Source organism: Acanthopleuribacter pedis (genome assembly GCF_017377855.1).
Taxonomy (GTDB): Bacteria; Acidobacteriota; Holophagae; order Acanthopleuribacterales; family Acanthopleuribacteraceae; genus Acanthopleuribacter; species Acanthopleuribacter pedis.
Genome location: NZ_JAFREP010000029.1, coordinates 1 through 57,671, shown reverse-complemented (window position 1 = coordinate 57,671; position 57,671 = coordinate 1). Strand labels below are relative to the sequence as shown.

Below are 57,671 nucleotides of genomic sequence, written 5' to 3'. Positions count from 1 at the left end.
GAAGAGGTGGTTGACCTTGTCGTCACTCGCTTTTTGCATGGCGTAGTACCATTTCCAATTGAAGCGGCCCACCAAGGGGCTGGTTTCGGCCCATTGCGGGTAGGTCGCAAGAAAGGCGTCAAAATCGGCCTGTTTGTCGCGATCCCAACTGTCGTTCATGTCCTGCCGTTGCAACACCAACATTTCAACGCCCTGGTTGAAGTGTTCGGTTTCCAGCTTGCTCATGGTATGCAGCGCGGGCACCAACCACACGCTGAGCACCCAGACTGCCACATACACCAAAATGCTCTGGTGCGCGTTGCGACCCAATTGCAGCACCAGCGCGGCGACGCAAAACCAAAAGGCCTGATACAAAACCAACAACAGCCACACAACACCGAGCCGCGTTTCCCAAGGCAAGGCAGCCACAAACGCGGCCGCGACGAGCAGCGCGCTGTTAAGCAAAAGCACCGAGCCGAAACGAATCAAAAGGCGGCGCAAAACCAAACCGACCGGGTCGGTCAGCGCCTGCAACATCGACCAGCGACCCCGGCGCCGGTCATCGGCGACAAAGGTCACACTGATTAAGCCGATCAACAAAGGCAACAAGTACGCCCATACAAAACCCAGGTCCAAATCGCCGATGACGGCAAGTTCCGGGTTGCGGATGGGGCCGCCGTGAATTTGGCCGTGCACGGCCAACAGCCGCACCCGCTGTTGGGTCAGGTGCGACGCGCGTTCTCCGCCGAACAAGGCGGACCACGGCGAGGGCGCGAACACGGCGGGCAGGAACAGGTAGTAACCGGCGGAACCCGGCCCTTGTGCCACGACCTTGTGCCGCCACGCCGCCTGCTCGGCGGCCATCCGCGTTTTCAGGGCCTCGCCCGCGACGTCGTCACCTTGAAAACGCGCGTAGCCGACACCCACCGCCAACATCATCATCACCAAATAAGCCGCGCCCAACCAGCGCACCGCGCGGTTCTTCAGCAGCAAGCGTGTTTCCAGCCACCACAGTTTCATCGCAGCACCTCCTTGCGCCGGAACCCCGCCAACATCAACGCGGCCAACACCAGCCACACCAGGCCGCCGGCAAGGAAGCGCGCATCCGGGGTTTGCGGGGGCGGCGGTTGGTAATCGAACAACGCCATGTCACGCCAATGCCGCGCCGATACTTTTTGGCCGCGGTCGTTTTCCCGTTTGATTTCATGCCCGTGCAGGTGGTTGAGTTTCTGAATCAACGCGAAACGAAAAGCCTCGGCCGCCGCCTCAAAGTGAGCCGAACCGCCGCGGTCGGTGCCGGCGACGGTTTGGCAAATCTGACGCACGGCCAAAACCGGCGACACCCAGCTAAACCAACCCAAGCACCGGTCTTGCCCTTCGAACTGCGCCGTGATGCGGCCGAAATGTTCCTGGAACAATTCGCTGGTAATCCGTTCGCCTTCGACCATCACCAAGCCGTTCCAGTTCACCGGCAAGGCGTCGATGCTGTCCACGCCGTAACGGGCCAGGGTTTGTGCGCGGAAGTCGGAAAAATAGGGGTCGTTCGGGTTGTGGGCGTCGCCAACGGCGTGGACGGCCTCGGCAAGCGCTGTCTCGAAGGTGGCCCGGTCCGGGGTTGGGTATTGGAAGCGGGCCACCTCACCGGCGAGCCGCGGCACCAGCACCACCAACAGCAACCACAGGGCCAACAGCCGATACAGGCTTTGGTTGCTGTCGCGCGAATGGAAGGAAACAAACAGAATCAAAACAATCCAGCCGCCATTGTAGCCTCCGAGCACGGTCAACTGTGCCGCGAGCCCCGTTAGGGCGGCCCCGTCCAATTGGCCGTGAAAACCCAACCAAAACGCGCCGGTCAGGCCCACCGCGGCGAGCACCGCCAGGGTGTAGCCCGCGAAAACCGCCGCCTTGCCAAGCGCCAAACGCCAGGCCGACACGCCCATGCTCGCCAACCAGAACAAGCGCCCGCTCTCCCATTCGTGACTAAACGCGCTGTAACCCAGAACGATCAGGAGCAGTGGCCAAAAGGTTAACAACAGGCCGACCGGCGAGGGGAACCCAAGCTTGAGGGTGGCCGGTGCAACCGCCGCCGCGCGAATCGAACTGCTGTTTTGGCGGTGCGCTTCCAGAAACAGGTAGTTGCCCACATGGGCGGTGACGCCCGGCGCCATGAAACTCAGCGCGGGCTGGGGCCGCACCACCACGTGGCCGTAGTGGGCCACGCGGTGGGGATGGCGGTCCGGCTGGGACGCCCAAAGTTCATCGCTGGTTTGTTGCCAATGGGCCTGGGCCTCGGCGAGGGCACGGTGTTGGATACCGTGGACCACCACCGTGGCGATGAGCATCATCCCGACCAAGGCCACCAGCGCGAGCGGGAGCTTGTTCCGACGGTGCCGTGTCCATTCACGGCGCATGATTTCAAGCACCATTGCTAAAAATCAAACGCCAGCGAGAGGCCGCCGCTGAAGCCGTCACCCGGGGAGTGAATGGTGGCGCCGCCGTCCATGCTGAAGTCGTAGACGTATTCGTAGTATTCGTCGGTGATGTTGTGGAGGTGCAGCTTGATGGTGCCCCACCCCGCCGCATAATCCGCTGAAGCGTTCAGCAGGGTGAAGCCACCGTAGGAACCGCCCAGGTTGGCTTCGTTCACCTGGTAATCGCCTTGGGCGTCCAAGTGCAAGCGCATGTTGAGACTTTCTCCCGCGCGCACCTGAAAACCCAGGGACGCGGTGTAGTCGGGGATACTGCGCAGTTCGTTGCCTTCAAAGGCGGCGTCGGCGTCGGAGGTTTTCACAATCTCGGAATCGATGGTGGTGTAACTGCCCCAGAAGGAAACCGCGCGACTCAGGCGACCGTTGAGGGCCAGGTCAAAGCCGTTCCGCTCGGTTTCGCCGACGTTGCGCGCGGTGCCGTCAACCACCACGAATTCGTCGGTGGCGGTTTGGTTCCAATGGGACAGGCGCAGGGTGAATTGTTGCCCTTGACGCCACTGTCCGCCCAGCTCGTAACCGTCGTTGAGGGACACATCACGGGCGCCGCGGTCCCCCGCGGTGTAAGCCGACGATCCGAAGGGATGTTGAAAACCACGCCCCATGTTCACGAACAGGTTGACCTGCTCGGTGGCCGCGTACACCAGGTTCAGCTTGGGTTGGACGATGGTGCCAAAGTCGTACATGTCGCGCCCTTCCCCGCTGTTTTGGTTGCTAAAATCGCCGTCGAGTTGATCGGCGCGCAGGGCAAGGTTCCAGCGCAGGCGGGCATTGGGTTCATGGGACAGTTTGAGGTACATCCCGGTCGCGTTAAAGTCGTACTGAAAATCGCGAATCACCCGGTTCGCGTCGCGCACCCGCTCCTGGCCGACGGTACCGAAACGCTGCTCCACATTGTCCTGGCGCTCATGGTCGAAACCCCAGTCGAGCGTGACCCGTTCGTTGAGCGCCCAGTTCAGGGTAGCGCGCATGCCGAAATGGGTTTGATCGTCGTAGCGGTTTTGCAAGGAACCGGCCTCGCTGAAACGCACCCACCGCTCGCGCTCAAAGGTCTGGCCGTAGGCCTTCAACGACCAAAGTACTTCCTTGCGCGGCGCTTTTGACCAGTGCACGCTCAGGTGGTTGGTCGCTTTATCACCACCGTCTTGGTTGGCGAACACGGCGCTGGAACGCGGGTTGGCGCGGGCCGTCTCGCGATCCAAATAACCGGGGGCGTCGCCGTCGTAGCGACCATGGCGCGCCAAAATACGCAACGAGGCAGTGTCGTCCAATGCCCAGGTCCAACTGCCCGACACCGCCGTTTTTTCCAGATCCGTGTGATCGCGGTAGCCGTCGCTGGTGCGGTAACCAAAGGCGTAGTTTTGTTTCAGCGCGCCATGGGTCAGGCCCAGGTAACCCTGAACCTCGCCGGTGTTAAAGCTACCGGCGCTTACTTCTAATTCGCGCGCATCGTCCTGACGGGTCAGCGCCTCGTAGTTGCCCGCCGTGTTGAACAAACCGTAGCGCGGATCGCTGGTCCCTTTGAACACCGCAATCGATTCAATGTTGAGGGGAAACAATTGATCCAGTTCGTTGTAACCGTTGTGCAGGTTGACCGGGATCCCGTCAATCAGCAGCTTGGCGTGGGGTGAACTGCCGTCACCGGCAAAACCGCGAATGGCCACATCGGTGTTGATCAAACCTTGGTTGTAGCGGGACAGGTACACGCCCGGAACCTTGTTAAAGAGTTCCAAGGTATCGTCGACGCGCTCAGAGGTAATTTCTTCTTGGCCGACAACATCCACCGAACCAACGCGACCCGCGTCGGTGGTGGTTTCTTTGTTGCCGATGACCACGATGGTCTCCAGCTCGGTTTCTTGTCCGAGGCAAGCGGCGGCAAACAGGCCCGCCAAACAGAAACGAATAAGCGTGTGAGAAAAAGAAGGCTTCATGCTGACTCCTGTTGATCGAGAACCGATTGAAAATAAAGGTGTTCGAGGTCATCGAGCGATAGTTGACGATTTTCCCGTTCAGCCACCAGCACGCCTGCTTGCAAAATACCGATGTGGTCGGCAAGCAAGTGCGCGCACTGCAAATCGTGGGTCACCATCACCACGTGGGCACCGCCTTGTTTGAGATCGGCGATCAGGGCGACAAATTCTTTGATGGCGGCGGGATCAAGGCCACTGGTCGGTTCATCCAGCAGCAGCAACTTCGCATCCTTGAGCCGGGCCAAGGCTATGGCCACCTTTTGGCGCATCCCCTTGGAGTAGGCGCCCACGGGTTGGCCGTGGGCGACGCGGGGCAGACCAACCGCGTCGAGCGCTTCACGAATGGCCATCGCCGTCGACGGTTTATTCGCCAGACGGGTCAGGTAATCGAGGTTCTCCAACGCGGAAAATTCGGGGTACAGACTCACCTGATCGGGCAGGTAAAAAAGGTGATCGCGTGCCACGGCGCGGTCGCGCCACAGGTCCCAATCCAAAAAAGAAAGCGTGCCTTGATCCGGCCGCAAGAACCCGAGCAGCAAGTTGACGGTGGTGCTTTTACCGGCGCCATTGCCGCCGAGCAAACAATAAGCTTGGCCGGCACGCACGCTAAAAGTGAGTCGGTCGACCGCGGTTTGGTTGCCAAAACGCTTGCTGACTTGATGAACACGGAGCAGGGACATGGATGGACCTCCAGGCGGATCGGGAGCGGCACAAGGCGATCACGAAAATGAAACAAGGCGATCCGGTGATTACAAGGCACTAGTTCTTTTCGCGTTACCTGCATCCAAACAAAGACCGGTCATCCTTGAATGAAACCATCGATAACCCTATATCATTATCATCAGCACCACAAGTCAATATTGATAACAAAATCTCACAATCAAAGCATTCAGACCGCACCCGAACACGGTCCCAAAATGCAAAAAGCCCACACGAATCGTGTGGGCGAGAGTGCCTTGTTGCTTCACCCATACTCAAAAGGGTGAAACGCGTGGCGGCGAAAAGGATTGTCTGGAAAAACGGTTTAAGGACGGGCGTCTGCTGGGAGACGGCCCACCACCCGCTTGGAACCGGGACGAGCGCCGTTTTACTTAGGGTTGTAAGGCAGCGATGAGTGGTGCAGGTTGATGCGGAGTTTGCCGTCTTTGCCGCGCACGTAACCGAAGCTGTACTCAACCTTGGTTTCTTTGCCGTCGGGACCGGTGAAGTAGTAGTTACCCATGGCGGTCGCGGTGTTGCCGTGGGTGAAGATGCCGTTGTTTTCCCAGCGAACCTTGGTCCAGCCTTTGATGGCGAAACCGCCGTCCTCCGTGCCTTTGGTCCCGATGAAGTAGGACAGTGCTTCTTCGAAGGTCTCGCGGAATTGATCTTCGGCGGCGAGGGTGGGTTTGAACATGACGTCGGTGTGGCCGTAGGCGTAGAGGGTATCAATGTGCTTTTTGGCGCGGGCTTTGTAGTCGCCGCCTTTTTTGTGCTCGGCCGAGATGGCGACGATGCCGTTGCCCCATTCAACCTGAGCCGCCTTAACATCGGCCTCGGTTACTTTTTCACCGGCAAAAGCCAGGCCGGCGACGACCAGCAAGGCGGCGATAACGAATTTGGGGGCGGCTTTCATCTGCTTCAACATGAAGGAAACTCCTTAGAAGATGTCTCTATTCAGACCTCTGGTGGACCTTGCCGCGACGGGCAGGGTTTCGATGAGCGAATGCTATTCTTGACGGAAGCGCACGTCAAGCCGGCCCGCGAAACACCGGTTCTATCGGCCGCAAAAACCACGGGGCACGCGTTGCGCCCGTCCATGAAAACGCCGTTCATTACATAATTAATATGGGCGGAGGGACATCCTTTGGCCCGTAAAGCCGGCAAAGCGGGAATCAAGCGGGAAACAACCCCGCATCCGCGCCAAATTGGGAACAGGATATCAAGTTGTCCAGGATAATGGAGCGGCTTTTAAGGTTCCATCAGACAGCATTTTTTCGCGCTAAGATACGGTGCTTGTTTTTCCCGGCGCATCGAATTCGCTCAAGGCGCCGCGACCATCTGTAACCCAACAAGGAAATTTTAATGAAGCTATTAAGCACTGTCTGTTTGATGACCCTCTCGCTTTCCGCCTTGGCCGGAAGCGGCCAAGCCTATCTCAACCATTTTTACTCAGCCACCCATAGCGCCCGAACCGCCAATCAGGTCGACGGCGTCATCTACATCACCAACATTTCCAGCGACCCCGTCATTGTCACGGTCACCCTTTACAACGATCAAGGCGTCATCATCAGCGATGGCGACGACCTGGCCGCCGCGGGCAAGCTCAAAGCCACCAACGCCGCAAATTACAGCGACAGTTCCGCCTATTTCTCTATGAAATTCACCTTGGCCCCCAACGCGACATCGCAGGTTTGGGTCGACAACCCGTCGACAGCCATTGACTACGGGCATGGTCTCATTTCGTGGTGGAACGAAGGGCCCGAGCCCGAAACCGCGTTAATCGCCCACGGGGTCATGTACCGTTCTTACAGCGGCAATGTCGGCTACTACAGTGTCCAGGTCAACGAAGGCAAACCGTTCTAAGTTCTGCTTTTCTTTGAGGAATCTCAAACAAAACACCGTCGCAGCGCGGCGTCGCCAAAAAACCAGGATCGGCGGCCCGCGCTTCGTACCGGCAAACAAAGCCGGCAATGCACCACGCCCGGCGCTATAATCAGCCTGAATTGGTCAGGAAACGGAAGACGGTGAAAATCCGTCGCGGACGCGCCGCTGTAACCGGCAAAGCCTTTTGTGGACCACCTTGCAAGCGAGCTTGGGAAGGGCCACATCCTCAATCCTGAAGGAAACGATCCATCGCGATCCAATCTCATCAACCTCCGGCTGCAACGCACCCTGTGAACCCGCATCAGCAATCACGGTTGTTCGCACCACTTGAGATGGGTTGCACCCGAATCGCTCCCTTCAGGTTAAAGGGCCGGAAGCCAGAAGACGTCCTGCACCAACGCCGAGCTGTCTCGCGATTTGGACACGACCTCGTTTAAACGATTCGCCCTCCCGCACCTCAGCGTGCGCTGTCCATCCGTGGGCGGCTCCGAATTTGTCCTTCGCGACACAAGGAGTCAGCCTTATGTTTTCCCACATCCTCGGGTTCCCCCGTATCGGCCGCAACCGCGAACTCAAGCAAGCCGTCGAACGTTTTCAACGCGGCAAAAGCGATCCGGCCGCCCTGCGCCAGGTCGCCGACGACCTCAAACAGCAACACTGGCAGGATCAAATTCACGCCGGTCTCAGCCTGATCACCACCGGTGATTTTGCGCTCTACGACCATGTGCTGGACACACTGTGCCTGCTCGGGCTGGTACCGAAACGCTTTGACCATCACAAGGGTCCCGTTCCCCCGGCGACCTATTTCCGCATGGCACGCGGTGACCGGGCCCGCAACATTCCGGCCATGGAAATGACCAAGTGGTTTGACACCAACTACCACTACATCGTGCCGGAACTCGGCGAACCGCCGCGACTCGATCTCCACCTAGAACCCATGCTCGCCGACATCAACGCCGTCAAGGCACTCGGCCACACCCCCAAACCGGTGTTGCTGGGGCCGGTCAGCTTGGTCCACCTGGCCAAGAAACTGAGCCCGCAACAGCGACAGAACCGGCTCGACGCCCTGACCGAGGCCTACCTCGCCATCCTCAAGGCCCTCGGCGACCTAGTCCCCTGGCTACAACTCGACGAACCGGTCCTGGCCCTCGATTTGGACGAGGCAACCCGTGAAACGGCCCGCGCGGTTTGGCGTAGGTTGAACCAAGCCGGAACAGGCCCGAACCTGTTGCTCGCCGGCTATTTCGCACCCTACGCGGACAACCGTAAAACCCTGCTTCAGGCCGATTTCGCGGGCATCCACCTCGACCTGGTGCGGGGCCGCGACGATCTGGATCCGATGCTTGCCGCCCTTCCCAGGGAGACCACCCTCTCGCTCGGCTTGGTCAACGGCCGCAACATCTGGAAAACCGACTTAAACGACGCGTTCCAAGTGGTCGACAACGTCGTCGCCCGCGTGGGTGAACAGCGCGTGATGGTCGCCTCCAGTTGTTCCCTACTCCACGCGCCCATTGATTTGACCGCCGAGACCGAACTCGACAAGGACCTGGTCGCGGGCATGGCCTTTGCCGTGCAAAAGTGCGCCGAGGTCGCTTTGCTTGCACACCCGGCTTCACCCGAACGCGACCGCATGGTTGCGAAAAACCAAGAGGACCTCACCCGTCGCCGCAAAGCCGGGCAGGTGGTCAATCCCGAAATACGCCGTCGCCTCGAGCAGGTCACGGAAACCGACCTGACCCGACACAGCCCCTTCCCCAAACGAAAACGGGCCCAAGCGGCAGGCCTCAATCTGCCGCTGCTGCCAACCACCACCATCGGTTCCTTCCCCCAAACCAAAAAAATCCGCGCCAAACGCCGCGCGTTCAAAGCGGGCAAATGCAGTGCCGGCGAATACCGCGCCTTCCTGGAGGAGGAAATCCGCGCAACCATCCAACGCCAGGAGGAACTTGGTCTGGATGTGTTGGTGCATGGGGAAAGCGAGCGCAACGACATGGTCGAATATTTCGGCGAACAACTGGACGGTTTCTGTTTCACCCAAAACGGTTGGGTCCAGAGTTACGGCAACCGCTGCGTCAAACCCCCGATCATTTTCGGCGACGTGGCACGCCCCAACCCGATGACCGTTGGCTGGATGAACTTCGCGCGAAGCTGCACCAACAAACCCATCAAGGCCATGCTAACGGGACCGGTGACCCTGCTGTGCTGGAGTTTTGTGCGGGAGGACCTTCCCCGCGAAACCGTCTGTCGCCAACTGGCGCTGGCGGTGCGCGACGAGGTGGCCGACTTGGAGCGCGCGGGATTCCCCATGATCCAAATCGACGAGGCGGCGCTCCGCGAGGGCATGCCGCTACGCCGCGTCGACCAAAACATCTACCTGGCCTGGGCGGTAGATGCCTTCCGTTTGGCCTCGGCGGGCGTCGCCGACCAAACCCAAATCCATACCCACATGTGCTACAGCGCATTTAACGAGATCATCGAATGGATCGCCAAGCTGGACGCGGACGTGATCAGCATCGAATGTTCACGCGGCGGCATGAAGCTGCTCAACGCCTTCGCCGACTTCGCCTACCCCAACGACGTGGGTCCGGGCGTCTACGACATCCACAGCCCACGCGTCCCGGACTTGGCCGAAATCGTGCGGCTCTTGCAGGCGGCGCTGCAGCACATCCCGGCGGAACAACTGTGGGTCAACCCGGACTGCGGCCTAAAAACGCGAAACTGGGACGAGTGCACCCCGGCGCTGGAACAAATGGTCCAAGCCGCCCGCCAGGTGCGCTTGCACCTAAGCGCCCACCCGGTGGCGTAAAGCCAAGCAGGCTTAGCCCTCGCAAAGCATCGCCCCCAAACGAACCAAACCAAGACCCCCAACCGTCGAGCGTTGCCCAAAAAGCAACGCTCGATGTTTCAACCTCAATCGGGGCTTGGACCGAAGAAGCGCGATCACGCGATGTGATTCACCGAACCCCGCTCAAAAAAGGCTGGCAAGAATCTTCACCACGCCTGGCCGAAACGGTCGTGCGCCTCTCCCCCTTTTCAAACCCTTACACGCTAGATTTCTGGCCAAACTGTCTCGTGCTTTTCCCGTTTCTCAAGCAAAACAACGAACCGCGCCCGGCGCCGCGGCATCACAGGAATGATCCAAACGAAAAAGTGGGGAGGAAGGCGCGGAGCCCATGGGTCCCAATCACCAACCGTCCCCCACAATCGTTACCGTAAACAAGGGTAACGCTAGTTACGCAACAGGTCTTTTTTCGCGGTTGAGGGCGCTAACAAAGGTACGAGGTTATTCCAGGCAGGGCCAATCCTTGTAAAGTGGTTCTCACCGTCGATATGCACGATGAATTCGCCGGTGGAGGGTCGGTAAATGGCGCGTTCCGCGTTGCCGTCCCCGTTGTAGTCGCCGGGAACCTCGATGTCGGTTGCGCGCTGACCAAAGGTCACCAAATCGTTGCTGTCCGTTGAGGAAAGACGCGCGTACCAATGGCCCGGCAGCCAACCCTCAAGACGCCGCAAGGCCGGGTCAACCGCATCATCCCCGTCATAATCCGCCGGACAGACCCGATCACTGTTTTGGACACCGAAATAAATGGGTCCCGTGTGGGTCTTCTCGCCAAACCCTTTGAAGTACCACTCACCGCGTGTGTTCAACCGTTTGATTGCCATTTCGGCGCGGAGGTCCCCGTCAAAATCGCCAATCATCGGGATGTCGGTTTCGTAACCACCGAAACGCTCCATCTTGTAACCGGCCTGACCAATCTCTTTTACGTACCAGCGACCATCGTTGACATTGACCCAGCGGCGAATAATCAGTTCGTCAATTTGGTCACCGTTTACATCACCCACAAACGGCATATCCGTGGGCTGCAGTCCGAAAGACAAGGTTTGGGTGTGTTCCCAATCTTCGGTGGATAAATGTAGGTGCCATTCGCCGTTGTCGGGGTTCCAAATTGCGAGGTCGGCGCGCGTGTCCCAATCAAAATGGCCGACCATCGGCCAAGCATGCTCGGGCATGTTGGTCGCAGCAAAACGCACGACAGGTTTACCGATGGGTTGGAAGTAAAAGTCGTCACCCAAACGGTAGACAAAATCGGTGGCCCGATCATTATCAAAATCAGCCACGGCCTTCTTTTGGGTCACCCGAATGGTGAATTCAACCTTGGCGGTCGCACCGTGTTCATCGGCCACTTCCAAAAGGACTTGGTGTTTGCCGACATCCGCCATAGTGGGATGGCCGGTAAAGGCACAAAACTCACGCGTGCAGCTACGACTCATCCACGAAGGCCGAGACCAATTCAATACATACCAAGAATCACCGTCAGGATCATGAACGTATGCATCCCAAATAAAGGCCTCACCGGGACGCCGCACGGTATCCCCCGGATCCGGTGTAATCACGGGAGGCTGGTTATCCTGACCCCATAACAAACACGCCGTACCAAACACGAATAATGAAAGAACCGTCTTTCTCATAATAAGTCTCCTCGATGGCTTTTCAACCGAAAAAGCGCGATAAACCGCACTATTTCTAATTGGAACTTTGCTGGGATGTGCCTATCTATTTCAAGGTCATCCACGTTTTAAAAAGGACAAAGAACAAAGGACATAGAAGGAAGGACGAGGCAATTAGGACCCGTTGGTCAATGCGCTCTTCAATGAGCAAAAAGGACTTTATTATTTTTCTTTTGTTGTTTTTACCTAAGAAGCGCGATAAGAGTGAGGGATTTTGGCTAAAGATCTGGAGCGAAATGGTTTGGGAAAAGCCGGCCGGGGTCGCGCACGACGCGCACCCACTGGGTGCGGTGAGCATTTTCACAGACCGTTGCAGCCCAGAGGTTTAGCTAAAATCACCGCGAGTTATCGCGCTTCTTAGGTTTTAGCCGGCAAAAACCGCGGGCTCACCATGAAGGACGCGGCGCCCCCATACGAATGATTCTGTTAGGTTACCTATTTCAAGGCGCGCTGAATCAGTCCCCACCACCGCAACCAGCCGACACAGGGTCAGCGCTCCCTCGGCCAAACGAACGGATTGGGCAAAGCAGACTTAGGAAGCCACGACGATTTGAGCCGGCGGCATCAAGCAAGCGTCAAAGGCCATTTAAGAAAAGCAAACCAAGAATGGGGATCCAGTCATTTTTTCTTAAACGAGAATAGTTTTAAAGATCACGGAGAATCAAAAACCGCAAACTAACTCGTCAAAGCAACAGGACTTAGTGGATCATATTTTCGCCAAACCGACGATTTACGCGACTTTACCAGCCGCCATTCACTGAGTCAACCCTGATTATCAATAACTGGACATAGCCACTATCTCTAGTAGCTTGGTTATCTCTACACAACGAACGCAACAAAGGCTCTAATCAGCTCTTTATAATACACTTATAAGATAGAATACCAAAAATGCTAACGTAAAATTTCACGATAAATTTACAAAATTTTCCAACATCACCAACAATCGGTATTGGCTAGCCCGCATTTCTCAGCAGCGTTTGTCGCGAGCGTGTCAAAAAGCCTGGTAGCACAAGGCTTGCGACCGAAACTGGGCGCAGGGGTCCGACCTTTCGGCGTAGCAGCGCACCGTCGATGACCGGTTCCCTACGTTGCCATGCAACGGTGGGAGCAAACGCGGTGATCGCAGGTTTTTTGGCTTGCGAAGCAGAAGGCTGGTGAGAACCGCGGGCTAATTCTCGGCTTGGACCACGGTTTGGCGCAGCACCGAGATGCCGCGGCCGCCCACCAGGCTGCCGCGCAGCATGCCGGTTTCCAGGGTGGCGATGTCCCATTGGTTCTGGTCGTAGGCGACGACCCATACCTGGTCGTCGGGCTGCAAGAAGGTGGTTTCGCCGAAGGGGGTGTACTTGGTGGCGCCGATGCTGATGACGGCTTGGGCCGGATGGTTCGCCAGCGCGAGCAGGTCGGCCAGGTTTTCGAGGGGGCCGGCGTCCTGCTGGGTGTTGAGTTTGTCGATCATCCAGGCGATCAGTTGCTCGTAAAAGTAGCTGTAACCCAACAGCGGGCTGTCGAGGCCGTAGGTGTCGAGGCGGCCGTCGCGATGCAGGTAACAACACAAACGGTAACGGTCCATCACCCCACCCGCGCTGAAGCGGTCGATCTCGATCAGGTTCCCGGCCAGCCCCTTGCTCTCGGGGCCCCAGTTCTTTTTTTCGCTGATCTTGCGGGCGTTGGGTTTGCGAATCGAACAATCGTTGTAAGCACCGAAACGGCGCGGGTTTAAGCCGACGACGCGGCCACCGTCGTAGGTGACGTCCACGAGCAGGGCGACCTCGGGTTCGATTTGCAGGTTGCCGCCTTGCGCCGGCACCAAAATGCGTTCGGATGATAGCGGGTAAACACCTAAAAATGAATCGGATACTCCTGGCACGTAAAAGGGAAAAAGCCCTTTTGGCGCGCGCGCGTCTGATACCGCGACCTTAACAAAATCGGATGCCTCGCCCGCCTGCTCCAAATGACCGGCAAAATTGCCGGCGACACCAAACCCAATCACCCCTTGAAACATGACCCGCCTCTCCGATGCTTGTTTGAAAACTCATCATCGCACAAAAGTTCGCGGAACCAAACCACGGACCCCTTTCAGATAAAAACGATTCATTAATTGCCCCTCCCTAAGGCATTTTCGGAAGCGCCGTCCCACTGATTTGCCGCCCCGGTGAGGCCCATCAGCAGGTCGTGGTGGCCGCGCAGCGCGTCGACGATGTGGTCGCGGAACAGGCGCAGGCGCGGGTTGTGGCGTAGGTCGGGATGAACCAGCACCCACAGGTCGGCGCCCGGAATGGGTTCGCTCCGGCGCGGCACCAGGCCGTCGGCCATGAAACAAGGCAAAATCGCCATGCCCATGCCCGCGACGCAGGCGGCGCGCTGGAGATAAATGTTGTTGAGCACGCCGCGAATCGGCAAATCGGCGAATTCCGTCTTGCGCACCCATTCTTGCTGGACCGCGCGCTCACGCCAACCCAGCCAGAAATCGCCGGTTCCATAAACCGCGGTGGCGGTGCCGGTCGCCTTGCGGCCCGCCAGCCGTTCGTCCGGTGATTGACCGGGCGTGATCAGGCGAATGGCGATATCGGCCTCGCGCCCGCTCAGATCGGCCAAATCGTAGGTCGTCTCCACGTCAAGCACCAGGTCCGGCCATTGGCGGCTGAAGGCGGCCAGGTCCGGGGCCAACACCTCACTCATGATCATGTCGGGCGCGGTCACGCGGATGGTGCCGCTGAGGGCGGGGTCGACGTTTTCGGCACAGCGGGTGAAGGCGTGCATGGCGGCTTCGACCTGCTCGGCTTTTTCCAGCAAAGCCATGGCTTCCACGGTCGGTTTCACACCCTCGCCGCCGGTTTCCAACAAACGCAAACCGAGCTGTTCTTCCAGGGCTTGCAGGCGGCGGCTCATGGTAGGGTGGCTGACGCCGAGGTCGGCGGCGGCGGAACGCAGGCTCCGCGCCCGCATAACCGCGAGAAAGATCCGCAAATGATCCCAGTTCAACGAGGACACCGTCATCTCACCCTCCCCGCTACGAAAAACCCGGAACCGGGTTTGGTTCAAAAATGTACCAGGCCAAGGATAAAGTGTAACGCAATGTGCCGGCACCGGACACGTAAACTAAACGCCGAGATCCAATGACCGTTTTGGTCAAAGGACGAACTCAGGAGGAACCCATGCACCTGTCCCAACATCATGCCATTATCAACGAATCGGTTCGTTGGTGGGACCGCAAAGCCGCGGGCTACGCCAAACAACCCATCGCCGACATGGCGGCCTACGAGCAGAAGTTGGCGCAAACACGCGCCTATTTGAAACCACAAAGCCGGGTCTTGGAATTTGGCTGCGGCACGGGTTCGACGGCGTTGGCTCACGCACCTTATGTGGCCCACATCGACGCGACGGACAGCTCCGGCAACATGATCGCCATCGCCCGCGAGAAAGCAAAACAAGCCGCGATTACCAACGTCACCTTTACCCAAGCGTCCCTGGCTGAAGTCGCGGCGCGCCCGACCCGCTACGACGTGGTCCTGGGTTTGAACGTGGTTCATTTAATGAATGACTGGGAGGAAAGCATCCGCCAGGCCCATTCGCTATTGAAACCGGGCGGCGTTTTTGTTTCCAGCACGGCCTGTATCGCGCGTGCGCCCTTGTGGATGCGCCTGCTGCTGCCGCTGGGCGGCACGCTCGGCCTCATTCCCAAGGTGGTGGTGTTTACCCACGAGGCTTTGACGGCGGCGATGACCGACGCGGGTTTCCAGCTCCGTACCAACGCCATGATCAACCACCACGGCATGACGGCTTTTATGATCGGGCAGCGTGAAAAAGACTAACGGTACCCCCGACCCACCAGGAAAAACGGCCCGCGGTCCTCGGCGAACAAGCGCAGCGACCGCGGGCATCAAGTCCGCTACTTTTTCCGTTTGAAGGTTACTTCTTTCATTACGGGCACCCAGGTGTCGCCTTGTTTCATGAAGACCCGCCAGTTGTAGGTATCGGCGTCGACAAAGCTTTGTTCTTGTTTCATGGTAATCGGCGCGCCGGTCACGGGCAGGCTTTGCCATTCGTAGTAAAAACCGGTCTCGCCTTTTTTCTCGATGGTCCCCTCGGTCCAGGAACCGTCGGCACCGATATCCACGAAGTAAAAGGATTTTGTGGCCGGATTCCAACCGGTGATGCCTTGCGAGCCGGGCATTTCTTGACCACCGACAATCAAGGTCATCTGACTGGTAATCGCTTTTTTGCCGGGTGCCCAGGCAAAGGTAACTTTGCCGGAAAAGGTGCCGCCACCCATGGCCGCCTCCATTTCCACGTCACCACCCCAGGTCCCGATAAAGGGTTCGAGGGGGCTGAGGTCTTGCGCGAGGCCGAGATTCATCCAAGAAACAAGCAAACACACCATGAAGCAACGTTGAAACATAAGTCTCTCCTTAATTCCCGGCCGATAAGCGGACGCGGGTTTGCTAGACATAAAATTTTCTTCGCCCTTTTTTTTCAGGACAACGCCGTTGGGGAAGATTCATCGTGCCATAAAAACTAAAACTTTGTACGAACAAAACCCCACCGAGTTGTGTGTTGGTTGTTTCGGCGGTCCCCCACCCCTTGCCCAGCGGTGATCGGCCGACAGGTCGACCGCGGCCCCGAGCCCTGAAAACAGACAGATGGCTCGTGAAGGCTTCGTCCTGAGGCGAAGCTGCATTCGTCTCACGCGAAGGAGAGACCATGTCCGTCACTTTGGCCGTCAGTGTCCTTGGTTGGCTGGTTACCGCCGACCAAACCCCCGTCACCCATACAGTGCGCCTCACCGACCAAACTCAGAGTAACTTCAAGGCCTTGCAATCACAACTGGCCGCGAGCAATCCCGGCGATACCATCGAACTGCGCCTCGCGCCCACCGCCAACCACCAACCGCAGATCAGCTTCAGCGCGCCGCTGGTGGTCTCCCAAAAAGTCACCATCACCTTTAACAACACGGCACCACCTGGTTTCGGCCACCCGGTGGACAATGTGGTGTTCGACGGCGGCGGCCAGGTGCGTTTGTTTGAGATCAAAGCAGGCGGTGAGCTGGTGCTGAAATCGGCCAAGCTGATCAACGGTAATGCCGGCGGCAGTGGCCTGGCGGGCCAAGGCGGCGCCATCCTCAACCAAGGCACACTCACCCTGATAGACTGTCACTTCACCAAAAACGACGCGACCTACGGCGGCGCGGTCGCCTCGCTCAACGCCTCACTCCACCTTGCCAACGGCAACGCCAAAAACAGCAAGGGGTTTTCCAACCAAATGGTCGGCAACCGCGCCCTGTACGGCACGGCCCTGTACGCGGAAGGCGGGCGCATCCAAATCGCCGCGGGAAAACCACCCAACTTTTCCGTGAGAATCAGCGACCAGCTCGCCCTGGGCGCGATCCGAGCACCCGGCCAACCGGTGACTTGGCCGACCTACCTGGGTATCGGCAACAATTTTGGCGAGGTGACCTTCGTCAATCCGGTTTTGGTCGCCAACCAATCAGGCGGAACCGGGCCGGGTTCTTTGCGCCACGCGGTGGCCCAAGCGGCGGATAACGAGGTGATTGTCATCCCGCCCAGCATCAACACCATTACCCTCGACGACATCATCACGATCAGCAAAAACATCACCATCGTGGGACCGGCGAAGATCGACGGCGCCCGAAAACACCCATTGATCAACATCACCGGCGGCAACGTGCGTTTGGTGAACCTGCGCTTGGAGAATGGGTTCAACAATCTGTCGGGCGGCGCGATCACCAACCACGGCATGCTGCACCTGATCCGTTGCCGTTTGGCCTGGAACCACAGCAACAGCGACGGCGGCGGCTTGGCCAACGAAACCCATGCGACGCTGTACAGTTTCTCCAGTTTCTATTGGCGAAACAGCGCGGTATCGCGCGGCGGCGGCCTGCGCAACAACGGCACGGTTTACATGGGTGCCTTGAGCCGCAAGTTCTCCGTCAGCCTGGTTTACCCCACCTTTTTCCGTCTCAAAGCCTACAACGGCGACGGCATCGATCCCGGCACGGTCTCCAACAACATCGCGGGTCAAGGCGGGGGCATTTACTCCAGCAACACCCAGCTCTTGGGTCAATTATTCCTCAAGGCGGGTTCCTCGGTGGTCGCGCACTTTAACCTAAGAGGCGCGATAAGAGCGAGGGATTTTGGCTAAAGATCTGGAGCGAAATGGTCTGGGAAAAGCGGAGGCGCACCCGCTGGGTGCGGTGAGCATTTTCACAGACCGTTGTAGCCCAGAGATTTAGCTAAAATCACCGTGAGTTATCGCGCTACTTAGGTTTAAAGCCGATACCCGGGTTTACCGTTACTGCGACACCTTCTGGAACGGACGCGGCGGCCGCTACATTGGCCAGGGCGGCAGCCAAATACACTACAACGGACCAGACGATTTGGACGGCCCTTTCATAGCAAGCCAAAGCCAAGCCATCCTCCAAAGCCGCGGAGTTTACGGTTTGCAAAAAGCGGCGCCGGCGCCCTTCACGTCCATCGCTTTCATCAAATGGTCACCGGCCCAATTGTTGGCGGTGCAGTTCGGCACCGCGGGAACCGGTTACCACACCTACACTTACAACCATGGGCTCAAAGGTTATGTTGGGCCACAAGGTACGGCGACGGTAAAAGGCGACGCGGTCACCTTCACCAACAGCGCGGGCAAGGTCTTGGCCGAATACATACGTGTACGCGAAATGGTGCCACAGGGGAACTGGACCAATGTCGACGACCTTTCCATGGATTTTCAGGTGTACAGCGTGGGTTGTGGCGACCGCACCACGCGGTTCCCCACGGTTGACGACGTCTGTGCCGGTTACCCCAACCCCTGCGGCGGCCCCAACCTTGCGGATAACACCGATCTGCAACCCGACGTTGTGTCCCATCCAAAAAAGACCCGGGCGGTTCCTGCCTCGGGAAAAAAGGCGGCGCGGCCGTCGGTACCGACGGCCAAGGCTGAGTCGGTTGCGGCCAAACCCAAACATGATCCCAAGCTGTGGGGCGACAACAACGCGGAAGTCGGCGGTTTGCTGACCAACGACAAAGCCCACTTACCCAACGACTTCTATTACTACCGCCAAACGGTGACGGGTAATCCGAACAGCTATTGGCGGCCGGCGTCGGGCAGCACCATGACGCAAGTCAGCGACCACCTGATCTTCCACCAACAGAAAAACGGGCGACTGCGCTTTTACGTACGCCAGGGGCGTTTGTACGGACCGTCATTTAAGATCGACGGCGCCTGGAAACGCCTGAGCGGCAGCACGGCGCACCCGACCATGACGGTGAACCCCTTGACAAGCGGCGCCATCAGCGTGGCTTTCGGCGGCGGGGCACGCACCTTCAAGCCGTCGGCGTACAACCGTCAATACCACGACCCGAGCAGCGGCAGCACGGTGACCTTCCTTGAGAACCACGCGTATTACCGCGGTGCAAACCAAAAATTGATCGCGGCCTTTGGGCGCTGATCCGTGGCACGGGGCCGTTTGCGCGGCCCCATTTAGCCCGCATTTCTCACGAGGATTCGTCGCGAGAAGCCGAAAGCCTTGTGAGTACGAAGATTACGACCGAGAGCAAACGGAGGCGTAGCAGCGCTACGTCGCGTATTGCTCGATTGAGTAAACGAAGTAATCGCATGGTTTTCGGCTTCGCAGCAGAATTCCTTGTGAGAAATGCGGGTTAGGTAGTTTTTCGTGGGGGCCGGCACCTTTGGGTCGATTGGTTTGGTGGGTGCTTGGCGTGCGCCGCCAGAGGCCCTAAGATGCAGGTACCGCACCTATATTAATAGACCCAGAGAGGTAAACATGGACCCCATCCTCAACGCCGTATTCCAAAAAATCGCCGACGACCTGCAACGCGAGGCCGGACCCATGGCCGGGATCCTCGAGGATTGCGAACAGATGTTGGAACAATGCCGCGCGGCCGTTGCCGAGATGCGCGCGGACGTGTTCGCGCGCGGCCGATCCGTAACCCACGCGATGGAAAAGCGCCCGGCGCTGTTCCCCGCCGCGGCGGTTGAAGCCGTGCGCGCGGGTGAACAAAGCGGTGAACTCGCGGCAGCTTTCCGCGCGGCCTGTAGCGATCCTGCTTGCTAACCCGCGCCAAAACCCCCATGCCGGGGGACATGCGCCCCATCATGATCCCCCGACCTCTTCCCTAAAGTAAATCACAGCAGCCATTTACTAAATTATTTAAAAAAATCTTTTCTTTTTGCATCCAAGTCCTGGACAAGAGCGAAAGCTATCCATGACAGCGATCGGAAAGGACGCGCGTCGAGACAACCAACCGGCAGCCCACCCCTGACCCGCGACGGAAACCAACCCGCCGCACTTTTGCGCCGCGGTCACCGCATGATGCGGTCGCCGCCGGCCGCGGGGAAACCGCCCACCGTCTCCTCCCGCCTTCCGCCTTAACCCCCGACCCTCTACCGGGGCCCCCCCGTCACCCGACCCCCGTCGGGCCGCGGCCGAGGTGCGCCCCGACCCAAGGAGACCCGCCATGACCGAGACTTTGCTTGACTTCCGCCGCCCCATCACGCTCCGCTTCCCCACCACCAACGAACCCGCCTTCGATTTTCTGCGCCTGGCCGCCGCTCGCGGCGACGGCCTCGACATCGCCCTGCGGTTCTTCAGCCAACCCGACGAACGCACCGCCGACGAGGACCTGATCCAAGCCGCCCTCGCCACCTTCGACAGCGAGGACCCCCCCAAAAACCTCAATGACCTGCGTGAACGCGTCGACGGGCTCGGCGAAGTCCTCGCCGAACGGCTCAACACCGCGCTCAGCTTTAACGGCGCCACCCGCCGCAGCGAGAACCGCCTGCAACCCGCCCTCGTCGAAGCGCTGCTCGACCCCGAATCCGATCCCCTCGAAGCCTGCCCCCCACCCGACACCACCCCGATCCCGCTCGACCTCGACCAAGTCGGCGCGCCGTTCCTGCTGGACCAAGTCGGCGTGATTGAACAGCCAGGGGAAGGTAGCGGGAATTTGGACAGCCTGCTGGCGGCGATGTCGGCCTACGCGCTGAACCGCCTGGCCCGCGCCCGTGCCGAAAACAACGAAGAACTGATCCAAGTCCTGGCCGAGATGGAACGCGCCGCCACCAAACTCGTCTGCCGCATCGGCAACAGCGAATCACCCCGCGCCGAGGTCGCCCAACGGTTGGCCCAAGGCCTGGAACAGTTGGCCCGCGACAAAGCCACCCGCAACGCGGACGAACGCTTGGAAGCAGCCGCCTTCACGGTGATCGGCGACATCCTCGCGGCCTCGCCCAACCGCACCATCAACTTCCCCGCCCCCTGGCAAACCCGCTTCAGCGATTTCCCCGAGGGCGACGAGGGTACCTTTATCAAAGACCCGGCCCCACCCGCCAAGGTCACCTACCAAGCCTCGTTCAACTTAAAAAAGGTGTTCTGCAAAATCGAAACCTCGCCCAAGGTCGGCGTGGACGAGTTCCGCATCAGCCACGGCACCATCATCGACGGTGAACAAGGCGCGACCGGGACCTATATGAACGATTTCGACGAGGCCGATGCAAGTAAACGAACCCGAAAACCCAACCTCGAATTTTTCAAATTCGATGTCCCCGAACAGGCAGGGAAAACCAAAACCTTCCGCCTGTTCCTGCAACCCTTCGAAAGCGACGCCATCACCGGTGAAGACCTGTTGCCGTTCCTCAAGGTGTTTTACAAGTTGCTCGACATCCTCGCCCAAATTGCGGCCCAGATCGCCGCGGCCAAAATCGAACAAGCCCTCCAAAAGGTAAAAGCCCAAGGGCGCGCCATTGATCCCCGCAAGTTGGAAGAACTGAAAAAAGCCGCCAAAGGGGTGGTCAACAAAATGGTGATCAAGGACGCGGTGAAACGCATGTCGGAAGCCGGCGCCATCACCTTCCTGAACTTCTTCAACAGCCCCGATCCCTTCACGCTTGTCACGGTCGACGGCTCGGTCAAAAGCAACGGCCCCAACAAAGCCCCGGATTGGCAGTTCCGCGTCAGCGGCGGCAGCTTGCCGGAAAACGAAAGCAAAAAGGTCAAAGTATCCGGCAAAACCGGCGAACAGCTCGTCAAAAACTTCCCCATCCACGAAATCAACGTCAAGGGCAGCGGCCAAAAACCCGGGGTCGATCCCAAAATCGGCGCCTACACGCTCGACCTGAGCATGGTCGTCAACCCCAAACCCGTTTAACATCCGCCTTTATGCCGCCCCTCCGGGCGGCTTTTTTTGTGCCGCCACGGACTTGTCAACAGGAGCGCAACGCGGCTGCACCGTTGTATGACCAATTTTATTGCAAGTGTGTTAGGATGGCTGCATTACCCAACCGGACAACGCACATGCGTTCGGCGTGGGCCGGAAAACCCACAAGGAACCCCGACTCAGGTCGGCATTGGAAGGAGACAGCCCGTATGGCCGGCGATAAACGCTTGTACCGAGGCGTCGTAGTTAAGATGCTCGCATTGATCGAATCAGGAGAATACCCGGCAGGCGGTAGGCTCCCACCCGAACGCGAACTCGCCGAACGCTTTTCGGTCAGCCGCCCCACCATTCGCGAGGCGATCATCGCGCTTGAGGCCCAAGACCGTGTCCGCGTCAAAACCGGTTCCGGCGTCTATGTGTTGGAACACCCAGACAGCACCCGTCAATCCGGTAACCAGCCCGCCGTCAGCACCTTCGAGCTGACCGAGGCCCGCGCGCTCATTGAAGGTGAAGCCGCCGCGCTCGCCGCGGTGATGATTAACGACGACCAACTGGCACAACTGGAAGCGGCGCTTCACGATATGGCCGACGAATCGGCCGACGGCACGCTGCACTCCGAACTCGCGGATAAAAAATTCCACCAAATCATCTCCCAGGCCACCTGTAACCCGATTCTGGCCAAAATTATCGACGATCTTTGGTACATGCGCGACAACGTACCCACCGTGCATCAAGCCTATCAGTCTATTTGCGAAACCGACGGACAGCGCCGAATCGACGAACACCGCGCCATTTTTGACGCGCTCAAGCAACGGGACGCCGGACAGGCCCGCAAAGCCATGCACGATCATTTCTCCCGCATCCTCAACAAATTAATCGCGGCCAAAGAGGCGGAGCAAATGGAAGAAATTCGGCGTAAGGCCGAGGCATCGCGCAAACGGTTTTCCCTGCAAACCCTTCGTCCGTAACGGTTTCAGCTTTTTTCATCCCAAAATAAGCCGACGCACGGGTACCGCCTGCGATTCGGAGCCGCCCTCCCTCGCGCGGGTTCGCCGTCCTTCGCGCGGGTGCGCGACCCACCTCCCGAATCCGCCCGCTTGGCTTTAACCCGCACTTCTCACCAGAAGTTCTGTTCCGGCGTTGAAATAGCTTAGATGACTTAGGTTACCTGGTTGCGCTGTTGTAAAGCAACGGTGGGACAGCCTCGACGCAGCGCTGTACCGTCGACGGCCGGTACTCACCGTTGCCATGCAATGAAGGGAGCAAAGCGGAAGGCCGTCCCCGGAAGGCCGCCCCGGGAAGGCCGTCCCCTCGTCATTGCAGGCTTTTTGGCCCACGGAGCAGAAGGCCGGCGAGCAAGGCAAAGCCCCAAAAGGCACGCCCACGCCCAATCCACCAGCCATACATTCTTACCAATACCAACAAATACCCCAACCAATTGGTAAAACCAATACCGCGACCACATCGTAGATTTTTCACAAAAATCATTTGACCAATTCTTCACGACATGGATATATTGTTTGCAGACCATGCAGAACAACTGAGGGGGGAACGTCGATGAATACGACTCACGACGTCGTTCCGCGTTTTGGCGCGGACGTCGGCCGCTTGTTTCGGCTCGTGGTCCTAATCGCCATAGGGGGATTCAGTTTGGCTTTGGCCCAAACCGAAACCGAGCGTGAAAAGGACACGGATAAAGAAGAACAGGTCACGGAAGAACTTGTGGTTCGGGGATCGCGAAAAATTGTTCGCAATCAAATTGAAATCAAACGAGATGCGGTCACCATCGTGGACGGCATTTCCGCGGATGAGATCGACAACATCCCGGCGCTTTCGATTGGGGAGGCGCTGGAAACCTTAACCGGCGCCTCGTCCCACCGGGAAAACGGCGGCGCCACCGAAATCTCCATCCGCGGCTTGGGCCCCTTTCTGAGTGCAACCTTCTTTAACGGCCGCGAGGCCACCAACGGCAGCGGCGACCGCGCGGTCAACTTCTCGCAATTCCCCTCGGAATTAATGAGCAAGCTGGCCATTTCCAAAACCCAGGACGCCGCGCTGATTGAAGGCGGGGTGGCCGGCGTCATTCAGTTGGAAACCCTGAAACCACTTAACTTTAGCGAACGCCGCTTTCAACTGGATCTCAAGGGCAACTTCAACCCGGATCAACAGAATATTCGCGACGCGGAAGAAGGCGACCTGGGCGCGCGCGCCACCTTGAGTTACGTCGATCAGTTCGAGCTTCCCTACGGCGGCGCATTCGGTATTTCGCTGGGTTACCAAATCAGCGACACCTCGCAACCCGAGGCCGAAGTCCGCGGCTCCAGCCCCACCGGTTCTTCGCTCTGGGCATGCATCAACGATCCCGATGTGACCAACGAGGGGTTCCACCGCGATTCAAGCGGGGATTGTGAGGACCAAATCGACGGGAGCAACAACCAGGGTTACGATACGCGCATCAACCCGGAAACCGGCCAAGCCTACAGCGCGGGTTCGCCTTTCGCCTTCGCGCCCAGCTCACGGGGTTTTCGGCAAAACGACACCTCGGAGGAACGGGATTCTTACTTCGGCGCCTTCCAGTGGCGACCCAACGACGCCTGGGACATCAATCTGGATCTTCAATTTTCCGAGCGCGTCCAGGCGGAACAACGCCACGACCTGAACTTTGCCAACCAACGCCGTGTCACCCCCGGTGTGACCGGTCCCAACCTGGTCACCACGGCCAACGGCGCTGTCGTGGAATGGATGGGCACCACGGCGATTGAATCCAACAGCGAGGTCTACTCGCGCACGGAAGATTACATGGGCGGCGGCCTCAATGTGCGCCACCGGGTCAACCCGCAACTGAGCCTGACGGCCGATCTCTCCTTTTCCGAAACCACCCGCGAGGAGTTGCAAATCTCACTGCGCACCCAGTCGGATAACCAAGACATCTTCAACCAGGACACGCCCGGCGGTTACCAACCCCTGGTTTCCTGGAACACCCACTCGGGCATTCCCCAATTCACCATCACCAACTTTGATGTCACCGACCACCGCCTGTTCTCGGACGAGTACCGCGTGCGCATCGATTCCGACGTGGACCGCACAAACAGGATTCAAGCGGCGCGCTTGGATATGGATTGGATGATCAACCGCGGCGGGATTCACCACCTCCAAGCCGGGGTACGCGTCTCAGAACAGGACTACCTCAATTTGGGCGGCACCCGCTTCACCACGGGCAACCTCGACGACAGCTCCCAGGAAGAACGCGACCTGATCGCCCTGATCAATCAAGAATGCGCCATCCCCTTCCCCGAATCCGACTTTTTGGCATCACAGCGGGACGGCAACCTGGTGACCCACATCGATTCGGAAACCGGCGAGGTGCTCTCGGGGACGGGCAACCAGTGGGCCACCTTTGACACGATGTGCGTCACCCGCATGATTCTCGCGGCGCAAGGGACCGAATTCGCCTACCCGGCGCAAATTCGCGAAAGCCCGAGCACGACCGACGTCACCGAGGCCACCACGGCCGCCTATGCGATGGCGACCTACGGCGGGGTTTGGGGGGAACGCGCCTACCGCGGCAATTTCGGCGTGCGCGCGGTGAATACGGCGGTTACCTCGCGCGCCTACCGCACCGATTACGAAATCATTACCGACACGGGCGGGTTCCTTTCGATTCAACCGGTCGCCGACGGCGGCTTTGAACGGGTTTCGGCCAAACACGATTACACGGAACTGCTGCCCAGCTTCAACATCGTGGTCAACCTTAGCGACGACCATATCTTGCGCGGCGGCATCTACCGCGCCATGTCACGCCCCGACCCCGGCGACCTGGGCTACAACCGTTCCTTCCAACTCAACGGCGCGGAAGACATCACCGACCCCAACGACCTTATTAATAATGTATCGGGCTCCGGCAATCCCTTTACCGATCCCCTGATGTCTTGGAACCTCGACACCTCAATTGAATGGTACGCAAACGCTGACTCACTCCTGGCCGCGAGCTTTTATTTCAAACAGTTCACCGGCGGCTTTGAACAGGTACGCTTTCTGGAAAGCTTCCAAATCGACGGACAACCCATCGAGGCCGAATACACGGTCTCCCAAACCAACGACGACACCAGCGATCTTTACGGGATCGAACTCACGGTCACCCATCGCTTCTCGCGGTTGCCAGGCGTTTTAAAAGGGTTGGGCACGAAGTTAAGCTATAACTATGCGGATTCGGACTTCGAATTTGAAGACAGTAACTATGGTACGGTCACCCTCCGTAACCTCGACGGCTCCACCACCCAGCTCACCCAAGGCATTATCGCTCCTGGCAACGTTCCTGGTTTCTCCGAGCATGTTTTCTCGGGTCAGCTTTACTATCAGCTAGGTGAATTCGATACTCAGGTTCTGTATAAGTACCGCAGCGAATACTTCCAACCCTATACCAGCAACGGGACCCGCTTGCGTTATGTAGGCGACGTCGGTGTTTGGGAGGCACGCGCCTCCTATCGCCTCTCCAAATCCATTAAAATCAATGTCACCGGCATCAACCTGTTCGATGAACCCAAACAAACCTACTACTACACCAACGACAACTTTGGCGAACGCAATGTCTACGGCCCTCGCTACTTCTTCGGCCTCCAATCGAAGTTTTAGCCAGGTTTTTTGAATGGATGGGAGCGGCTGATGCGCCCGTTGATTCAAGTGAAATCCGCCACGTTTCATCCCGCTTTACGACGAGTGATTTATGCACCGATTCCCCAACATCCATCTCTGGGTTTCCCTCTTTTGTCTGGCCCTTTCGTTCCAAACCCTTCAAGCAGCCACCGTCCTAGTGGACAGCCAGGACGCCTACCGGGAAGCCCTCAAAAAGGCTGTTCCGGGCGACACGATTCGTTTGAAAAATGGGACCTGGCCGGACTTTGAAATCCTGTTTTCCGGGCAGGGCGAACCCGGACGCCCGATCACCCTCACCGCGGAAACCAAGGGACAGGTGATCCTCACCGGCCGCGCCAACCTCCGCCTCGCGGGCCGCCACCTGGTCGTCTCAGGCCTGGTTTTTCGGGACGGCTGGTCACCGACCAACACCGTCATCGCCTTTCGCCGCAACAAAAAAGAACGCGCTTACCATTCCCGTGTCACCGAGGTGGTGATCGACCACTACAATCCACCGGCCCGTTTTGAGAACAGCTTTTGGGTCGTCATGGCCGGCAAGCACAACCGCTTTGACCACAACCATTTGGTCGGGAAAACCAACCAAGGCGTCACCATGGCGGTCCGCCTCGATCACGAGGACGACCGCGAGAACCACCACCGCATTGACCACAACTACTTCGGACCACGACCGGTACTGGGCGCCAACGGCGGCGAAACCTTGAGGATTGGGACCAGCAAATACTCGCTGACCCAATCTGCTACGCTGGTGGAAAACAATGTGTTTGACCGCTGCAACGGCGAGGTAGAGATCATCTCGGTGAAGTCCGGCGGCAACATTTTGCGCGGCAACCTTTTCCTGGAATCGCAAGGCACCCTGACCCTGCGCCACGGCAATGACAACCTGGTCGAAAACAACCTGTTCCTTGGCAACGGCCGCCCGCATACCGGCGGAATTCGCGTGATTAACAAGCGCCAAACCGTACGCAACAACTACTTTGAAGGCCTGACCGGGCATCGCTTCGGCGCCGCGCTGGTGATCATGAACGGTGTACCCGATTCACCCATCAACCGCTATCACCAAGTGGAAGACAGCCTGATCGAAAACAACAGCTTGATCGATTGCAACCACATTGAATTGGCCGCCGGGGCTGATGCGGAACGCTCGGCGCCACCGATCCGCACCGATTTTCGCAACAACCTGATCGTCCATCGCGCGGGCAAACCGGTGATCGCGGTTTACGATGACTTAAGCGGCGTGCGTTTTGAGAACAACCTTCATCATCCGATAGAAAACCCGCTGCCGCTGCCAGGTTTCATCGCCGAATCCGTGAAGATGTCGCGCGGGGCGAACGGCCTGCTTTACCCCGAACCGTTCCCAGGGGTCGGCACCTCACCGTCGCTAAGCAATCTGAACCTGGCCGACACGGGCGTGGCCTGGTACCCAAAACCGGATCGCGACCCCATCTTTGATACCGGTCGCACGCTTCGGGTGGCGCCGCAAGAAGGCGCCCTCGCCGCCGCCTTGGCCGATGCAAAGGCGGGCGACCGATTGCTGCTCGCGCCGGGCGAACACCATGCAACCACCATCCTCGTCGTCGACAAACCCATCACCCTCGCCGCCGCCCAACCCGACCAAAGCACCCGTTTGAGCTTCGCGCGATCCTCCCTGTTTGAGCTGGCCGAGGGCGGCTCTCTCAAATTGACCGGTCTCACCCTCACCGGCGCCTCGGCGCCGGACCGCGCGGGAAACAGCCTGATCCGCACCAGCCGCACCGGCCTGCGCCACAATTACCGCCTGGTCGTTGAAAACACCAGCGTGCGCGATTTAAACACAAACCATTCGTTTCACTTCTTTTCTCCCGGTAAACACACCTTCGCGGACCAAATCCGCCTGCACAACTGCCATTTCAGCAACCTGACCGGCCACGTGTTACACCTCAACAAAGAACCGGAAGATTTGGGCGTGTACAACGGGGAAACCATCGAGATTCGCGATTCGACCTTTACCGACATCGCGGGCACCCTTGCCGATATTTACCGAGGCGGAACCGATGAAAGCACCTTCGGGCCCCGTTTTACCCTTCACCGCGCAAAACTCGCGCGGGTCGGCGGTGGAACACGCAACAAGTCGGACGCCTCGTTGCGCCTGTGGGGTGTGCAGGATACCCAGATCACCGACATCCTGGTCGAAGACAGCCGACCCATTCGCATCCAGCACACGGTTGGTGAACCGCGCACCCGGCTGATCAACCCTCAATTCATCAACACCCCGCAACCGGTGATCCGCGAGCGCCACGACCCATCCGGCAACGAACCATCCGGCAACGAACCATTTAGCGCGCCGACCCTGTTGCTGTCCGCCGCGGAGGCCGACACCCTTCGCGACAATTTGATGCAATCGCCGCGTTTTCAGCGGAGCTTGGCGGCTACCGAAAAGAAGGTCATCGCCTATTTCCGAAATCCGCCCGATGTACCCCAACCCACCGATCCCGGTGGCGGTTATACCCACGAACAACACAAACGCAACGGGGTCGCCATCCACGACGCGGGGATCCTCTACCAAATCACCGGCAACGAAGAGCACGCCCACCGTGCCGTGGCACTGCTCAAAGCCTACGCGGATCTGTACCCGGGCCTGGGTCCACATCCCCAACAGAAAAAACAGGCACCCGGCCGCTTGTTCTGGCAAAGCCTCAACGAAGCGGTCTGGTTAACCTACGCGGTACAAGGTGCCGCCGCGGTGTGGCCGCGCCTGAGCCGCGCGGAACGGAAGCATCTCGAAAGCGGGCTCTTGCGACCCATGGCCGAGTTCCTGTCAAGCGGCCAACCCCGCACCTTTGACAAAATCCACAACCACGGCACCTGGGCGGCGGCGGCGGTCGGCATGACCGGCTACCTCCTCGGCGATAAAGCTTACGTGGAAAAGGCCTTGTACGGCTTGAAGCGCGACGGTTCGGCCGGGTTCCTCAAGCAACTTGACCGCCTGTTCTCCCCCGACGGCTATTACACCGAAGGCCCGTACTACCAACGCTACGCGCTCATGCCGGTGATCTTGTTTGCCGCCGCGATACACAACAACGAACCGGAACGCGCCATTTTTCAATACCGCGACCAGATCATCCTCAAGGCGGTGCGTAGCTGCGTGGACCTGTCCTACAACGGCCTCTTTTTTCCCATCAACGATGCAATCAAAAGCAAAGGTTTGGACACGGTCGAATTGCGTTACGGCATCGCCGCGGCCTACCGCCTCACCGGCGACGCCGGCTTGTTGTCAATCGCCCAAAACCAATCAGCGGCGGTCCTAACCCGCGCCGGCTTTGAAACGGCAAGGGCGATCGACCAAGGTTTGGCAAGGCCCTATCCCTTTCAAAGCAGGGTCTTGCGAGACGGGCCTTCCGGCAAACAAGGCGCGCTGGTCGTCATGCGCGATGGCTCCGAAATCGGGCATCAAGCACTGGTGTTTAAAGCCACCGCCCAAGGCATGGGTCACGGCCATTTCGACAAACTCAACTGGCTGTTTTACGACAACGGCCACGAAATCATCACCGACTACGGGGCCGCCCGCTTCCTCAATGTGCCCCAAAAAAACGGCGGCCGCTACCTGCCCGAAAACCAAAGCTGGGCCAAGCAAACCGCGGCCCACAACACGCTGGTGGTCGACCAGCGAAGTCACTTCGACGGCAAGCGCACCAAGGCCGATGCAGCCCACCCCCACCTCACTTTTTGGGAACAGAATGAACGGATTCACATCGCCGCGGCAACCATGACCGACGCTTACCCGGGCCTCCAATTCCAGCGCACGCTGGCGCAAATCAAAGGGCCGGGCGCGGGCCCACCCATGGTAGTCGATTTGCTAAAAGTCACCGCCAAAGGACCGCACCAATACGACCTGCCGCTGCATTTCGCGGGTCGCCTGATCGCGTCGACGCCGCGCCTCGTTTCCGAAACCAACCAGTTACACCCCTTGGGTCAAAGCGCCGGCTACCAACACCTCTGGCGACGCGCCCAAGCCAAGACCCGCGAGGGTCGCTCCTTTTCGGTCACCTGGCTTCACGGCAGCCGGTTCTATACCTACACCACCTTGGCGGAAAGGGACGACACCCTGTTGCTGGCGGAACTCGGCGCCCAGGATCCCGATTTCAACCTGCGCCCCCAGCAAGCCCTGATCCTGCGCACCGCGCCCAACCGAGGCAACCACACCTTCGTATCCGTGTTGGAACCGCACGGCGCCACCTCCGCCGCGGAGGAAACCACCGTCGGCACGCAAGGCCGTTTGCGGTCCCTAAGCCGGATCACCCGCGGCGATTTGGACCTGATCCAGTTGGCGAGCCACGACGGAACGCTTTGGTACCTCGCCGTTTCCCACGACGCCCGCGCGGATCAACGCCACCAAATCAGCCACGACGACACAACATTCACATGGCAGGGGTTTTACGGCCTCTTCAACCATCAAGGAGAAACCTTATGAAACGAGAGAGCAGCGCCTTTCTGTTTGGCGATCACATCGCCGTGGAACGGATTGAACCCGGCATCCAAAGGCAACTGCTGGGATATGGCGAAACGATTCTCATGGCACGGGTGACTTTTGACCAAGATGCGGTGGGCGCCTTGCATCGCCACCCGCACGCGCAAGCGACCTACGTGGAAAGCGGCGAATTCGACGTCACCATCAACGGTGAGCGGCAACGCTTGCGCCGCGGCGACGGCTTTTATGTCACGCCCCACCAGGAGCACGGCGCCGTCTGTCGCAAACCCGGCGTGCTGATTGACGTGTTTAGCCCGGCGCGTGAAGACTTTTTGAAGGAGCAACCACCGGCATGAACACCAAAAACCTGCGCTGGGTGATCGTCGGCTTGGTCGCGATTGCCACGGTGATCAACTACATCGACCGCAACGCGTTGGCGGTGATGTGGCCCCAGATCTCGGAAGAACTGGGCATGACCAAAAATGATTACGCACTGATTCTCACCTTTTTTATGGTCGGTTACGCGCTCGGCCAATCCTTGTTCGGCAAAATCTTTGACTTGATCGGCACCCGCCTCGGTTTTGTCCTGGCCATCGTGGTTTGGTCGCTTTCGATCATGCTCCATGCCGTGGTGCGCGGGGTGGTCGGCCTGGGCCTGGTCCGCTTCGGCCTGGCCGTGGGCGAGGCCGGCAACTGGCCAGGAGCCACCAAGGCCAATGCCGAATGGTTTCCCATCAATGAGCGGGCCTTGGCCCAGGGGATTTTTAACGCGGGCGCCTCGGTCGGCGCGGTGGTTTCGGCACCGCTCATCGCCTGGCTGTACGTCTTTTTGGGCTGGAAAGGCACCTTTGTCGCCATTGGCGTGTTGGGCATTGTTTGGCTGTTGCCCTGGCTGCTGGTTTACAAGGCCCCGCCCGACCGCCACCCCTGGTTGTCCGAGGAGGAACGCGCCTACATCTTAAGCGGCCAAAAAGCCGACACCACCGCGAGCCAAGATGACCAGGCCGCCCCCGGCTGGCTGGAAATGCTGCGCTACCGCCAAAGTTGGGCCGTCATCGCCGCGCGGTTTTTCCTCGACCCCGTGTGGTGGCTGTTCGTTTCGTGGCTGCCCATTTACCTCGCCGATCAATTCGGCTTCGACATCAAACAAATCGGCATGTTTGCCTGGGTACCCTATGTCGGCGCGGCCTTGGGCGCGGTTTTTGGCGGCTGGCTCGCGGGTTACCTCATCAAAAACGGCCGCACCATCAATTACGCCCGCAAACACACCATCACCCTCGGCGGCGCCATCATGCTGCCCAGCCTGATCGCCACCGCCTACGCGGCCACCCCGCTGGTCGCGGTTCTGTTGATCGCCGTCATTCTGTTCGGCTTTCAACTGGCCATCGGCAACATCCAAACCCTGCCCAGCGATTACTTCTCGGGTAAATCGGTGGGTTCGCTCGCCGGCGTCAGCGGCACGGCGGCGGTGTCCGGCGTACTGATCACCACCTGGCTGGTCCCCGCGATCACCCAAACTTCCTATGTCCCGTTTTTCGTGCTCGGCGCCGCCCTGGTGCCGCTTGCGGTAGGCGCCGTCTGGCTTTTTGGCGGCACCATTGGGCCGCTCACCGCAAAACCAACAACCCACTTACCTTGAAGGGAGCGATCATGAATCTTCACAATAAAGTTGCCATCGTCACCGGTGGCGCGCGCGACATCGGCCGCGCGGTTTCGGAGAAATTGGCGGCGCTCGGCGCCAAAGTCGTGGTGAATTACTACCACAACCCCCAAGCCGGAAAAGAAACCGTGGCCGCGGTGGAAGCAGCCGGCGGGACCGCGATTGCGGTGGCGGGCGACATGACCCAACGCGCCGATATCCTGCGCTTGATCGAAGAAACCCGCGCGGCATTCGGTGACGGCATTGATATTTTGGTCAACAATGTGGGCGGTTTGGTCGCACGCAAATCCTTGCTGGAAATGGATGAAGCCTTTTTCGAAGGCGTCATGAAACTCAATGTGACCAGCACCTTCCTCGCAACCCAAAGCGTGGTCCCGCTGATGGGCGACGGGGGTTCCATTATCAACGTTGCCTCCTTGGCCGGTCGCGACGGCGGCGGGCCCGGCGCCGCCGCTTACGCCACCGCCAAAGGCGCGGTGATGACGCTGACCCGTTCCCTTGCCAAGGAACTCGGCCCCAAAAACATCCGGGTAAACAGCCTATGCCCCGGCATGATCGCCACCACCTTCCATGATGTGTTCACAAAAGATGCCGTGCGTGAAAAGGTCGCGGCCGGCACGCCCTTGCGCCGCGAGGGTACCGCCGCGGAGGTCGCGGATTTGGTTGCCTATCTGGCATCCTCCGAATCCAGCTTCATCACCGGCGCCAACCTCGACATCAACGGCGGCCTCAGCTTCTCTTAGGGTGTCCCCCCCACCGGGTGCGCGGCGGGTTCCCCCCGGGGCCGCGCCGCGCACCTTTTTTTCAACGAACCCGACTTGGCCCGCAAGGCGCACAAGAACTTTTGCGGCAAAGCTGAACCCTTTTGAGAATTGGGGTTCAGAGGAGGACCGATTTGGTACGACAGGTAGTGACCTTAGGGGAAATCATGATGCGGCTCAAAGCACCGGGTCACGAACGGCTGCTCCAGACGCCGCACCTGGAGGCAACCTTCGGCGGCGGCGAATCCAACGTGGCGGTCTCCCTGGCTGCTTTTGGGGAAAACGTCCACCACGTCACGCGTTTGCCCGATAACGCCCTCGGCCGCGCCTGTCGGGCCGAGATGCGGCGCTTCGGTGTGGCTACCGATTACATGAGCGACGGTCCGGGGCGCATGGGTCTGTATTTTTTGGAAGCCGGGGCCAATCAAAGAGCCTCCACGGTTCTGTACGACCGCGTCGATTCCGCCATGGCCTTGGCGAAACCGGGCGACCTTCCCTGGGACCAAATTTTCGAAAACGCCGATTGGTTCCATTTCTCCGGGATCACGCCCGCTTTGTCCAAGCGCGCCGCGGCACTGACGCTCGAGGCCGTTAAAGCCGCGGTGGATCGCGGCGTCACCGTCTCCTGTGATTTCAACCACCGCGCCAAGTTGTGGCGCTACGGCAAAACCGCACCCGAGGTGATGAACCAACTCATGCCCTACGTGGACGTGGGCATCGCGGGTCGGGACGATTGCCGCAAATGCCTGGGTCCCGAATTCGCCGTCGAAGAGACCGGCTCCCATTGGGATCCCGACGCTTACGCGGCACTCACCCTGAAGGTTTTGCGCACCTTTCCCCACATGCAACAAATGGCCGTCACCTTGCGCGAAAGCATCACCGCCGACCACCATCGCTGGTCGGCCTGCCTCCGCAACCAAGACGGGTTCCACACCTGCCGCACCTACGAGATCACGCGGATCGTGGACCGCGTCGGCGCCGGTGACGCCTTCTCAGCCGGCCTCATCTACGGTTTGCACCACTTTGACGATCCCGGCTCGGCGCTGGCCTTCGCCACCGCGGCCGGCTGCCTCAAACATTCGGTTCCCGGCGATGTCAACCGTGTGTCGGTGGCCGAGGTCATGCACCTGATGGACGGCGAAGGTTCCGCTCGGGTACAACGCTAACCTGAACGGGCATGAACATCACCTCGCGGGCCGTCACCTCGCCGGAACAAAACCCTTACCGATAGGTGACGCAGGCGTTGTCGGGCAGGCGCAAGCGCTCGCGAAAGGACGCGTCCTGTTCGCCCAGCGCCAACACGCGGAAGGCGCTCAGCGGGATGTTGGGTAGGGCGACGTAATCCTCGTTGGGCCAGAGGCCTTCATAAGGATTGCGCGCGGCGCTGACCGGATCGACGGCATACAGGCCAATCCCCGAGGCGCCGCCTTGATCCACCAAAAACATGCCGTATTCCTGCAAAGCCCGCGCGATGGTGCGTTCGTAGGGCGTGAGGTCCAGCGCGGCTAAGTCCAGGTCGGGGTCGAGTTGCAGGCGCGCGCCCTCCGGGATGGCGAAGGCCGCGTCGGAAACGCCGTCGCTGTCGGTGGCGGGTGCAACCGGACCGCCCGCGCTGACGAAGGGATAGGAAAACACCAGGGCGTGTTGGATGCGGCCGGTGCGCAGTTCGTCGGGCCAAATCAAACCGCCCAAAAACGAGAAACCCGAACCCCGCGACGACATGCCGTTGGGGAAAATGCCGTCCGAGTCCATCGAAATCGCGGCGCCGTAACTCGCGGTCCATACCCCGTTCTCCCGGCGCGCCTGCCAAAAGGTGTATTCGCAACGGTTGACCGGATCCAACACGACCAGGTGGTTGTCCTGGTCGGCATCCTCGCCGCAGGCGACGGGCGGGTTGGCGGCGCCGTCGACATCCTCGGCGGCCTCGGCCCAAGCCGGCATGGGCACGTTGTCCATCGCCGTGACGCCCAATTCCCAGGGGACACCGCAGGCCAGGTTGACCGTGACGCGGGGAGTGTCTGGTTCGGCGAAGAAGACCGGGGCCGAATACTGGCCGACCTGCACCACCAGCGCACCCGCGTTTTGCATGCCCGCGATCAAAGCCGCCGAATGGGGGTCGACGGGGGCGTCGGCGGCAATCGCCTGGTTCAGCGGGCTGTCCCCATCGTAGAGCTGCAGCGAAGCAAAATCCGGCAGCGATTGCGGTCTCCCGGTTTGGGTGACCGGGGCGACGCCACCCTGACGGGCGGCACCAAACAACAACTGGCGAAAGGCGTTGCCGGAGATATTGATGCCGGCAAGGGGTTGGTCGGCCACCGCGGTCACGCGGGCAACCTGCGAATAGGTCAACCCGGGAAACAGGTTTTCGATGATGTCGCGCAAGCGTTGGTTGGGCGCCAATTCACGAACGGCCTCGGCCAAAACGGAACCGGTTTCATCCAACGCGTAAAGACGAACGGCCGCGGTCGCGGTGCCGGTGTTCATCAAGGCCAGCCCTTTCCAAGTCAGGGGAACGACATCGCCGGGATAAACGCCGAAATTAAACTGCAGGACGGAACCGGTTTGTTCCGTCAGGGCGAATTCGGCGGTTCCCTGTTGCGTGGTTTCGATGTAGGCGACGCGGAACTGGAGTTCGGCATGGTCCGTGGTGATCCGACCGGATTCCGCGCTATCCGCCGACGCGGCCGGATCCAAGCGCAGGCTTTCAAAACCGCCCAAGGTCACCTCACGCTCCAGCACGCACACGCCCGCACCGTTGTACCAGGTCACCTGAAAGGTGGCGCGATCCGCGCCGACATTGTCGACGGTGAGGTAATTTTGCCAACCGGTGGCGAGATGGGGCACGGGATAGGTATGTGTAAAGGTCGCAGCCGTACCCTCGCCGGCGAAACCGGGCGTCAACAAACAAAAAAGCGAAAGGCAGCATCCGAGACGCATCATCTTCCTCCCCGTGGATCGGTGTATGAACCCTTTGTTTTACCTTTCGGTTCCAAGCGGCGCGGCGACAAGCCCGAGGCGAAATCAAATAAAAACAGCCATCCAAAAAGCCGGATTTCGTCCCACTTCCGTCCCTAAAGGCTTCTTCCCCGGCCGATTTCTGTGAGAAATTCGACCGTATCACGCGTATATCTCAACATCTGCATCCATTGACTTTTTCAGAGGAGCCATCGCTATGTCTTTTCCCAGCCGCTTGCTGTTGTGTGTGTTTTTAACCCTTTCCACCCTCGCCCTCGCCGGCGACCCCATCCAAAAAGCCGTCGACCACGCCGAACGTTCCGAAAAAGACCGTGAACGCGACCAACGCGAGAAACCCGCTGAAATTCTTAAGTTTATCGGTGTTAAGCCAGGCTGGACGGTGGCGGATATATTCTCGTCGGCGGGGTATTACACCGAACTGCTGGCGCATGTGGTGGGCCCCGAGGGCAAGGTGATTGCCCAAAACAATGCCTCCTACAAGAACTACGGTAGCAAAGGGGCGGCGCTGCGCTTCACCGAGGGGCGCCTGGCCAACGTCACCCATCTGGTCAGCGAAGCCGACGATCTGAAGTTACCCAAGGACGGGTTGGATATGGCGATTATGGTGAACTGTTACCACGACCTTTATTGGGACAACGGCAAACCCTCCTGGCCGGCCATCGACGCCAAAAAGTTTCTGGCCCAATTGCACGCGGCGGTGAAACCGGGCGGTTTGATGGTGGTTATCGACCACACCGCCAAAGAAGGCAGCGGTAGCAGCGCGGCTCAGGACCTGCACCGCATTGAAAAAGCCTACGCGGAACAAGATTTCACCGCGGCGGGGTTCACCCTGCTCAAGTCCTCCGACCTGTTGCGCCGTAGCGGTGACGACCACAGCGTGAATGTTTACGACGAGGCGATCAAAGGTAAAACCGACCGGTTCGTGCTGGTTTTCCAAAAGAAAAGCTAACCCACCGCCACGAATTCGCGCGACGCTTGCGGGTGCCGCGCGAAGCCCGCGGACCGGCCGGTTGTGCTTGGCGCCCGCGGGCATGCCGTGCGATGATGCCGCTTACGCCATGCCCAAGAGTCGTTTATGTCGCACAATCCCTGGCCGCCGACGCTGCTAACCCTACTCAAACAACTGCCCCGCCACAAAAAACAGCCGCCCTGCCTGCAGGCGCGGTTCCCCGCCTTGATCCGCGCTTATCAGCCTGACCTCGACGACATGCACATCGTCAAAGTGGCGGGTACCAACGGCAAAGGCTCGACCTGCGCCATGTTGGCAGCCTGCCTCAACCACAAACAAGGGATCGGCCTGTTTACCAGCCCGCACCTGGTTTCGCCGTGCGAACGTTTCCGCCTCCACGGAAAACAGGTTTCCTTTGACGATCTCGAGGCCGCGTCGCAACGGGTGGCGACCTTCCTTGCCGACCAGGCGCCGCTAGGTTTGGTGCCCACCTTCTTTGAGGTCCTGATTCTCATGGCGCTCGACCTCTTCCGGAGCGGCGGCGTCCGGCTCGCGATCTTCGAAGCCGGGGTCGGCGGTTACAACGACTCCGTGCATTTGCTGCCAGGTGATCTGGCGGCCGTGACCACCGTGGGTTTGGATCACATGGATCGGCTGGGCAACACCGCCGCGGCCATTGCACGGGACAAAGCCGGGATCTGTCCCGCCGGCGGCACCCTGGTCCTGGGTCCCGGCCTTACCCCCTCGGTGCGGCAAACCATCAGGCGCGAAACCCAGCCGCGCGGCATTACCTTGATTGATGCCGCGACGACGGATTTGGGCGCGGTGGCACACCAAATCCCCTTTGCGGGAGCCCACCAGCGCGACAATGCAAAAACAGCGCTTTGCCTCGCCCAGCTCATTGCGAAGCGGCACCAGATCCCTTGTTTTCCAGGCGATGTGGCAAATGCAACGTTGGGCGGGCGCTTGGAATCGCGCCGCTTCGAAGGGCGCTCGCTGCTGCTGGATGTGGCCCACAACCCTGCCGCGCTTGAGGTGTTGCGCGGGTATTTGGACGCGTGGATCCCCTATGAACAACGTTTTCTTGTCTACGGCGCGGCGGAGGACAAGGATTACCAGGCCTGCCTCACCCACCTCCGGGATTTGGCGCCGCGCGGGTTCCTGGTCGGCGGTTTTTACCGTGCGGCGGCGCCGACTGATCTGGCCCGCGCCTTACCCGACAACTTCCAACCGCGGGCAACCCCCGCGGCGGCGCTTGGCGATCTACCCAAACACGACCCAACCACGGTGGTTGTATGCGGCTCGGTCTTTTTGGTAGGCGCGGTGAGCGAGCATCTGTCGACCTCGGGTTAGAAAAACCGCAACGCCCTTGGATCGTCCCCCTGGTACGCGACCACCGCCTCAACCGCGAGGAACAACCCGCCGGCAAAGACCAGGGTCATGTCCTCGGCGCGGGCAATCGCCACGGCACGGGTTACGGCATCCTCCACGGTTTCAAAACGTTCGCGGGGGAGTTGCGGCCGCGCGGCGGCGACGGCGGCTTCAATGCGGTCCACCGGCGCCCCCAGGTGGTGGGCGCGGGTACAGATCACGCGGTCGGCGACAGCGACCAAGGCGGTAACGATTTCCTCAACCGCTTTATTATGGGAAACCCCGATCACCAACACCACCCGGCGGCCGGCAACCATCGGCTGAAGGGTCGCACAAAAAGTTTGGATCGCGGCCGGGGTGTGGCCGACATCGTAAATAACCGGGGGCGGGCCGGGGAGAAACGTGGCGCGGCCAGGCCAATTCACCCGCGCCAAGCCGTCGCGTATCCCCTGCTTGAGGTCGTCCTGGGACAGGTGGGGAAACAACCGATTCACGTACAAGGTGACCGCGGAGGCGGCCACCATCGCGTTGTCCACCTGGTGCGCGCCCAACAGGGGCAGGCGCAGATCCTCAAGGACCATGCCGTCGATTTCCGCGTTAAAGGTCGTTTCGGTGGGATGGGTGACCCGATGGGTGACACGACACCGCACCGCGGTTTCAAAAAGCTGGATCTGTTTCAGCCGTGCGTAATGACGGATTCGCCGCAGCAAATCGTGATCGCCAAGTGGAAACAGCACCAGGGTTCCACCGGGGGGGCACAGGTCCAATTTGTCGTAGGCAATCAGTTCCAAACTATCGCCCAACAGTTGGGTGTGCTCCAAGTCCAGCGAGGTCAGGACACAGAGCGAGCCGGGCATCATCCGCACCGCATCGTAGCGGCCGCCGATGCCGGCCTCGAACACACCGTGCGCCACCCCGTTGCGGGCAAAATGGTACAGGGCCATGCCGGTGAAGATCTCAAAAGCGCCGAAGGAGCCGGCGCCGTGCTGTTGTTGCCAAGCCTGCACCGCGGCCTGAACCCAGGCGAAACCCGACGCGCAATCGCCATCGGAAATCGGCGCGCCGTCAATGGTGATGCGTTCGTTGAAACGGAACAAGTGGGGCGAGATGTTCCTACCGGCGCGCACACCGAGGGCCTTGAGCATGGCGCTCACCATGGCGCAGGTGCTGCCTTTGCCGTTGGAGCCGGTCACCTTGAGGTAATCCATGGGAAGGTCGGGCGCCACCGCCTCAACCCGCGCGCGCAACCAGGCCATGCGGTGCAACCCGATCCCGGTCCCAAACTTAGGCGCGGCAAAAAGTTGGTCTACCAAGCGTTGCGCGACCACGAATCCTCCTTCCCCAAGGCGCATGGGGAACCATAACCCAGGGAAACCCCGATTGAACATCCTTAAGGTCGGGGTGAGCACCGCAACCCACTCCCGATGCCGGTTTTGTAACTCAGGTACCAAGCGCTAAACCCCGCCCGGCATGGATTCCCAGGCGACGGTTGATAGGTTGCGGCCCGTCGCCGAATCGGCAGGCGAGGAAAAAGGGGACACCCAAACTTCACCAACACGCAGGAGACTTTTTGTCGTTTTTTTAACCTCGAATCAACCATTCTTCTCGTCTCACGCGTGGTGTTTTATGAACGCGGCAATCGGCTTCCTGATGAGCCACACGCCGTCAGACTTTTTGATCGAGGACGTTTTTTATGGAAAACCCCTTTGGCACTTATGCCGCCGCCTTCGCCCGTGACCTTAACCTCCCCATCGACGACCGCATGCTCGTTGAAGGATTTACCGCCACCGTCGCCGATCAACACCGACCCGACCAGGTCCTGCGCCTCGCGGTCATGCCCGGTCGAAGCGGAGAAGAAGTGATCCTCGCCTGCAACATCGGCACGGTCGCCGCCGACAGAGCAAGCGCGGTTTATGGCGACTTGCTCGACGACGCCCTGCTGCCCGGCGCTTTTAATATGAACTACTACCTCGACCCCAACTGCCGTGAAGTCACGGCCGCCGCCGTGCTCAGCTACGACGATCTCAGCGACGCCGACCTAAGAAGCTACGCCGAGGCGTTCCTACAACGTGCCGGCAACCGCCTGCGCGGTGTCAGCGAAAGCAAACCCACGGCCCGCCTTGACTGGCACCAGATGACAGCCTACAGCCAAAGCTTTGTTTAGCCCGCATTTATCACCAGAAGTTCTGCTCCGGCGTTGAAATAGCTGCGATGACTTGGGTTACTTAGTCGGACAAGCCTCGACGTAGCGCTGCTACGCCGAAAGGTCGGCCCCGCTGCGTTTGCCCTCGGTCGTAACCTGTGTCCTCACAGCGATTTCAAAGCCTCGCGACGAATTCTGGTGAGAAATGCGAGCTAGTCAAAGCAGCATCAACCATCGCCCCAAATGGATTTTACCCGTCAAAACCCAGTCAACCGTCGCACAGCCCCAGGAGAGTCGCCCCATGTCTGAACCCTTGTACCTCGAAATGCTCGCATCCCTGCAGGAAGAAATCGGCGTCGCCATCCCACCACCCGTCGACGGACGCGTGGTCATTCGCGTCAACGACCAATTCGATGTGGTCCTCAGCCAACGTCCCAATCACCCCGAACTGGCCCTCTTCAGCGCGGTGAAAACCTTTAACGACGCGGAACTGACCCAGGGTTTAACCACCTTGATGGCGGGCGGCGCGGCAGCCCAAAGCGGGACGATCACGCCGGCCTACGTGAAAAACGGGCAACAGGCGGTCCTGCGCTCGCGGCTCCGCACCAAAAACCTCAGCTACGAGACCTTCCGAACCTGGCTGATCACCTTCTTTGACGCCTTGGGCGAATGGCAAAACCGCCTGGCGGTCCCGGCCGTGCCCGAGGACTGTGACGACACCCTCTTCCTCCTCGCCCACGCCATCGCTTGTTAAACAGCCCACGCCTTTCCCACCCATTTTTGCAAAAAAACCAGCCGCCACCCCGGCGCCGGCAACGATTTCCTAAAGGTGCTTTCGATGACCTTCCCTTCCCTTCGCCAGTTCTCCCAAATCGCTCGAACCCGCCACACCGGTACCCTGAACCTCGACCAAAACGACAGGCTCCGGCTCCAACCAAGCGGAACCCTCGGTAAACACAGCCTGACCCCGCAACCGGCCCCCGATACCGACAGCCCGCTTTTCCGGGCCCTGGAGGAAGCGGTCGCGCAAGCAGGTTTTGATAAACCCGCACTCGCGGCCCTCGGATTACCGCCCCAAGGTCAAAACTTTTCACCGCGGTGGTTGCGAGAACAGTTGGGTCGCCTCGACAGCCACACTAGCGAAATGATCCGCGCGGCAGCCCAGCCGGGCGCCGACCCGACCCTGAGAACGAACGCCGTCAATCTGCTGATCGACACCCGCCTCCACCTGCCCAACAACAAGGGTGCCGACCTGATGCGCGCCGAGCTGTCACGGGGCATTGACGCCGTGATGGATGCGGTGGTTGCCTTAGACCGGACACCCGATTTAAAGGTGCTTACCCAAGTGGCCCAAAGCCTGGCCGACACCCTTTTCGCCACAACCGCATTCGCCTTCGAGGCGCTCACCAAGCAGGAATCCCCCAAATTGATTCCCAATGCGCAAGTCGATGCTTTGGTGGCGGAACTTCAAGCTGAGCACAAACCCGCCGGCGCCCTCGCGGCCATTGTCAAAACAAACCTGGACAGCGATATGAAGATCCAGACGACGAACTTTGGCCAAAACATCAACACCCTGATGGAGAACCTTCAAAGGGATTTGCCTGACCTTAACGCGCGTTTCTTTCCCGGCGACGGCAACCGAGCAAGCGGCTTAACCGGGTTCAAGCTAACCGACAGTGACCCGCACAAAAAAGGGCAACGGGTGGCGATCCTGAGCTTTGACAACCAACAAAAAATCGTGTTCAAACCGCGCGACGCCCGCATTGACGAGGCGGTTGTCGGCCGCAACCTGGCTGATGGAAGCAGAAGCGCGCTGGAAATGTTGGAAGACGCGCGACCCACCCAGCCAAACCAACGCCCGCTACCGGGCATGCTTTTTCTCCACCGCAACAGCGGTGGGGAAGACGCCTATTCCTACCAAACCCACCTCTCCAACCAAACCGCCCCCGACCACCTCATGCGGAACCCCTCGGAAGCGAAGGCCTATTTCCGCGAAATGGGTTCCCTCGCCTTTCTCGCATCCATTGCCGGCGTTTCCGATCTTCACCACGAGAACCTGATGACCAGCGCACGGCAACCCTTTTTGACCGACTTAGAGATCGCCGCGTCAAGTGGTGTCATTGAGCGGCTGGCCCAACAGTTAAGCGGTGGAAACGAAAACATTCTGGGACCGACGATGATGCGCATGGTCCTTGAATCGAAGAACCAAAGACCCAATCCTCCCGGGCCGTACAAGATCACGGAAGAAGGCCTGGCCCAGGATCTGACCAAAACGGTCAGTGTGTTGGAGAGTTTTGTTGCGGTACAGGACGGCGACACGCTGCGCGACAACCGCACCACCTTCGACGACCAAGCGAGCGCGGGTTATAACCCAAAAACCGGGACCAAAAAATTGGCAAAAACGCAAGGCGGCCAGGCGCAGGCACCGGACCAAAAGTTCACGAGCCGATACGGCGCCGATTTCGCCCGTGGCTTCAGGGAAGCGGCCGCGGCCTTCCCCAAGGAGGGTGTCGCCTTTTTGCACAACCGCCTGAGCGGCTTCAAACTGCGCATGCACCCCATTAAAACCGGGGACCATGGTTACATCGTGCGAAGCTACCGCAAGGCAATCGACTTACCGGAAGCGCAACGCCTCGCCAAGGTCAAAGCGCAGTACGTTGAAAAACTGAGTAACTTGCAGGAACAAATGGGTACGCGTCAGATGCAGAAACCCCTGGACGCCGCCACCATTGATCTTCTCGCGGATCGATTCACCGAGCAGGTGAAGCACTTCGACATCGCCTACAACAGTCATGTGCCGGCGCAAGACCGCTTGGTCTTCGACAAATCGGCCGACCCCATCGAAGGCTTTTTTAAGCCCGCCACCCTGCACACGGACATGCTGCTCGAGTCACTGACCTACTTCCAGAGCAATGCCCACTCGGCCGATAAGATCGAGGCCGACTTTGCCAGGGCCGTCGCCGAACTGTCGGAGCAAAAGCCCGCGCGGGACGAAGCCTATACCAAGCTGCGCGCGGAAACAGAAGCGCTGGCGCGTCAAACACGGGCGCAACAGCACCCACCCCAAGCGCGTCCACGCCCGGCACGGGATCAGCCGCCCCAAGCAGGAGACCGACAGCGCCAGACACGGGCACAGCCACCCCAACCCCAGGAGGATCCGGCGCGTGGGCAGGTCGGCGTGTTGTAAGCGGGGGCGCGGGCGCCGAAGGTGGGGTGCGAGCCCAGCTTGGGTTCAAGGTGAGACTCGGGGTCAGACTCGGGGTCAGACTCGGGGTGCGACCCAAGCTGCGATCCAAGCCGCGCCCCGCGTTTTCTCATCGTCCCGCGCCGATTCCTCGCACCGGCTTAATACCCAGATCTCGCTAAAAATGCTGCCACGGAACGGAAACGGCCGCGGTTAGTGGTTGTGGTCCGCGGTGTCCCCCGATACCTGCTCGAGCTCGCCGGGGACCGTGTCCGCTCGCGATAAGGTGCCTTGGGGCGTTTCGGCCGCAACGGGTGAGATTAGGCCCGCGACGGGAAGGCCCGCCCTTTCGCTGATTGCGGCCACGGCATGGGCCGCCACCCTATCCGCCGCCCCGGTCATGCAATGGGGCCGACACTGTTCCACGAGATCCAGGTCTTCCAATAGACCCGCCTCGGCAATCAACCGCAACAGCGCGATGATCAGCGCGGTCTTTTTCTCGAGGTTCATCGGCGCCTCGGCCATCGCGGGCAACAGGTCACGCAACAACGACATCAAGCCGGGGTCCATCTGTTCAGCGAGGAAACGCAGGACATCCAATTGAAACTGGACGTCGCTTGTGGCCCTTGCCAACGGACGTAACAACGCAAAACGCGCCGGCTCATTGGAAAAACCAATCTCCAGTAAGGGAGAACGCAACGCATCGTTGCCGAGCAAAACGGACGCATAGGCGGCTTGGTGGGTTTCGTCCAAAAGGTCCAAAAATAAATCGGCTAATTCCGCGGCATGGGGCGAATAAGTGTCGGAAAAAGCGGCGGGCGGTTTGGCGGCGACCCATTCCGGGAAAAACACGCCGGCCAACATCAGCGCATCCCCGTGCAGATCGCAAGCCGCCCAGGTGTTTTGCGCCAAGCGGGAGCGACGCGCCTCGGGCGTGGTCCCGGGTCGTTCGCCGCGCGCATAAGGTTCATAGGAGGCCGTCAGGGAAGCCAAGAGCGCGGGCAGCGGTTCCCAAAACAGAGCGAACCCATCGGTGTCGGCGGGTTCCGGCAGCTCGGCATGAGGCAAACCCATCAGCTCACGCCAACGGCGCCAACGCACCGCCACATCGAGATCTTCCAAGGTTTGGTTGTTGTCTTGCCCCTCAAAGAACGCGTCCAAAGCCGCGGCGGCCGCCGTGGCACGAAACAGGGGATCGGGATCCAGCGCCGTCATCACCCAAAGCTCGGCAAAGGTTTCGGGGCGGCGCGTGAGGGACTCATGCAGCTCGGTCAATGGATCCAAGACCGCGCGAAGTTCGCGATCCAAATCCTCGGCACTGCCATAGGAAGCCAGGTACTTGTTGATCGGGAAAAACCAGGTATTTTCTCGAATCTCCAGGGGATAAAGGTGCAGCAGGACGCCACGCAAGCGCGGGTGGAACAGGGCGACTTGAGCGGGATTCGCGGTTACCCACTGGTATTGTTGATCAAAAGAGGTTCCGGGCATCAAGAAACCCTGATCGCCCAGGCCGCCGACAGGAAGGAGCATCAAACCGGTCAGGCTCTTGGAATCGCTTTCGATCACGAGTTGGTACAAATCACCGTAAAGGGGCAAACCTTCCGGGTCGGGATTTTCAATTTTGACATGGGGCGATTGTTTGTCGACCGTCCAACAGACCGTCACCCCCGGTAGCTCTTCTATCGCGCGCGGTTCCCGGGTGATCCCCATGTTTTCCAAAACGCCGCCAATGCGTTTGCGGCCGGGCATGCGGTAGAAGCGAAGGTCCATATCGCGCGTGGGGCTCAGATGACGCACCGCGCCAACACAAAAGGCCGCGCAAATCGCAAAAAGGGTAAGCAGGAGCAAAAGGGGTCCCAAACTCATCAGTCCTCCTCGGGCACAGGGGGCCAACGGTAACCGGGCGTCAGCGCGCCGACCCGGGTGCCATTTTCTGCGCCACAAACTACGACGGCTTCTTGGGTTCAAGCACGCGGAACAGGAAGCGGTCAAACGGAAGCGAAACGGGGGCTCAGGCGATCATGGTTAACGCTGGAAAGAGACACCTCCATTATATATAGAAGACCGTGGCGGCCGGAGATGAAGGACGCCCTTTGATATCGAGGTCAAAAACGTTTTAGCCCGCATTTCTCACAAGGATTCGTCGCGAGAAGCAGAAAGCCTTGTGAGTACGAAGATTACGACCGAGAGACGGCACAGGGGTCCGACCTTTCGGCGTAGCAGCGCTACGGCGAAGGCGACTCGACCGAGTAATGCGGATGGCCGCCCCCTCGTAATCGCATGGCTTTCGGCTTCGTAGCAGAATTCCTTGTGAGAAATGCGGGTTATAATCAACCCGACCCCTACACATGAAGATGGACGCAAGAGACCGTGCAAAGCGTCTTTGCGATGACCAGACCCGCCATAAGGAGTGTCCCATGCTTGTATTCGTGCTGCTGCTTTTTCAGACGGAGGTTGCGGAATTTACCGAAACCAAAAACGGCCTGACCCAGATCCGCCATGAGATCGTGGTGACGGCCGAGCGCGAAGCGGTGTGGCGGTTGTTCACGTCGAAAGAGGGCATCGAAAGTTGGATCACGCCGGTTGCCTGGGTTGATTTGCGCGAGGGTGGGATCATGGAAACCAGCTACGATGCCAACGCCAAACGCGACGATCCCAACAACATCAAGGTCCAATTCACGGCGCTTAAGCCGGGTTGGCATTACACCGCGCGCAACATCCAATCCCCCGCCAATACCGGCTTTGGGGACACGCTCAAGGAAATCCCTTCCAGCCTGCGCTTGGAAGAAGTGGGCGCGGGCAAAACCAAGGTCAGCGTGATCATGAGCGGCTTTAATGAAACGGAAGCCCACCAAAAGTTGTTGGCCTTCTTCAAAAAAGGGAATAGCTGGTATTTGAACCGCCTGCAGCAACGCCTCAAAGAGGGCCCCCTACCCTTCTAAAAGGCAAAGGGTCGGGGCATCCAACGAGAGTTGCAAACTGGGTGATCCCTGCAGGGCCGCGGGCGGCCCTGCGCCAAAAAACAGCGCTATCGGCGCAACGACCCGGAGGCGGTTGTGACTTCGAAAAAGAGCCCACTGTTGGTCGGCCGAACCTTTCAATCCGCGCTACGACCCGAAGGCCGTTGCGACCTTCAGGGCCTCGGCTTCGAAGGTTCGGGACACGTTTCCATCCGCGCTACGACCCGAAGGCCGTTGCGACCAGTTTTCGACCTCGTCTGGATCGATGTAGATGTTTCCATCCGCGCAACGATCCGAAGGCCGTTGCGACGAAATCCACAAAACCGCCCTTGAACACATCAAAGTTTCCATCCGCGCAACGACCCGAAGGCCGTTGCGACAATTTCCAGGTACCCCCGTAATCACGTATTGCCTGTTTCCATCCGCGCAACGACCCGAAGGCCGTTGCGACCCAGGGCCGTATACTTTCGCCACTGCATTGGGATGTTTCCATCCGCGCAACGACCCGAAGGCCGTTGCGACGGGCGAATCGAACGCCTTTTCAACTCGACAATGTTTCCATCCGCGCAACGACCCGAAGGCCGTTGCGACGGGCGAATCGAACGCCTTTTCAACTCGACAATGTTTCCATCCGCGCAACGACCCGAAGGCCGTTGCGACCGATCGAATGGATGCAATGGGGCAGGAGCTTTACGTTTCCATCCGCGCAACGACCCGAAGGCCGTTGCGACCCCCTTACGGAACGATCCCGGTTCAGGGCGCGGGTTTCCATCCGCGCAACGACCCGAAGGCCGTTGCGACTGCCAGGCATTAGAACCTCGTCGACTAACAGAGTTTCCATCCGCGCAACGACCCGAAGGCCGTTGCGACCAGCCGTAATCAGGTCGGTGCCCTTTCCTGATGTTTCCATCCGCGCAACGACCCGAAGGCCGTTGCGACGTGATCGGGACCACCTTGTCTATCGAGGTTTAAGTTTCCATCCGCGCAACGACCCGAAGGCCGTTGCGACCATCGCTGCTTACCGGGATAACGTAAGCGTCCGTTTCCATCCGCGCAACGACCCGAAGGCCGTTGCGACAAACCACCATCGGGTTCAATTCCAGTAGCTTGGTTTCCATCCGCGCAACGACCCGAAGGCCGTTGCGACTCGTCAATCAGGTGGTGGGGGTGTAGCATGGATGTTTCCATCCGCGCAACGACCCGAAGGCCGTTGCGACCACAACTCGAAAGGGGATCAACTGTGGTCGAAGTTTCCATCCGCGCAACGACCCGAAGGCCGTTGCGACTCAGCTTGTTCTGTTCGTCGTACAGGTACCACTGTTTCCATCCGCGCAACGACCCGAAGGCCGTTGCGACTGCAGCCTTTTTAACACACTTATTCCCAGGGTGTTAAGGGGCCGATTTCGCAGATGTCTGTTTTTGGCACCTTTGAAAACTAGCGAATTTTCGCTAGTTTATCACAAACAGCTCAATTTAAACCACTTACAAAATTCGCCGATGTCCCGGGTTTTTATGTTTGCTTCACATCCGCGGACGGGTTTTTGGCTTCGTTCCTTCGCCTGAACCCCGTGCCTGGTTCCGCGAATGCGAAGGCGGTCATGGCCAGGCCGTTGTGGAGGAAAGCGCGGTGGTAGGTTTGGCCTTGGCCGCCCGCGCCCATCGCCACGAATATGGGGAGCAGGTGTTCGTCGGTTGGGTGCGCCCAGGCCGCGTCCGGGTGGGTTCGGAAATGGAGCAGGGCTTCGCGGTTGTTTCCTTCGACTTGGTCGACCAGCCAGGATTCGAAGCGGCGCGCCGGCGCGGGAACGGAGTACGGTCTTTTTGCCAGACCGCGAGGTTGTGGACCGCGCCGCCACTGGCCAGGATCAGGACGCCCTGCTCGCGCGGTGGGGCCAAGGCGCGACCGAGGGCGAAATGGTGGTGCGGGCCCTGGCCCAATTTGAGCGAGAGCTGGATGGTGGGGATATCCGCCGCCGCGAACATCAGCATCAAAGGCGACCAAGCGCCGTGATCGAAACCCCGGGTCTTGTCGGCGCGGGCTTGGAAATCGTTTTTATTGAGCAGGCCGATCACGGTTTCCGCAAGTTCAGGCGCGCCCGGTGCCGGGTAACGCACATCGTAAAGTGATTGGGGGAAACCGTAAAAGTCGTGGATGGTCTCGGGTCGCGCGATGGTGGTGACTCGCGGCAAGTCGGTCAACGTGGTGCGCCAAGGCGTCCAGACCGGCCGCGGCCAGAACCCCGACTTGGCGCATGCCGCCACCGAGCACCTTGCGCCGGCGATGGGCGCGTTTGATCAGATCTTTGGAACCAACCAGCACGGAACCGACGGGTGCCCCCAGTCCCTTGGACAGGCAAAGCGAAACGCTGTCGAAGGGTCAAATCGGCGAGCGGGCGCTTCTGTTGGACAGCCGCATTGAAGAGGCGGGCACCGTCGCGGTGCAGGCCCAAGCCGTGGCGTTTTGTTCAGATGGCAGAAAAAATGGTCAAAATGAGGGGTCACGGTTCATGTGGGGTTCTCTTGAACAGGATAGTGACAATTTGTGCCAGACAATTTGACCAACAATACAAAAAAAACTTCGAAAACACGATAAAACCTAAGGGAATAAAACCAAAAAACATGGCCAAAAGATCACCCCCCAGAATCTTTCGGCCCAAAATGCTATCGAGGTCTATCTATGGACTCGCTACGCTACAATGGCGCTATACCCCTTTTGTAAAGAATTTTTCCCTCACGCCAAGTCACACAAGTAGGTCTTCATCAATTATTCCAAGACCGGGTACCGCACTTGGATTTTGAGCTTGGGATCGCAGAAATTCCAGATGGATTTCCTCATGCGAGCGCAAGAGTGAAGCACTAAGCCCAATGGGGTCCTGTTCTCTTTCCGCGGCATGTTCGGGTCCACTCCGTTCAGCCCGAACACGCGGCCACATCAAGGCAGTTTCTCCCCGAAACGATAAGTCGGTCTTGCAGAAACATGCCAAGACTGCCGAGGCACAACGCTCCTTTTCTTGTTTACTTCAAGAACGTTATATCATGCATATTGCAGACAAGACGCTAATAAACTCAAAACCAGGACCGGGTTTTCTCACACGACGCGGTGCTCAAATTTCCTACGACTTCCATCCCGAGACCAACTTTTCCTCTCAAGACCGACGTTCACCCGCGGACGCTCCCATCATCTCATGGTACGCTCAATTGATTCTTTCACTATTTCCAGTACCACTGGTTCGCTTCATGAAACACAACCCACAACTCATTTACATCATTTTGCAGCTTCAGAATCGAAAAGTGTATACCTTTGTTCAAGCGGCTCGCGTTGGTTTACCTGAGCGCGTTCAACGGCAACGAAGGAGCTTAGCGAACCTGGCCAAAAATCATTCCTTCAATGGCTATAAACGGCGGCCAGGGCAAATGGAGTCTGCCTACCGAAATCAAATGCGCCGCGAGTATGGTCCGTTAGGGGATTGTATTCGCATACGAACGGTCGTCGGTCGGAACGGGCGCCCCTATGACGCCTTTTCCGGGGTGATTTTTAAGATCGCATTAGGTGAGCACTTACTCCGTATCGGGTTACTATCTCTCGTAACGGTGGTGTTCACGCCGCTCCATCAACCGGATCAGTTCGGTTCATTCGGGATTTCTGCTGAAGAATTTGGGCTGGTTACCCGAATGCTTCACGCTCATAAGGAGAACTTCGAGTTTGATGCGCCCTTCCAGAAACGAGATTGGTTCACCATCATTCCCACGGGCGCGTTTAACGCCATGCTCGAATGGGCGCTGGGAACCTCTCCACTCATCCCGGCCACCACAGCGCCGGACCGACTCAAAAAGGCACTCGTTGATCGATTGAGGGCTGCTTGTTCCCTTCCTGCCATGATCCAAAGAGATGTTTCTGAGTTCCGTCGCTCCGCGCAAAAACGACGAGGCCACACGGTGGATGTTCCAGCGATACCAGTGTCGCCTCAGCCCCATACCGGCTTTACTTATGACCGGTACCTGCTCCAACGGGGCTTGTCACCTGAAGCAAATCGATTCCTGCCGGTGATTCAAGAGGGCACAGAAGTTGTTCCGGTACGTCCACCACAAAAACGCACCGACGCCCATGCTTCTGGAAGACTCCTGTTGTCGCCCGGTTCTCTGAAGGAAGCACAACCCCAGGCGCCTTCCGCCCCGCCTGCGCCAAAAAGTAGGTTCGGGTCCATGCTCCTGGTTTCAGCCGCACTCCTTGTACTGGCGTTTGGTGTGGGTCGTTTGACCTTTCTCACCCCAGAAGAAAACGGTTGCGATCAATTGCGCTTGGAACAAAAGATCATGCCTCTCTATGCCCAGCTCGACCTCAGTGTCACCCAAGAAAGGATGGAAAGCGGCGACCAAGGAACTGGAGAACTGGAAATAGTGACCCCTGACTCTCTTGAGAAAGCTTTTATTCCTGATTTTTAGGCGTCTTCTTTCGGCGGTGGTGGATGGTCACCTGGGAAAGGATCGTCGTACGTGGTGGGTGTCGACGTTCCACTCTCATAGGCAAGGGCAACCCCAGCGGTACTCAAATTGACACTGTCGCCTTCTGAGGCTAAAAGGGCTTGGCTCTCATTCAGGTTTGCACTGTTTCCTGCTGGGGATGACTGATAAAGCTGCTGAAGGTTAAGCGATGGTAACCCACCGCCTGAAATAGTGGTCATGTCTCGGCTCCTTTTTTTCCACTAGGGGCATTCCTTCGACTCGATGAGATGTTTAAATCGGAGGAGGAAGGTACCTTTTTCGCCCTTGAGTTTGGCGTCAATTAGTTTTCGAGTGTTTTCCGGTTCTTCACATTTGTTTATATACGCATTCACCAGTACGGTCCAAGTGACGGGTCCAGTCTGGTAGTCTTCGGTCATTTGGTTTGCTTGCTGAAGGAAGGTTTTTGCTTCCTCTTCACGGCCAAGTTCATACAGGTAAAACCCGATATAGGATTTGGCATCAATCATTCCACGGTAATTTTTAATCCGCTCATACTCCGCATAGGAAAGCTCGGCATAGCTTATGGCCATTTCAACGTTTCCACGAGTATACGCTGAAATCGCACGGAGACTGTACAAGTACTCACGACTCATTTCCTCTGAAATCCCAACTAAAACAGCACGTTCGAAATAGGCGTCCGCCGCTTCTAGTTTTCCTGAACGAAGTTTGCCATTTCCGAGTTGCACGAGAACCCGAAATTGGTTTACCGGTTGATTCGCCTTTTTGTAAAACTCTAGTGCTTTCAGGAGCGGTTCTTGGGCTTGTTCAAACTTGCGCAAGTAGATGAGGTTCCCCCCCATAAGTGCCCAGCAGTGACCTGCGATATTATCTGGTAACGTCGTGTTTGCTAACATGTACTTCACCATTTCAATCGACTTATCGTGCTCACCCATCATGTACCAGGTATAGGCAACCCCGTAAAAGCACATATCGTTGCTGGTCTGCTCGTGGCAGTCATTGAAGTACCCATGTGCAACCTTGGCTCCGTACTTCCGCGCGATTTCCATTCCGGTCGTATACGGGCGTGGCTCGTTTACCTCAAATTCCGGTTGTGCAAAAACGTTGTTCCAAACAAAGAAAGGGCAGAGGACCAATAAAACCCGTCGTAATTTCATCTGCGTTGCCTTTCATCCCTGAAGCTTCACGTTGCCGAATTCGGTACACCCTCTGTACCGGTCAGCCCATCTGGGCCACGAGGACAACACTCTTTGAGACGGAAACCCCAGGTATTCAGTAAATTATTGATAGCCATGCGCTTGCCGCTGTCGAAACGCTAAAATGGCGAAGGCGCATAAAAAAATATCGTCCGGCTCCCCAATGCAAAAACCCTCTCATTTGTGCCGGAACGTAATTTTTCGTGAGATCATACCATGCCTCCGGTTTTCCCTGATGTTTTTGTGAAACGGTCTTTTTCATGGTGTGCGCTTCGAACACCGTATTCATGACCTTTGCGACACAAGGCACAAAGATCCAAAGCGTTACTCAAGACCGACATGCTGTTCTTTTGTATTTGGTGAATATGTATTTAAATTTTTATTGTTACGCCCGATACGGTGCACACAAGCGTTTGTTAGTAATTGCGCTGAAGCAAATTCCCGGAACAGGTGTGTTTCAGCTCGTTAGCAAAGTACTTGGCGCAAAGTAACCACACCGGAGGGGGACGAGCCTGTGCCCTGTCTGGAGGCCTGAGTGCCATAAAGCGCGCTTTACCCGTGGTCGGTCTGATTCTGGTTATTCCACCTCCTACGAAATAGCCGTCATGAACCGGACTGACCACGGACCCCACACTTCAACCTAAGAGGCGCTGAAGCGAGGGATTTTGGCAAAAGATCTGGAGCGAAATGGTCTGGGAAAAAGCGAGCCGGGGTCGCGCCCGACCGCACCCGCCGGGTGCGGTGAGCATTTTCACAGACCGTTGTAGTCCAGAGGTTTAGCTAAAATCACCGCGTCAGCGCTTCTTAGGTTCATAGATCGAGAACTTTAGTTTATGACCCCCTTTCATCGCTTACTCCCGAAAATCAAGACCTGGACCCCACCCGAACTTACGCTTCATGCCGGTTGGGCCTCGTTCGTTGGAAACCGACAGAAGAATGAAGATGTCGCACTTTGCCTTTCTGAACCCCGTATCTTTGCCGTCGCTGACGGTATGGGCGGGCATGCACATGGTGCGTTCGCGGCAAAAACAACCGTGGAGCATTTCGCGAAATGGATGCTGCATGCTCACGCGCGAAACTGGTCATGGCCACGAGCGTGGGGTCAACGCCCGAACACCGGCAATGAACCGCTGATGCGATGTATCCTCGCCCGAGCGCTCGCCCAAGCGAATGAAGAAGTGCTCCGGCACATCGAATGTAATGTGGCGTACGCGGGTATGGGGTCTACCTTTAGTGGCGGCGTGTTTTACCGGCATGCGTTCCATTGGATTCATGTGGGCGATACCCGGATTTACCGGTTAAGAGGTGGTCAGATAACACGCCTTACCAAGGACCAAAATTACCGCGAACTGATCCGAGCAAGTGGCCGGCCCGATAGCGCAGATCAGCTTGCTCAGTTTGGCCGTCGGCTCACGCGGCATGTTGGCATGGAGGGACTCCTTCCCGAGCAAGGTTGTGAACCCTGTGCTCCCGGGGACACTTTTTTGATCTGCTCCGATGGGTTATACGAAACGCTCGGACCGATTCGCGTATGTGCCATCCTGGCCGATGCGACGCGAATGCCGGAACGTCAAGCGGAGCAGTTCATGATGAAAGCCAAGGATGCCAAGGCTTCCGATAATGCCACCGCCGTGGTTATCCAGTTGTAACGGTAGGAAGGTTTCATGAAGTACGCTTCCATCGTTCTCGCGTTACCAGATAACGAACTGTTTACCCCCGCGAAGATTTTTCGATTCGCTCTCGATCATGACTTACTCAAACGCTTCGGCCGGGAAAACATGGCTAAATCAGGCGTCTCGAAAAGTAAAAAGCGTCGCCTCTCTCGACCTTTACAATACCTAAACACCACAAAAAATTCAGGTTATTAGAAACAACCGCCATCCAGTGGGAGGCACGAGAAAATGCTTTTTGTGGACTTCACATCCGCGGACGCGACTTTGGCCTCGTTCCTTCACCTGAACCCCGTGCCTGGTTCCGTGAATGCGAAGGCGGTCATGGCCAGGCCGTTGTGGAGGAAGGCGCGGTGGTGGGTTTGGCCTTGACCGCCCGCGCCCATCGCCACGAATAATGGGAGCAGGTGTTCGTCGGTTGGGTGCGCCCAGGCCGCGTCCGGGTGGGTTCGGAATTGAAGCAGGGCTTCGCGGTTGTTTCCTTCGACTTGGTCGACCAGCCAGGATTCGAAGCGGCGCGCCGGCGCGGGAACCGCCGTACAGTCTTTTTGCCAGACGGCGAGGTTGTGGACCGCGCCGCCACTGGCCAGGATCAGGACGCCCTGCTCGCGCAGTGGGGCCAAGGCGCGGCCGAGGGCGAAATGGTGGTGCGGGCCCTGACCCAATTGGAGCGAGAGCTGGATGGTGGGGATATCCGCCGCCGGGAACATCAGCATTAAGGGCGACCAGGCGCCGTGATCGAGACCCCGGGTCCCATCGGCGCGGGCTTGGAAATCGCGCGTGTTGAGCAGGCCGATCACGGTTTCGGCAAGTACAGGCGCGCCCGGTGCCGGGTAACGCACATCGTAAAGGGATTGGGGGAAACCGTAGAAGTCGTGGATGGTCTCGGGTCGCGCGATGGTGGTGACTCGCGGTGCACGGGTTTGCCAGTGCGCCGAGACGACGAGGATCGCACGCGGGCGCGCGAGGGTTCGGCCCAGCTCGCTGAGAAACGCACGCGAGGCATTGTTTTCGAACGGGAGCGTCGGGGCGCCGTGGGAAACGAACAGGGCGGGCATCCGTGTCGGCATGGTTCCTCCTATCGGGGCGGGCGGCCTGGGATCAGGTCGCGGGTTGTGGCCGGCAGCGCCGCGACGGCGGGGATGACAACCCCGTCGATGATGGGTGAAAGCATGGCCATGGAAACCTCCGCATGGTTTCGTCCCATGAGGACGAACGATGTTCTCGGCGGCGGTCATTCCAATTCGCATACCAAAGCCATAAACCCAATGGTTCAAAGGCCTTTCCGAATTTTTTGGTGGTCAACGAAACAGCCCATTCAATCAAAATGAAACACCGTGCTTTCATTTTGATTGAATGGTTCACGTTATGGGTGGGATCAGCCTTGCTGTGATTGTTGGAAGGCGGCAAACGCGGCGATAACGGGTTCGATATCGCCGCGTTGGATATCCAGGTGGAGCACCAGCCGCAGCGGGTTGCTCTCGCCGATCAAAATCCCGCGTTCGCGCATAAACCTTTGCAGCCGGCCAGGTTCGGCTGGAGCGGGGCGCACAAAAACCATGTTGGTGGCAACGGTGTCGACGGTCATCCCCGGTAAACGCCCCAAGCCCTCGGCCAATAATTCAGCGTGGTGATGATCCTCGGCAAGTCGGTCGACATGGTGCGCCAAGGCGTGCAGACCGGCCGCGGCCAGAACCCCGGCCTGGCGCATGCCGCCACCGAGCACCTTGCGCCAGCGATGGGCGCGTTTGATCAGATCTTTGGAACCAACCAGCACGGAACCGACGGGTGCCCCCAGTCCCTTGGACAGGCAAAGCGAAACGCTGTCGAAGGCGGCGGTCAAATCGGCGAGTGGGCGCTTCTGCTGGACGGCGGCGTTGAAGAGGCGGGCACCGTCGAGGTGCAGGCCCAAGCCGTGGCGGTCACAAAAGGCACGGGCCTGGTCGGGATAAGCCTCCGGCATCACGCGGCCGAACCAGGTATTTTCGAGACAGAGCAACTTGGTGACGCCGTGGTGGACATCGTCGGGTTTTACCAGTTTTTCCGCGAGGGCTAAATCGAGGGTGCCGTCGGCGTGCTGGGCGACGGGCTGCGGCTGGATGCTGCCCAACACGGCCATGCCGCCGCCCTCGTACCAATAGGCGTGGGCCTTGGCGCCGACCAATGCCTCATCGCCGCGGCCGCAATGAGCCATTAAAGCGGTGAGGTTGGATTGGGTGCCGCTGGGCAAAAATAGACCGGCTTCCTTGCCGGCCAGTTCGGCCAGATGGTGCTGGAGGCGCAACACGGTGGGGTCGTCGCCGTAAACGTCGTCCCCCACCTCGGCCGCGGCCATGGCGGCGCGCATCGCTTCGGTAGGTCGGGTGACGGTATCACTTCTCAAATCAATGATGTTCATAGGATTCCTCGCTTGCCCAAAAAGAGGCGCTCAATCCGCGCGACACCCCGAGGGGCGTTGCGACATCATACACCGTCCCGGAGCCCAAAATTGACGCCTTACCATCCACGGATCGACCCGAGGGGCGTTGCGACTGACTGAAGCCACCTGGCAGAGTGGTCAGCGGGTTTCCATCCGCGCAACGACCCGAGGGCCGTTGCGACAACCAAAGGGAACGGCGCGGCGCGAGCTTCTTCGTTTCCATCCGCGCAACGACCCGAGGGGCGTTGCGACCGGTGGAATGGTTACGGGTAACATTGAGACTGGTTTCCATCCGCGCAACGACCCGAGGGGCGTTGCGACGCGCCGGTGGCGTCCACCCCTGAATCGCCGTAAGTTTCCATCCGCGCAACGACCCGAGGGGCGTTGCGACCCGCTTTCGAATCGATCCCCTACGAAAACACGGTTTCCATCCGCGCAACGACCCGAGGGGCGTTGCGACGAACTGTGCCCACGGTGCGCCGAGGCCGCGCTGGTTTCCATCCGCGCAACGACCCGAGGGGCGTTGCGACCAGAAGGAAGCCACGGGATCACAAGTCGACCTGTTTCCATCCGCGCAACGACCCGAGGGGCGTTGCGACCACATCCATGGGCCGTCAGCCTACAAAACCGAGGTTTCCATCCGCGCAACGACCCGAGGGGCGTTGCGACCCCTTGCGGAGTCGTGCCGCGACGTTCGCGCCGTTTCCATCCGCGCAACGACCCGAGGGGCGTTGCGACATCGTCCGGGTCCTCCACGTCTTTCGGCAGGAAGGTTTCCATCCGCGCAACGACCCGAGGGGCGTTGCGACCGTCCACAAGGACGCCCTATCCTTCCCGTTGTGTTTCCATCCGCGCAACGACCCGAGGGGCGTTGCGACGGGCTACCATGCGACACCTCGTTTATCGTTCTGTTTCCATCCGCGCAACGACCCGAGGGGCGTTGCGACTCGGCGTTCTCGGTTGCCGTGGCCCAGTAGCTCGCGTTTCCATCCGCGCAACGACCCGAGGGGCGTTGCGACTTTACGCCCGGCCAAACGGTCAGCATGCTGGCAGTTTCCATCCGCGCAACGACCCGAGGGGCGTTGCGACCTATTGTCGGCG

40 protein-coding genes, 1 pseudogene, 2 CRISPR repeat arrays and 1 riboswitch (1 of these 44 running past the window's edge) are annotated in these 57,671 nt (G+C 59.0%); of the genes and pseudogenes, 23 read left to right on the top strand and 18 right to left on the bottom strand.

The features are described from left to right. The 5 genes from J3U88_RS25870 to J3U88_RS25850 form a co-directional block, all read right to left on the bottom strand. Positions 1-999 carry the 5' portion of a DUF3526 domain-containing protein gene (locus tag J3U88_RS25870; protein ID WP_207861905.1) on the bottom strand. 393 nt of this gene lie to the left of the window's left edge, so 999 of the gene's 1,392 nt are visible here — the first part of the coding sequence; its start codon is at positions 997-999; its stop codon lies off the left edge, out of view. Continuing rightward, positions 996-2,390: a DUF3526 domain-containing protein gene (locus tag J3U88_RS25865; protein WP_207861904.1), complete on the bottom strand. Its 1,395-nt coding sequence runs from the start codon at positions 2,388-2,390 to the stop codon at positions 996-998. Before J3U88_RS25865 ends, J3U88_RS25870 begins: the two co-directional genes overlap by 4 nt. 17 nt (positions 2,391-2,407) lie before the next feature. Beyond that, on the bottom strand, positions 2,408-4,396 hold the full coding sequence (locus J3U88_RS25860) for a TonB-dependent receptor (RefSeq protein WP_207861903.1): 1,989 nt from the start codon (positions 4,394-4,396) through the stop codon (positions 2,408-2,410). Further along, complete coding sequence (locus J3U88_RS25855; protein ID WP_207861902.1) at positions 4,393-5,115, bottom strand: ABC transporter ATP-binding protein; 723 nt, start codon at positions 5,113-5,115, stop codon at positions 4,393-4,395. The genes J3U88_RS25860 and J3U88_RS25855 overlap by 4 nt, the downstream gene beginning before the upstream one ends. Positions 5,116-5,522: 407 nt before the next feature. Then, positions 5,523-6,062, bottom strand: a complete 540-nt coding sequence (locus J3U88_RS25850) for a hypothetical protein (RefSeq protein WP_207861901.1) — start codon at positions 6,060-6,062, stop codon at positions 5,523-5,525. Positions 6,063-6,499: 437 nt separating this feature from the next. On the opposite strand from J3U88_RS25850, the gene J3U88_RS25845 reads away from it, so the two are divergent. Together J3U88_RS25845 and metE are read left to right on the top strand one after the other, a co-directional pair. After that, a complete protein-coding gene (locus J3U88_RS25845) occupies positions 6,500-7,000 on the top strand; it encodes a hypothetical protein (protein WP_207861900.1) in 501 nt (166 codons plus the stop codon). Positions 7,001-7,153: 153 nt separating this feature from the next. Beyond that, positions 7,154-7,264, top strand: a riboswitch (cobalamin riboswitch). Between the two features lie 280 nt (positions 7,265-7,544). Next, a complete protein-coding gene (metE, locus tag J3U88_RS25840; RefSeq protein WP_207861899.1) occupies positions 7,545-9,827 on the top strand; it encodes a 5-methyltetrahydropteroyltriglutamate--homocysteine S-methyltransferase in 2,283 nt (760 codons plus the stop codon). Positions 9,828-10,249: 422 nt separating this feature from the next. On the opposite strand, the gene J3U88_RS25835 is transcribed toward metE, so the two are convergent. The 3 genes from J3U88_RS25835 to J3U88_RS25825 form a co-directional block, all read right to left on the bottom strand. Continuing rightward, positions 10,250-11,491, bottom strand: a complete 1,242-nt coding sequence (locus tag J3U88_RS25835; RefSeq protein WP_207861898.1) for an Ig domain-containing protein — start codon at positions 11,489-11,491, stop codon at positions 10,250-10,252. 1,207 nt (positions 11,492-12,698) lie between these two features. Further along, the gene (locus tag J3U88_RS25830) at positions 12,699-13,535 is read right to left on the bottom strand and encodes a DUF5718 family protein (protein WP_207861897.1); all 837 of its coding nucleotides are present in this window, start codon (positions 13,533-13,535) and stop codon (positions 12,699-12,701) included. Positions 13,536-13,627: 92 nt separating this feature from the next. After that, positions 13,628-14,530, bottom strand: coding sequence for a LysR family transcriptional regulator (locus J3U88_RS25825; RefSeq protein ID WP_207861896.1), 903 nt, complete (start codon positions 14,528-14,530; stop codon positions 13,628-13,630). A gap of 158 nt (positions 14,531-14,688) precedes the next feature. Between J3U88_RS25825 and J3U88_RS25820 the strand changes: the two genes are divergently transcribed. Continuing rightward, positions 14,689-15,345 carry a class I SAM-dependent methyltransferase gene (locus J3U88_RS25820; RefSeq protein ID WP_207861895.1) on the top strand — a complete coding sequence of 219 codons (657 nt, stop codon included), beginning with the start codon at positions 14,689-14,691 and terminating at the stop codon, positions 15,343-15,345. A 77-nt stretch (positions 15,346-15,422) separates the two neighbouring features. Here the strand turns inward: J3U88_RS25820 and J3U88_RS25815 are convergent, their stop codons facing one another. Then, positions 15,423-15,932, bottom strand: a complete 510-nt coding sequence (locus J3U88_RS25815) for a hypothetical protein (protein ID WP_207861894.1) — start codon at positions 15,930-15,932, stop codon at positions 15,423-15,425. A gap of 302 nt (positions 15,933-16,234) precedes the next feature. On the opposite strand from J3U88_RS25815, the gene J3U88_RS25810 reads away from it, so the two are divergent. The 11 genes from J3U88_RS25810 (at position 16,235) to J3U88_RS25760 (ending at position 34,407) form a co-directional block, all read left to right on the top strand. Next, on the top strand, positions 16,235-17,692 hold the full coding sequence (locus J3U88_RS25810; protein ID WP_207861893.1) for a right-handed parallel beta-helix repeat-containing protein: 1,458 nt from the start codon (positions 16,235-16,237) through the stop codon (positions 17,690-17,692). A 298-nt stretch (positions 17,693-17,990) separates the two neighbouring features. After that, a complete protein-coding gene (locus tag J3U88_RS25805) occupies positions 17,991-18,995 on the top strand; it encodes a hypothetical protein (RefSeq protein WP_207861892.1) in 1,005 nt (334 codons plus the stop codon). A 336-nt stretch (positions 18,996-19,331) separates the two neighbouring features. Beyond that, positions 19,332-19,622: a hypothetical protein gene (locus tag J3U88_RS25800; protein ID WP_207861891.1), complete on the top strand. Its 291-nt coding sequence runs from the start codon at positions 19,332-19,334 to the stop codon at positions 19,620-19,622. Positions 19,623-20,025: 403 nt separating this feature from the next. Then, positions 20,026-21,714 carry a hypothetical protein gene (locus tag J3U88_RS25795; RefSeq protein ID WP_207861890.1) on the top strand — a complete coding sequence of 563 codons (1,689 nt, stop codon included), beginning with the start codon at positions 20,026-20,028 and terminating at the stop codon, positions 21,712-21,714. 218 nt (positions 21,715-21,932) lie between these two features. Then, positions 21,933-22,691, top strand: a complete 759-nt coding sequence (locus tag J3U88_RS25790; protein WP_207861889.1) for a FadR/GntR family transcriptional regulator — start codon at positions 21,933-21,935, stop codon at positions 22,689-22,691. Positions 22,692-23,280: 589 nt separating this feature from the next. After that, on the top strand, positions 23,281-26,355 hold the full coding sequence (locus J3U88_RS25785; protein WP_207861888.1) for a TonB-dependent receptor: 3,075 nt from the start codon (positions 23,281-23,283) through the stop codon (positions 26,353-26,355). 91 nt (positions 26,356-26,446) lie between these two features. Continuing rightward, positions 26,447-30,823 (top strand): chondroitinase-B domain-containing protein, encoded by a 4,377-nt coding sequence (locus tag J3U88_RS25780; protein ID WP_207861887.1) that lies wholly within the window; start codon positions 26,447-26,449, stop codon positions 30,821-30,823. Continuing rightward, positions 30,820-31,176, top strand: coding sequence for a cupin domain-containing protein (locus J3U88_RS25775; RefSeq protein WP_207861886.1), 357 nt, complete (start codon positions 30,820-30,822; stop codon positions 31,174-31,176). The genes J3U88_RS25780 and J3U88_RS25775 overlap by 4 nt, the downstream gene beginning before the upstream one ends. Beyond that, the gene (locus tag J3U88_RS25770; protein WP_207861885.1) at positions 31,173-32,459 is read left to right on the top strand and encodes an MFS transporter; all 1,287 of its coding nucleotides are present in this window, start codon (positions 31,173-31,175) and stop codon (positions 32,457-32,459) included. The genes J3U88_RS25775 and J3U88_RS25770 overlap by 4 nt, the downstream gene beginning before the upstream one ends. Positions 32,460-32,470: 11 nt before the next feature. Next, a complete protein-coding gene (locus J3U88_RS25765; protein WP_207861884.1) occupies positions 32,471-33,223 on the top strand; it encodes an SDR family NAD(P)-dependent oxidoreductase in 753 nt (250 codons plus the stop codon). A gap of 152 nt (positions 33,224-33,375) precedes the next feature. Beyond that, complete coding sequence (locus J3U88_RS25760; protein ID WP_207861883.1) at positions 33,376-34,407, top strand: sugar kinase; 1,032 nt, start codon at positions 33,376-33,378, stop codon at positions 34,405-34,407. Between the two features lie 55 nt (positions 34,408-34,462). Here J3U88_RS25760 and J3U88_RS25755 read toward each other — a convergent pair whose 3' ends face one another. Next, the gene (locus J3U88_RS25755) at positions 34,463-36,181 is read right to left on the bottom strand and encodes a hypothetical protein (RefSeq protein ID WP_207861882.1); all 1,719 of its coding nucleotides are present in this window, start codon (positions 36,179-36,181) and stop codon (positions 34,463-34,465) included. 232 nt (positions 36,182-36,413) lie between these two features. Between J3U88_RS25755 and J3U88_RS25750 the strand changes: the two genes are divergently transcribed. Both J3U88_RS25750 and J3U88_RS25745 read left to right on the top strand, forming a co-directional pair. Continuing rightward, a complete protein-coding gene (locus J3U88_RS25750) occupies positions 36,414-37,166 on the top strand; it encodes a class I SAM-dependent methyltransferase (RefSeq protein ID WP_207861881.1) in 753 nt (250 codons plus the stop codon). 126 nt (positions 37,167-37,292) lie between these two features. After that, on the top strand, positions 37,293-38,519 hold the full coding sequence (locus J3U88_RS25745; RefSeq protein WP_207861880.1) for a bifunctional folylpolyglutamate synthase/dihydrofolate synthase: 1,227 nt from the start codon (positions 37,293-37,295) through the stop codon (positions 38,517-38,519). On the opposite strand, the gene J3U88_RS25740 is transcribed toward J3U88_RS25745, so the two are convergent. After that, positions 38,516-39,865 carry a bifunctional folylpolyglutamate synthase/dihydrofolate synthase gene (locus tag J3U88_RS25740; protein WP_207861879.1) on the bottom strand — a complete coding sequence of 450 codons (1,350 nt, stop codon included), beginning with the start codon at positions 39,863-39,865 and terminating at the stop codon, positions 38,516-38,518. The two genes, J3U88_RS25745 and J3U88_RS25740, sit on opposite strands and share 4 nt — an antisense overlap. Before the next feature lie 365 nt (positions 39,866-40,230). Here J3U88_RS25740 and J3U88_RS25735 point away from each other — a divergent pair, with 365 nt between their 5' ends. The 3 genes from J3U88_RS25735 (at position 40,231) to J3U88_RS25725 (ending at position 43,867) form a co-directional block, all read left to right on the top strand. Beyond that, complete coding sequence (locus tag J3U88_RS25735) at positions 40,231-40,701, top strand: hypothetical protein (protein WP_207861878.1); 471 nt, start codon at positions 40,231-40,233, stop codon at positions 40,699-40,701. 280 nt (positions 40,702-40,981) lie between these two features. Beyond that, complete coding sequence (locus J3U88_RS25730) at positions 40,982-41,434, top strand: type III secretion system chaperone (RefSeq protein WP_207861877.1); 453 nt, start codon at positions 40,982-40,984, stop codon at positions 41,432-41,434. 84 nt (positions 41,435-41,518) lie between these two features. Further along, on the top strand, positions 41,519-43,867 hold the full coding sequence (locus J3U88_RS25725) for a DUF4135 domain-containing protein (protein ID WP_207861876.1): 2,349 nt from the start codon (positions 41,519-41,521) through the stop codon (positions 43,865-43,867). 210 nt (positions 43,868-44,077) lie between these two features. On the opposite strand, the gene J3U88_RS25720 is transcribed toward J3U88_RS25725, so the two are convergent. After that, the gene (locus J3U88_RS25720) at positions 44,078-45,730 is read right to left on the bottom strand and encodes a hypothetical protein (protein ID WP_207861875.1); all 1,653 of its coding nucleotides are present in this window, start codon (positions 45,728-45,730) and stop codon (positions 44,078-44,080) included. 551 nt (positions 45,731-46,281) lie between these two features. Between J3U88_RS25720 and J3U88_RS25715 the strand changes: the two genes are divergently transcribed. Next, positions 46,282-46,806: an SRPBCC family protein gene (locus J3U88_RS25715; RefSeq protein WP_207861874.1), complete on the top strand. Its 525-nt coding sequence runs from the start codon at positions 46,282-46,284 to the stop codon at positions 46,804-46,806. A gap of 152 nt (positions 46,807-46,958) precedes the next feature. After that, a CRISPR array of direct repeats spans positions 46,959-48,180; the repeat unit is 37 nt; unit sequence GTTTCCATCCGCGCAACGACCCGAAGGCCGTTGCGAC. A 240-nt stretch (positions 48,181-48,420) separates the two neighbouring features. Here the strand turns inward: J3U88_RS25715 and J3U88_RS25710 are convergent. Then, positions 48,421-48,939, bottom strand: a complete 519-nt coding sequence (locus tag J3U88_RS25710) for a DODA-type extradiol aromatic ring-opening family dioxygenase (protein ID WP_423842084.1) — start codon at positions 48,937-48,939, stop codon at positions 48,421-48,423. A gap of 49 nt (positions 48,940-48,988) precedes the next feature. Next, a pseudogene (locus J3U88_RS35425) lies at positions 48,989-49,286 on the bottom strand (beta-eliminating lyase-related protein); the annotation flags it as partial. Positions 49,287-49,791: 505 nt separating this feature from the next. On the opposite strand from J3U88_RS35425, the gene J3U88_RS25700 reads away from it, so the two are divergent. Next, entirely contained in the window at positions 49,792-51,267 is a 1,476-nt protein-coding gene (locus J3U88_RS25700) for a hypothetical protein (RefSeq protein WP_207861872.1), read from the top strand. Here the strand turns inward: J3U88_RS25700 and J3U88_RS25695 are convergent. Both J3U88_RS25695 and J3U88_RS25690 read right to left on the bottom strand, forming a co-directional pair. Continuing rightward, positions 51,264-51,506: a hypothetical protein gene (locus J3U88_RS25695; protein WP_207861871.1), complete on the bottom strand. Its 243-nt coding sequence runs from the start codon at positions 51,504-51,506 to the stop codon at positions 51,264-51,266. The genes J3U88_RS25700 and J3U88_RS25695 overlap by 4 nt on opposite strands. Before the next feature lie 21 nt (positions 51,507-51,527). Beyond that, positions 51,528-52,442, bottom strand: a complete 915-nt coding sequence (locus tag J3U88_RS25690) for a hypothetical protein (protein ID WP_207861870.1) — start codon at positions 52,440-52,442, stop codon at positions 51,528-51,530. An 872-nt stretch (positions 52,443-53,314) separates the two neighbouring features. Between J3U88_RS25690 and J3U88_RS25685 the strand changes: the two genes are divergently transcribed. Both J3U88_RS25685 and J3U88_RS25680 read left to right on the top strand, forming a co-directional pair. Beyond that, positions 53,315-54,130: a PP2C family protein-serine/threonine phosphatase gene (locus tag J3U88_RS25685; protein ID WP_207861869.1), complete on the top strand. Its 816-nt coding sequence runs from the start codon at positions 53,315-53,317 to the stop codon at positions 54,128-54,130. 15 nt (positions 54,131-54,145) lie between these two features. Continuing rightward, entirely contained in the window at positions 54,146-54,349 is a 204-nt protein-coding gene (locus J3U88_RS25680; RefSeq protein WP_207861868.1) for a hypothetical protein, read from the top strand. Between the two features lie 83 nt (positions 54,350-54,432). Here J3U88_RS25680 and J3U88_RS25675 read toward each other — a convergent pair whose 3' ends face one another. Both J3U88_RS25675 and ltaE read right to left on the bottom strand, forming a co-directional pair. Then, positions 54,433-55,221 carry a DODA-type extradiol aromatic ring-opening family dioxygenase gene (locus J3U88_RS25675; protein ID WP_207861867.1) on the bottom strand — a complete coding sequence of 263 codons (789 nt, stop codon included), beginning with the start codon at positions 55,219-55,221 and terminating at the stop codon, positions 54,433-54,435. Positions 55,222-55,529: 308 nt separating this feature from the next. After that, positions 55,530-56,549 carry a low-specificity L-threonine aldolase gene (gene ltaE / locus J3U88_RS25670; RefSeq protein WP_207861866.1) on the bottom strand — a complete coding sequence of 340 codons (1,020 nt, stop codon included), beginning with the start codon at positions 56,547-56,549 and terminating at the stop codon, positions 55,530-55,532. A gap of 27 nt (positions 56,550-56,576) precedes the next feature. Beyond that, positions 56,577-57,659: a CRISPR direct-repeat array (repeat unit 37 nt; unit sequence GTTTCCATCCGCGCAACGACCCGAGGGGCGTTGCGAC). Between the last annotated feature and the right edge of the window lie 12 nt (positions 57,660-57,671).

What these genes read in the sequence shown, in the direction of transcription:
- J3U88_RS25855 (WP_207861902.1), bottom strand. Translation starts at nt 5,115, where the DNA reads ATGTCCCTGCTCCGTGTTCATCAAGTCAGCAAGCGTTTTGGCAACCAA.
- ltaE (WP_207861866.1), bottom strand. Translation starts at nt 56,549, where the DNA reads ATGAACATCATTGATTTGAGAAGTGATACCGTCACCCGACCTACCGAA.
- J3U88_RS25690 (WP_207861870.1), bottom strand. Translation starts at nt 52,442, where the DNA reads ATGAAATTACGACGGGTTTTATTGGTCCTCTGCCCTTTCTTTGTTTGG.
- J3U88_RS25675 (WP_207861867.1), bottom strand. Translation starts at nt 55,221, where the DNA reads ATGCCGACACGGATGCCCGCCCTGTTCGTTTCCCACGGCGCCCCGACG.
- J3U88_RS25815 (WP_207861894.1), bottom strand. Translation starts at nt 15,932, where the DNA reads ATGTTTCAACGTTGCTTCATGGTGTGTTTGCTTGTTTCTTGGATGAAT.
- J3U88_RS25860 (WP_207861903.1), bottom strand. Translation starts at nt 4,396, where the DNA reads ATGAAGCCTTCTTTTTCTCACACGCTTATTCGTTTCTGTTTGGCGGGC.
- J3U88_RS25810 (WP_207861893.1), top strand. Translation starts at nt 16,235, where the DNA reads ATGTCCGTCACTTTGGCCGTCAGTGTCCTTGGTTGGCTGGTTACCGCC.
- J3U88_RS25785 (WP_207861888.1), top strand. Translation starts at nt 23,281, where the DNA reads ATGAATACGACTCACGACGTCGTTCCGCGTTTTGGCGCGGACGTCGGC.
- J3U88_RS25745 (WP_207861880.1), top strand. Translation starts at nt 37,293, where the DNA reads ATGTCGCACAATCCCTGGCCGCCGACGCTGCTAACCCTACTCAAACAA.
- J3U88_RS25775 (WP_207861886.1), top strand. Translation starts at nt 30,820, where the DNA reads ATGAAACGAGAGAGCAGCGCCTTTCTGTTTGGCGATCACATCGCCGTG.
- J3U88_RS25695 (WP_207861871.1), bottom strand. Translation starts at nt 51,506, where the DNA reads ATGACCACTATTTCAGGCGGTGGGTTACCATCGCTTAACCTTCAGCAG.
- J3U88_RS25720 (WP_207861875.1), bottom strand. Translation starts at nt 45,730, where the DNA reads ATGAGTTTGGGACCCCTTTTGCTCCTGCTTACCCTTTTTGCGATTTGC.
- J3U88_RS25725 (WP_207861876.1), top strand. Translation starts at nt 41,519, where the DNA reads ATGACCTTCCCTTCCCTTCGCCAGTTCTCCCAAATCGCTCGAACCCGC.
- J3U88_RS25755 (WP_207861882.1), bottom strand. Translation starts at nt 36,181, where the DNA reads ATGATGCGTCTCGGATGCTGCCTTTCGCTTTTTTGTTTGTTGACGCCC.
- J3U88_RS25865 (WP_207861904.1), bottom strand. Translation starts at nt 2,390, where the DNA reads ATGCGCCGTGAATGGACACGGCACCGTCGGAACAAGCTCCCGCTCGCG.
- J3U88_RS25770 (WP_207861885.1), top strand. Translation starts at nt 31,173, where the DNA reads ATGAACACCAAAAACCTGCGCTGGGTGATCGTCGGCTTGGTCGCGATT.
- metE (WP_207861899.1), top strand. Translation starts at nt 7,545, where the DNA reads ATGTTTTCCCACATCCTCGGGTTCCCCCGTATCGGCCGCAACCGCGAA.
- J3U88_RS25850 (WP_207861901.1), bottom strand. Translation starts at nt 6,062, where the DNA reads ATGTTGAAGCAGATGAAAGCCGCCCCCAAATTCGTTATCGCCGCCTTG.
- J3U88_RS25715 (WP_207861874.1), top strand. Translation starts at nt 46,282, where the DNA reads ATGCTTGTATTCGTGCTGCTGCTTTTTCAGACGGAGGTTGCGGAATTT.
- J3U88_RS25800 (WP_207861891.1), top strand. Translation starts at nt 19,332, where the DNA reads ATGGACCCCATCCTCAACGCCGTATTCCAAAAAATCGCCGACGACCTG.
- J3U88_RS25795 (WP_207861890.1), top strand. Translation starts at nt 20,026, where the DNA reads ATGACCGAGACTTTGCTTGACTTCCGCCGCCCCATCACGCTCCGCTTC.
- J3U88_RS25845 (WP_207861900.1), top strand. Translation starts at nt 6,500, where the DNA reads ATGAAGCTATTAAGCACTGTCTGTTTGATGACCCTCTCGCTTTCCGCC.
- J3U88_RS25765 (WP_207861884.1), top strand. Translation starts at nt 32,471, where the DNA reads ATGAATCTTCACAATAAAGTTGCCATCGTCACCGGTGGCGCGCGCGAC.
- J3U88_RS25790 (WP_207861889.1), top strand. Translation starts at nt 21,933, where the DNA reads ATGGCCGGCGATAAACGCTTGTACCGAGGCGTCGTAGTTAAGATGCTC.
- J3U88_RS25830 (WP_207861897.1), bottom strand. Translation starts at nt 13,535, where the DNA reads ATGTTTCAAGGGGTGATTGGGTTTGGTGTCGCCGGCAATTTTGCCGGT.
- J3U88_RS25750 (WP_207861881.1), top strand. Translation starts at nt 36,414, where the DNA reads ATGTCTTTTCCCAGCCGCTTGCTGTTGTGTGTGTTTTTAACCCTTTCC.
- J3U88_RS25825 (WP_207861896.1), bottom strand. Translation starts at nt 14,530, where the DNA reads ATGACGGTGTCCTCGTTGAACTGGGATCATTTGCGGATCTTTCTCGCG.
- J3U88_RS25820 (WP_207861895.1), top strand. Translation starts at nt 14,689, where the DNA reads ATGCACCTGTCCCAACATCATGCCATTATCAACGAATCGGTTCGTTGG.
- J3U88_RS25685 (WP_207861869.1), top strand. Translation starts at nt 53,315, where the DNA reads ATGACCCCCTTTCATCGCTTACTCCCGAAAATCAAGACCTGGACCCCA.
- J3U88_RS25735 (WP_207861878.1), top strand. Translation starts at nt 40,231, where the DNA reads ATGGAAAACCCCTTTGGCACTTATGCCGCCGCCTTCGCCCGTGACCTT.
- J3U88_RS25780 (WP_207861887.1), top strand. Translation starts at nt 26,447, where the DNA reads ATGCACCGATTCCCCAACATCCATCTCTGGGTTTCCCTCTTTTGTCTG.
- J3U88_RS25680 (WP_207861868.1), top strand. Translation starts at nt 54,146, where the DNA reads ATGAAGTACGCTTCCATCGTTCTCGCGTTACCAGATAACGAACTGTTT.
- J3U88_RS25730 (WP_207861877.1), top strand. Translation starts at nt 40,982, where the DNA reads ATGTCTGAACCCTTGTACCTCGAAATGCTCGCATCCCTGCAGGAAGAA.
- J3U88_RS25835 (WP_207861898.1), bottom strand. Translation starts at nt 11,491, where the DNA reads ATGAGAAAGACGGTTCTTTCATTATTCGTGTTTGGTACGGCGTGTTTG.